We start from the raw sequence: 57,671 nt of genomic DNA, 5'->3' as shown, positions 1-57,671 counted from the left end.
CACATATATCTTTGGGTGGCGCTCCGCTTTACTTGTTCGGAACGGAGGAACAAAAGCAAAAATACTTAACCCCCATTTGTACCGGTGAATCATTCGGTGCCTTCGGGCTCACCGAACCGAATGCCGGTTCGGATGCAGGCGGCACCCGTACAACTGCCAAGGAAGAGAATGGCGAATTTGTCATCAATGGCAATAAATGCTTTATTACCAATGCCAGTTTTGCCAAGCACTTGGCCCTAACCGCCATTACCGGTGAAAAGCATGGGGAAAAGGAAATTAGTGCGATTATTGTCCCGACGAACAGCATAGGATTTTCTATCATTGATAACTATGAAAAAATGGGGTTGAATTCATCCAATACGACGGAACTGGTGTTAGAAGAAGTAAGAGTGCCAGTTGATAATTTGTTGGGCAAGCGCGGTGAGGGCTTTAAACAATTTTTAATTACCCTTGATGGCGGCCGGATCGGAATTGGGGCAATGGCTGTAGGAATTGCCCAAGGAGCTTTTGAAAAGGCGCTGGCCTATGCTAAGGAGCGGAAGCAGTTTGGCAAATCGCTTTCATCCTTCCAGGCAATCCAATTTAAGCTGGCCGATATGGCCCTTAAAATTGAACTCGCCCGGAATATGGTTTATAAAGCGGCTTGGTTGAAGGACCAAGGAAGACCGTTTTCCAAGGAGGCGGCAATGTGCAAGTTGTATGCATCGGAAATTTGCATGGAAGTAACCAGCCAAGCTGTACAAATTCATGGCGGATACGGGTACATGAAGGAATACCATGTAGAGCGGATGATGCGTGATGCCAAACTCCTTGAAATCGGCGAGGGCACCTCGGAGGTTCAAAGAATGGTCATTTCAAGATTGATTGGTTGTTAATCTAATAAAATAGGGAAAGTTAACAAGAGGCTGGACAAAAATCGTCAGCCTCTTTTGGTTTACTTTATTTTTATTAAAGATTATAGTGATAAAATAAGTTTAGGTCTTTCCCTTCCGGACATTTTAAAGTAAAATAGTAGTTGTTTGCAGTCGATTTATTTATTTAACCGTTATACGTACATAAGGGAGGTTATATCGTGAAACGAAATCCAGTTATTCCTTACATTCTTATCATGGTTTTTGGAATTGCACTGATGTTCATATTGTCGTTCAAAGGCCTTGGTGATGCGAAAGAACTTGCAAAGGAAAATGGGGAAGGCGGCGGAAACGAGAAAACAGAAGTTGCCGCGACAAAGCCGGAGGACATCTATAAGCAATCTTGTATTGCCTGTCACGGCGATCAATATCAAGGGGTTGTCGGTCCAAAATTAAAGGGTACCGGATTATCTAAAGAACAGGTTGCAGAAATCATTACCAAAGGTAAAGGCAGCATGCCGCCGCAATCTTTACAACCAGCCCAGATTGATGCCATGGCTGATTTTATTTCTAATTTAAAGTAATTTTTTCAAATGCACTTCACAGGTTCTTTGCATCTGCAAAGGACCTTTTATATTATTAAGACAGACATATTTTAAAGAGTGGTGTAAATATTTGAATACAGATAAGTTATCAAAGCGACTGGAAACGGTCGCCAAGTATGTTCCAAATCGTGCAAGGGTCGCCGATATTGGCTCGGATCATGCCTATTTGCCATGTTATTTGGTTAAAAATAGCGGAATTCCGTTTGCAATTGCCGGTGAAGTTGCAGCAGGCCCGTTCCATTCTGCGGAGAAAAATGTATTGTCAGAAGGATTAACCCACCAGATTTCAGTCAGGATGGGGGATGGGCTTGATGTTATTGGAGCAGGAGAAGTCGATTGCATTACGATTGCTGGGATGGGTGGTACTTTAATTGCCAGTATTTTAGAAGCGGGAAAGGAAAAGCTCGGATCGGTAAATAGGCTTGTCCTGCAGCCTAATATTGGCGCGGAAGCCATTCGCAAGTGGTTCCTTGAGAATGGCTGGGAACTTATCGCTGAAGAAATCCTGGAAGAGGATGGGAAAATTTACGAGATTCTGGCTGCCGAAAAAGGGGACCCACATAAGCCTTATACAGAAAATTTGCCAAGGGGTCTGTTAATGGGACCTTTCTTGCTCCAAACGAAGTCTGCTGCTTTTGAGAAAAAATGGCTCTCAGAAATCAAAAATTGGCAAAAAATCATCCAGCAGCTTGAAGGGGCAGCACAGACCCCTGGAACGAATGAAAAAAAACAGGAGCTGTTAATAAAAATAAGACTGGTTGAGGAGGCGTTAGCACATGAAAATTCCTAATGGTCATGAGATTATTGGGTTGTTTGAGAAATTTTCACCGAAAAACTTGGCCGTGGAAGGGGATAAGATTGGCCTGCAGATTGGCCGCTTAAATAAAAAGGTGGAAAGGGTGATGATTGCCCTCGATGTTCTTGAAAATGTCATTGACGAAGCAATTGAAAAAGATGTCCAGCTAATTATTGCCCATCATCCACCTATTTTTCGCCCGTTGAAAAATATCATGACGGATACCATTCCGGGACGGATGATTGAAAAGTTAATTAAAAATGATATTGCGGTATATGCGGCCCATACGAACCTTGATGTGGCTAAAGGCGGAGTCAATGATTGGCTGGCCGAGGCATTGGGGTTGGAAGGGACCGAGGTCTTGGTGCCGACTTTTGATACTAAGCTTAAAAAACTGGTCATCTTTGTGCCGGTAAGCCATGCTGATCAAGTCAGGGAGGCGCTTGGCAATGCCGGTGCCGGTTTCATCGGCAATTACAGCCATTGTTCCTTCACAGGGGCGGGGACCGGCCGCTTTAAGCCAGGTGCAGATACCAACCCGTATATTGGAAAAACCGGTGAGCTAGAAGCGGTTGAAGAAGTGCGCATTGAAACAATTGTTCCTGAGACTTTGGTTAAAAAGGCCGTAACGGCCATGATAAAGGCCCATCCTTATGAAGAGGTCGCCTATGATCTATATCCGCTTGATAACAAGGGAGAGGCTCTCGGACTTGGCCGGATTGGAAAAATTGCTCAAACGACATTAGGTGAGTTTGCGGAAAAAGTAAAATCTGCTCTTGATGTCGAACGAGTACGGGTTATAGGAGATTTACATGATAAGGTTTCCAAGGTTGCTGTGCTGGGCGGCGATGGCAATAAATACTTCTCCCATGCCAAATTTAAGGGCGCTGATGTATATGTAACTGGAGATATTTATTATCATACCGCACACGATGCGATGATGCAGGGCCTCAATATGATCGATCCGGGTCATAACGTCGAAAAAGTCATGAAAAAAGGACTAACAAAAACATTGCAGCAAATGTGCCAGGACGAAGGCTACCAAGTGGAGATATTTCCATCAGAAGTCGATACAAATCCATTTAAGTATGTATAAAAAAACCGGTCGGCAGACCGGTTTTTTAGCTCTCTTTTTTAACTTTCGGCAAAATTTTGTTTAACGGGACGTTTTTTCTGCGCTCCCAAGTGGCTTCGTTATTCGGATCAAATTGTTCAAGGAAGCTGATCACTTCTTTTGTAATTGGTGTAGGGGTCGAGGCACCAGCGGTAACAGCCACTGTTTTGGCATCCTTGATCCACTCTATGTCCAGTTCGGTGATATCGGCTATCCGATAAGCCTTTGTTCCAGCAATTTCCTGCGAAACCTGTGCCAGACGATTGGAGTTATTGCTTTTTGGGTCACCGACTACAATGGTTACATCTGCCTGCTGCGCCTGCTCGGCGACAGCTTCCTGACGAATTTGGGTCGCATGGCAAATCTCATTGTGGACCTCAACATGCGGATACTTCTCCTGAACCTTTTTCATTGTGTCGGAAACGTCCCATTGGCTCATCGTTGTTTGGTTGGTGACAATCAATTTATCATAATCCAGTTCTAAGGCTTCAACATCAGCGGGTGTTTCGACTAAATGCACCATACCTGGCGCAACGCCAAGCGCGCCTTCCGGTTCTGGGTGACCTTTTTTGCCAATATAGATAGTCTGATAGCCCAGCTGTGCTTTTTCTTGAATTAGGTCATGTGTTCTTGTTACATCCGGGCACGTAGCATCAATCGCGACGAGGCCCTTCTTTTTGGCAAGCTCCCTAACTTCCGGAGAAATGCCATGTGCCGTAAAGATGACGGTTCCTTTATCGACTTTTTCAAGGATATCCATGCGGTTTTTTCCGTCTAGGGTAATAATTCCTTCCTCTTCAAATGCATCGGTAACATGTTTGTTATGGACAATCATTCCGAGAATATAAATCGGACGGGGCAAAGTTTTATCCAAAGCGGCATTTCTGGCAATCACCATGGCATCGACAACACCATAACAATAGCCGCGCGGGGAAATCTTGATAATTTGCATTTATTTTATCCTCCTGATAAAGGCTTAAATTTAATAGTCTACGTGTTTATTATATAAAACTAATAGAAATAATACAAAGATACATTTTTCCTGGTGTCTTGTGGTTATGTAAAAATGAAAAGAATGCTGGAGTAGTGCCCGCAGCATTCCATCATTCAGATATATAATTTTGGGACCGATGTCCCTCGTTGCTGCCGAGGTTTTTCGGAAGTGGTCTTTTGTTTAGTCGTCGTGCCAGTGCTCTTTTGTTTAGTCGTCGTGCCAGTTCTCTTTTTGCCAGTCCTTTTCTTCGTAGCTCTGTTTTTTGTTGTAGCTTCAGTATCCGAGGATTCATCACGGTTCTTGGTCGTAGTCTTTGCCGTTGATTTTTCTGATGACTCCGTATCGTCTGAGTTTTTCAACCCGCGATAAAGCTTCCATAATCCCGGAAGACTCCTAACCAATGGGCCGTACTGCTGGACCATCGGGGCAATTGATTGAGCCGTTCTGATTAGCTGCTGGGTATTGTTGAGCATATTCATAAGTCCGCCTGGATTTGACAGCGATTGGAGCAGCCCGCCGCCGCCTCCTGCTGCTCTTCCGGCCGCGCTCATCATTCCGCCCGGCCCACCCATCATTCCGCTCATTGGATTTCCTCTTCCCAATAGTCTGGACAACAAACCGCCGCCACGGCCCATTTGCTGGCCGCCCATCATTCCGCCAAATGGGCCTCCCGTCTGTCCCATCATCGATCTTCCGCCGCCAAATAGGCCGGTTCCGCCTAAACCGCCCATCGGCCGTCCACCCCCAAACAAGCCGGCTCCTTGTCTCATCATTGAACCACCACCGCCAAGGAGACCAGCTCCGGGCGGTCCCATCCCCCCTTGAATCGGAAACATAGGTCTTGGCTGCATACCTGTCAGCCTCCTCTCTTCGTTTACACGTTAACAGGCGTTTGTACCCGCATTACACCTAAGGTGCATTCGCCTCGTAAAGTACGCAAGTTATACGTTACCCCCTTGGTTTACAATATGCTATCAACCCATTTTGGTTTAGGTAATCGGCACAGATAAACGTTGAATTTTTGGTTTTAAAAACATCAGAGTGGTAAAAGATGATAATAACTGGCGGTTTGGCCGGAACTTTACTATAATTACATGGGACATAGCGAATTGAATGGAGTTAATGAGCAGATCGCTTTTTATAAATTGTTAAGGAGTACATATGATGAAAGAAAATAAATTTGATCATTTTAAGTTTCAGCCGTTTATTATGGACGCGCTAAATCATAAAGGTTTCTTTGAACCGACGGAAATCCAGGAAAGGATGATTCCGGTAGTCTTAAAAGGGGAGAGTGCAATAGGCCAATCCCAAACCGGGACCGGTAAAACCTTGGCCTTTGCGCTTCCGATAATAGAAAAGATAGACCCTCAGCACCAGCAGGTTCAGGCTGTGATTACCGCACCGACAAGGGAATTGGCATCACAAATTTACCAGCAAATCCTGAAGGTCACCGAGCATTGCCCTTCGGAAAAGCAGATCAGTACGAAAATGTATATTGGCGGAACGGACAAACAGCGGACGATAGATAAATTAAAGGTACAGCCGCATATCGTTGTTGGCACGCCTAGCAGGATTCATGATTTAGTTAATGAACAGGCTCTATTCATTCATACGGCAAAAATGCTTGTTGTCGATGAAGCCGATATGATGTTGGACATGGGATTTATAGAGGATGTCGACCGCGTTGCCTCAAGAATGCCTGAAGACCTTCAGATGTTAGTATTTTCAGCAACCATACCGGAAAAGTTAAAGCCATTCTTAAAAAAATATATGGAAAATCCAAAGCTGATTCAAATTGAACCGAAAAGAAAAACGGCCGACAATCTTGTGCATTATCTATTGCCTTCACGGCACCGCGATAAAAAAGAACTCGTTCACGATGCGTTACTTGCCTACAACCCGTATTTGGCGATTGTATTTACCAATACAAAGAAAATGGCGGAAGAAGTGGCTGAGTTTCTCAATCAGAAAGGCCTGAAGGTTGGCCGTGTCCATGGGGATTTAAATCCAAGAGAACGAAAAAAAATGATGAAGCAAATTCAGGATTTGGAGTTCCAATATATTGTCGCAACTGATCTGGCCTCAAGAGGAATCGATATTGAAGGCGTTAGCCATGTGATTAACTACGAACTTCCCACTGATTTGGATTTTTATATTCATCGGGTTGGACGGACAGCACGCGCAGGCAATAAAGGAATTGCCTTGACCATCTACACTTTGTCGGATGAGGATGCCTTGAATCGCCTTGAAAAAATGGGCATCGAATTTATGAATGTCGATTTAAAAAATGGCGAGTTTATCGAATTGGAAAACCGCAATCGCCGCAAAACCCGGGTTAAACAAAAAGACGAGGCCGATAAATTGGCAAAGTCAGTCGTAAAAAAACCAAAACAGGTAAAACCGGGCTATAAAAAGAAAATGCAGGCGGAAATGGACAAAATCAAAAAGCGCCAGCGGAAATTAAATAAAAAGAAATAAGGATGGAGAGGGAAATATGATGAAAATTGGTTCTCACGTTTCGATGAGCGGAAAAGGAATGCTGCTTGCCGCCAGTGAGGAAGCCGTATCCTATGGCGGTAATACCTTTATGATTTATACTGGTGCGCCCCAGAATACAAGAAGGAAAAAAATAGAAGACCTTAATATTGAAGCGGGAAGAAAACATATGGAGGCTAACGGCATTACCGAAATTGTTGTTCATGCCCCCTATATCATCAATATTGGCAATACAACCAACCCCGACACATTTGATCTTGGGGTCAGGTTCTTGTCCTCGGAAATTGAGCGAACAGAAGCGATAGGGGCACAACAAATTGTCCTTCATCCGGGCGCTCACGTCGGTGCCGGGACCGAGGCTGGGATTATGAAAATTATCGAGGGTTTGAATGAAGTATTAACAGGCAAAGAAAACGTCCAGATCGCCCTGGAAACGATGGCTGGGAAGGGATCTGAATGCGGCAGATCGTTTGAAGAGCTGGCGATGATTATCGATGGCGTCCATCATAACGACAAACTCTCCGTCTGCTTTGACACCTGTCATACTCATGATGCCGGCTATAATATTGTCGAAGATTTTGATGGCGTATTAAATGAGTTTGACAAAATTGTCGGTGTGGACCGATTGAAGGTCCTCCATATTAATGACAGTAAGAATCCAAGCGGCGCGAGAAAAGACCGTCATGAAAATATCGGTTTTGGGCAAATTGGTTTTAAAGCATTAAACTATATTGTTCATCATCCACAGTTGACGGACATTCCGAAAATCTTGGAAACTCCGTTTGTAGGGGAAGACAAAAATAATAAAAAAGCCCCGTATAAGCATGAGATAGCCATGCTGCGCGGCCAAAACTTCGATGAAGATCTACTAATAAAAATTATGCAATCCTAATAGATGACAAAAAGCTGTGCCAAGGTGCACAGCTTTATTATTTTTTTGCCAGTTCCGTAAATAATTTATTTACTTCCCGTGCTGTTTGCGGCCCTGCTGCTTTGGCAATTTCCCTGATTAATTGGGTACGCTGGCCATCATCGAAGATATTGATATTTTTCCCTCTTAAGTATTCGGCAATCTTTTTTGCCTGTGCGCGAGTAACGGAAATATTAAATTGCCTGGCATATTTAACTAATTCTTCCGCAGTAATCGTGTTTATTTTATGATTAATGATGCTTTCAAAAATCCTCACCCTTGATCACTCCTCCGTGATAATTTATGTAACAGTTAAAAGGAGTGTGACACGGTTTAATATGGCTATTTTGCTTTACAATCAAAAATAGCTATTGTATACTACTTGGAGTTAAATCGTAATGATTCTTAAAATTAAAGGTGATGGCAAAAGCGATGGAATCTACTATCGAAATTAATCAATTATTTTATCAATATGAAAAAGAGCTCGTTCTTGAAAATGTAAGTTTATCGGTGCCTAAGGGTGCTTTTTTGGCGATTGTCGGTCCAAATGGTTCCGGAAAATCAACATTGCTCAAGCTAATTTTAGGGCTGCTGAGGATGCAAACCGGACAAATTTACCTATTCGGCCAAGAAATCCATAAATTCAAGGATTGGCAGAAAATCGGATACGTTTCCCAAAAGGCAAATTCCTTTAATACCGGCTTTCCTGCTACCGTTTTTGAAGTTGTTGCCAGTGGATTGACTAAAAAGCTTGGAATGTTTACTTTTTTTAAAAAAGAACATGCCGAAAAGGTGCTGACGGCACTTGATGCAGTAGGAATGAGGCCTTTCAAGGATAGAAATATCGGTGAATTGTCAGGGGGGCAGCAGCAACGGATTTTTATTGCCCGGGCGTTGATTAGTGAACCGGAGCTGCTTATTCTCGATGAACCCACTGTCGGGGTGGATGCCGGCAATGTGAACGCGTTTTACCAAATGCTGAGCAGCTTAAATAAAGAACATGGAATTACGCTCCTTTTGGTTACTCATGATATTGGCACAATTTCTGACCGGGTGACCCAAGTGGCCTGCTTAAATAAACAGCTGCATTTCCATGGCGATGTTGAGGAATTTCAACAGCTGCAAAGAGAAGATGTATCCAAAGTTTATGGGCATGAAATTCATCTGCTGCATCACAACCATGAACACGGGGGCGTTTTAAATTGATTTCAGGAATTTTTCAATATGAATTTTTACAAAACGCCTTTTTGACAGGAATCCTGATAGGCATCCTCGCACCGCTCTTGGGTGTATTTATCGTCGTCAGGCGACTCTCACTGATCGCGGATGCTCTAAGCCATGTTACTCTTGCTGGTATTGCTGCAAGCTTATTGCTTGAAAAAAGTTTCGCTTCGTTGGCGGGCTTAAACCCGTTATATTTGGGAATGGTGTTTTCAGTTAGCGGTTCATTGTTTATCGAAAAATTAAGAGGTGTCTACAAGCATTATCAGGAACTGGCGATTCCGATCATCCTCTCAACCGGGATCGGCTTGGGTGTCATTTTTATTTCCCTGGCCAATGGTTTTAATACGGACTTATTCAGTTATTTATTTGGAAGTGTGTCAGCGGTTAGCCGGACTGATTTATGGGTGATTTTGGCAATCAGTGTTTTGGTGATTCTAACGATCATTCTGTTGTATAAAGAATTATTTTTATTGTCCTTTGATGAAGAGTTTGCCAAAGCATCTGGCTTAGCGGCAAAAAGTCTACATTTCATATTTATCGTAATGGTTGCCCTAGTCATTGCGGCATCGATGAGAATTGTGGGGATTATGCTTGTCTCCTCATTGATGACCTTGCCTGTTGCGGCAAGCATTCGGGTTGCCAAAGGCTTTAAGCAGACAATCTTTTTATCCGTTCTGTTTGGGGAAATCTCCGTGCTTGGAGGACTGTTTGCGGCCTATTATTTAGATCTGGCTCCCGGTGGAACGATTGTAATGCTATCGGTGTTCATTTTGGTTCTTGCCATTTTTTATAGAAAAATAAGGGCAGGAAAAGGAATTCAGGAGGTGCAGAAGGGTGAACGTAAATGAGGCGTTGCAATATTTAAAGGAGAACGGTTTTAAGCAGACTGGGAAACGGGAGGACATACTCCAATTATTTGCCGAAAGGGATAAATATTTAACGGCAAAGGATGTGCTGGACCATTTAAAGGATGGTTACCCAGGGCTCAGCTTTGATACGATTTACCGGAATCTTTCGCTATTTGTTAATATGGGAATTTTGGAAATGACCGAATTATCCGGTGAAAAGCATTTTCGGTTCGCTTGTTCGCACCACGAGCATCACCATCATTTTATTTGTTTGGCCTGCGGCAAGTCCAAGGAGATTGAAACTTGTCCAATGAACGACCTAAGTGAAAATTTAAAGGGGTATGATATTTCCGGGCATAAATTTGAAATTTATGGACGCTGCCCTGATTGTATCCAATAGCATGAAAACTCGCGATTCGCGAGTTTTCATTTTTTTTTTATAACGGCCCTTTCCCTGATTTCGTCTCGAAGATTCATCCAGTTGTCTACCCATTTATCGGCTTCATACCAATTATCCACGCGGATGACTCCTGTCGGTACAGGCAGTTGGTTATAGGGTGTATTAAATAGTATGACTGGTATATTGCATTCCTCACAAATCATAACCGCATTATCGTGTTTATCCTCAAAAAAAATGTCAATGTTGTTTTTCTTGGCTGTTTCCACTTTATCATGTGAACCGATTAGTTCAATTTGATGGTAGGTAAGTCCGTGAGCCAAAAACCAATTCTTAGTCACATCGAGCAAATGTGAGCCACGAGCACTGATAAATACCAATTCATGTTGATTTTCCCATTTGGATAAGACAGATTTAACCCCTTTCGCGGGCGGTGACTGTTCGTAAATAACCGGTTCACTATCAGCAAACCATTTGGCAAACTCCCCCGCAGGCACATTTACAAACGGGGTTAAATCATATTCGGTAACGTCCTCATAGGCCAATTTCAAATTAAAAGCTTTATTTATAAACGGCAGCATGGAGGTTGGACAAGTAACCGTTCCATCGATGTCAATTCCAAATCTTTTTTTCATTTATTGTTCACCTTCAAATACAATCTTCTTTAGTTATTTTACCAAAGAAGTGAAGACAAAAAAGGCAAAAATTAAAAGAAAAATTTATATGAAAATGAAATGACAACCTAGTTTAGACAAACATTGACATAGTAAAAAGCCTTCCTTCGTTAACACTAATAAGGCTCCTATCATTGAAAGTGAGGGATTTTGATGGCAGATGAACGAGACACGAAAGTGCAGGAGGCTCTCAGAAGCCCAATTATCGGTGAGGAAATTCCCAATTCTCCTTCCGATTATCGGGAAGAGACAGCTTCCGAAATCGCTACACCTGTAACAACTCAATCCTCGAAATATAAGGAAGAAACTGCTTCGGAATTCGGATCCAACCTTCCAATGGTGGTTTCGCTCAAGAAGGACGATACGAATACAATGCGAGGGGCTTCGGTTCCAATCCGTTCTAATCATCGGGAAGAGACGGCTGCAGAGATTGCGGCGCCTGTACCACTAACAAGAAACAAGCCACAGCAAACTAATCAGCAGCAAAATGGACAGTCTCAGGCAATGGGCGGAGCTGGACTTGGCACTTTGGCACTGGCTCTTTCCATCTTATCCTTGTTTGTAATGCCAATTCTGTTTGGTGCTGCAGGCATTGTGCTGGGATTCGTCGCAAGGCGCAGAGGGGCACAAGGCATGGGCGCTTGGGCAATTGGAATTGGAGCGGTATCGATTATCATCGGTATCTTTATTCTTCCGTTCTTTTAAATAGGAGCAAAAAAGAAACCCGGACGATTGGCCGGGTTTCTTTAGTTATTCACTTTTTCTTCGGCTGCTTTTTTCTGAAAGTATTCCTCAGCAACCTTGTCAATTTCTTTCTTCAGTTCTTCGACCATTTCCGCTTCCGGAACCTTCCGGACGATTTGGCCCTTCCTAAACAGCAAGCCTTCGCCTCGGGCACCAGCAATGCCAATATCCGCCTCACGGGCCTCTCCAGGGCCGTTAACCGCACAGCCAAGTACGGAAACCTTGATTGGCGCTTTAATATTCTGAATATACTCTTCGACCTCATTGGCAATGCTGATCAGATCAATTTCAATTCGGCCACAGGTTGGACAGGAAATCAATGTAGCGGCATTGGATGAGAGTCCGAACACCTTCAACAGCTCTCTGGCCACTTTTACCTCCTGAACAGGGTCGGCGCTCAAGGAAATCCTTAATGTATTTCCAATTCCCTTACTGAGAATCGCTCCTAATCCAGCAGCGCTTTTTACCGTGCCTGAGAAAAGGGTTCCTGACTCGGTAATCCCTAGATGCAACGGATAATCAAACGCCTTTGCCGCTTTTTCGTAAGCTTCAATTGCCAAGTTTACATCAGATGCCTTCATTGATACGATAATGTCGTGGAAATCCAAGTCTTCAAGAATTTTGATATGATGAAGGGCGCTCTCGACCATGCCATCCGCGGTTGGATAACCGTATTTATCAAGGATTCTTTTTTCAAGCGACCCCGCATTAACCCCGATACGAATAGGGATCCCTTTCTCTTTAGCAGCCTTTACTACGGCTTCAACCTTTTCTTTTCTGCCGATATTCCCCGGGTTGATCCTAATTTTGTCCGCTCCGCCTTCAATTGCTTTGAGGGCAAGTTTATAGTCAAAGTGAATGTCTACCACAAGTGGGATATTAATGCGCTTCTTAATTTCCGGAATCGCGTTTGCCGCTCTTTCGTCCGGGCAGGCGACTCGGACAATCTGGCAGCCAGCATCTTCAAGGCGCTTTATTTCTGCAACCGTTGCCTCAACATCATGAGTCTTGGTTGTGGTCATGCTTTGGATAATGATTTCATTATTGCCGCCAATGGTTAAATTTCCTACCTTTATTGGCCGGGTTTTCGTGCGATGTATGATTTCACTCACGTATAATTCGCTCCTTCAGCTGGATTCGAATAGTAAATTAGAAAAACAATTCATTATAATTGTATCGCCAGCCGCTATTTTTGACAAGGATAAGGAATCCAATCCATCTCCCTTAGTGTGAGTAATCGGGAAAATGATATGTAGACCCGATTTGGATTTTTTCGGGACTTTTCCCAGGATTTAAGGCTTGGAAATCCTCAATCAGCTCGGAAATGGATACGGGGAGTGGTTTACCCAACCTATGTTCAACGATGGAAATGACGGTTTCCCCTGGTTTTACCTTTTCCGAAAACGAGGGTATAGCCGCATCAGGTTTCTGAATTTTGGTTTTGGTAGCATTGGCCTCAACCTGTCCATTAGCAGGGGCTGGGAGTGTGCCAACTGTTAAATCAAAATAAATGACATATATAATCAAAATAGATAGAAGTATCCCAAATAATGTTTTCATCCTAAATGGCCTCCAAATGGAAAGATACTAATTCGTATGCTTGTCCAATTGGGAATAGAACTGACAAATAAAAAAACACCCTAAAAACGGGTGTCCAGGCTGTCGAGAAAGTTTCGACAGCCTTTATTTTGTTTATTTTCTTTAACAATTCACCGCGTTAATTTGTTATAATATTATTAATAAATAGACTATTCGATATGTCTGTTGATTTGCGCTCCAGGCACTTCGCTTTCCGCGGGCGTGCCTGGGAGCCTCCTCGGCGCAAGCGCCTGTGGGGTCTCCCACTGCCCCGTACTCCCGCAGGAGTCTTCGTGCCTTCCGCGCAAATCAACAGGTGTTATTAATAAATCAAAAAGGTCAACCAATAATCTATTAAAATAAGTGGTGAATTCAATGTTTAAGCCAAAAGAGCCTAGCCAAAGTGAATTTGAATTTGTGTCTATTGATGAATTAGTTCCGGACGATCACCTTCTTCGTTTAATTGATAAATATGTAGACTTTTCATTTCTTCTTGAAAAAGTACGTCCATTTTATAGTGACGATAACGGTCGTCCATCCGATCCCCTTTTACTTTTTAAAATGATGTTTATTGGGTACCTCTTTGGCATTCGTTCAGAAAGGCAGTTAGAAAAAGAAATTAAAATGAACATTGCTTATCGATGGTTCTTGGGTTTAAAATTTCATGATTCGGTTCCCCATCATTCAACTATTAGTTGGAATCGTCAACACCGTTTTAAGGATACTGATATTTTTCAGGATATTTTTGATGAAATCGTCCTCCAAGCAATGAATCATAAAATGGTAGGCGGTCGAGTCTTATTTACTGATTCTACTCATTTAAAGGCAAATGCCAATAAACATAAGTTTACAAAGGAAGAGGTAGAAGTAGAGACTCGCGAATATTTTGAGGAACTTAATAAAGCTATAGAAGAGGATAGGATTAATCATGGAAAAAAGCCGCTAAAGGAAAAAGAGGAAGTGAAAGAGACAAAAGAAATTCGGGTGAGTACTACAGATCCTGAATGTGGATTTATGTCCCGAGAAAATAAGCAGGAAATGTTTTGTTATCTTGATCATCGGACTACTGACATGAAGTTCAATATTATTACTGATGTCTTTGTTACTCCGGGTAATGTTCATGATTCCGTTCCTTACCTGAATCGATTGGACCGTCAGGTCCAACGGTTTGGTTTTAATGTAGAAGCTGTTGCTCTAGATTCAGGCTATCTCACTAATCCTATTTGTAAAGGACTTTCTGATCGTAATATATTTGGAGTTATTGCCCATAGAAGATTCCATCCTACTACCGGCCTATTTCCTAAATGGAAATTTACATATGTCAAAGAACGGGATCTTTACATTTGCCCTAATAACCAAGAATTACCTTACAAGTCAACAACCCGAGAGGGTTATAGAGAATACAAATCTGATTCAAAAAAATGTGAAAACTGTCCACTTTTATCCCAGTGCACACGTTCAAAAAATAAGGTGAAAGTTGTAACACGACATGTATGGGAGAAGTTACAAAGAAAAGGTAAGAGGAAATCGCTTATCTAAATCAGGAAAAGAGCTATATAAATTTAGGAAGGAAAAAGTTGAGCGAAGCTTTGCAGACTCAAAAGAGCTGCACGGGCTTCGCTACTGCCGGTTACGGGGCATAAAAAAAGTAAGTGAGCAGGCTCTTCTAACCGCAGCTTGCCAGAACATGAAAAAGATTGCAACTCACTTGTTCAGACTCGAAAAAGTGTGTTGCAATTCTTTAGGTTGATTTAGACTCCTGTTGATTGGAGCGGAAGGTGCGAAGACTCCTGCGGGAGTACGGGACAGGGGAGACCCCGCAGGTGCGGAACGCACCGAGAGGCTTCCCGAACCGCCCGCGGAAAGCGAAGCACCTGGAGCGGAAATCAACAGGCCCATTAGCAGGGACAATTTTTTCAATAAAATCGGTATTTCAGATTCTAATAAACAAAAAATTGCCGAGAAATATACCCTTTCTCGACAATCTGAACACCCTAAAAACGGGTGTCTTTTAACTGCTTTTTTTCGGTTTGGGGATTTCGTTAATCGCCAGCATTAACACGATAAGGACAACAATCCAGTTGATTAGGGAACTATTAGGGACTGTTGTCTTAAGCGCGGTCATGATTGTAAAGAACAGTGTCGGAAGTGTTTCACTGTAGGCCGCCATTCTCCAAAGCTGGCCATAGTTTAGTTTTCTGCCAAGAATGTTCTTTAATGCAAGTCCAATTAAAGCGACAATCGATACCTCAATAAAACTAGCCGCACTTGAAAACAAATAAATAACGATTGAAATGACAGAGAGAATGATTCCTCGGGCACTGCTGATATTATGTAGGAAATCAAGCAGGTTGTCCTTGGTCAGGTCAAGCCCTTGCATCATCGAATAGGGATATGTCTCAGTCTGACCACCTGCAGATAGAACAAATTCATCCTTCAAAAGGGCAAATGCATCCCCTTCATCCGCAACTTCATCATCTGAAACAGCCCCGGTTGGATCAAGAATAAATGTAAAGCCTTCTTTATTGATGGTAACCGGCACCTTGGTGTCAGCAGTAAGCTCTCCATTTTTAATCGAAAACCCCGGTGTCTCTTCCTCGATAATGGTTTTGGCCGATTCTAATCCGGTTGACAAGGCCGTACTAAAAAAAATGATCGAAGGAAGGACAGAAATAAACGTCAGGAAGAAGACATAAAGAATGGTTTTGCCAATCCCCTGAAACCGAAACAAGGCAATGTCTTTTGGGGAATAAATGCTTTTTGCAAATTGCTTAAAAATATTCATAATGACCACCTTAACAACATAAATTCACTATCTATTGTAGCCTTTGCAGGGAAGATATACAAGAAAGACCGCCAAATATCGGCGGTCTAGGCTAGTTAACCCCACAAATTTCGTAAGCGCAGTTTTGGCAGTCGACTTCACGTTTAAGATAATGAATATCTTTGATGGTAAATTTCTGATTATCGTAGGCGATTATGTCCTTTTCTCGCAGTTCCTTGAGGGCCCGCTGAATCACTTCCCGGGTGCCATAGGTTAAGTTGGCCAATTCCTGATGTGTCAATGGCAAATCAATAAGGATGCCATCAGAGGTCACAATCCCGTAGGAATTGCATAGTCGGATAAGGATGGAATACAGGCCGCCTTTTTTTCCGTTCATGATTAAGTCCTGACATTTCATTTGTGCCTTTAAATAGCTGGTAGACAGCCAAGCTGCAAGTGCAGTCATCGCTTCCGGGTCGGTCATGACAAAGTTTTCAAATTCTTCCCGTTTAATATACAGCAGCTCACAGTCATCTAATGTTTTGGCATAAAATTGGTATCGCGGGTTTGCCTTAAACAGCGGATACTCGACGATTAATTCACGATTATTTAATACTTTTAAAATGAAATCCTTGCCTCGCACATGCACGCGGCCAAGGGCAATACTTCCGCTTAGAAGAATGTAAACATAATGGGCAGAGTCCTTTTCTAGAAACAGAACAGAACCTGCCTTTACCTTCTGTACGGGCTCAGTTTTATAGAAAAAATGATACAATAAGCTGTAAATTGAATTCCCTGTTTTCAGCATGCCTGCCACTCCCTTTTATCCCTTCTACTTTGATTAAAAAGAATTAAAAACAGTGTGTCAATATTGGTTTTACATAAAATGGAATCTAAACGGCGAGGCTATGACAAAAATCGTTGACAGAATGCGAGATGCGGGATTCATGACAATTTTTCGAAATATCTTAAATACGACCCTTGGAATATTTGTTGGAAATTTGGGTATTTTATATATGGTGGAATCGAGCATTTTATTTGAAACGATAACACTTATTTGGTAATCTTAATTAAAAGCTTTAGAATATTCCAAAAGTCCTTTTGGAATGGCTGAAGCAAATAATCTTTACATAGGAGGAATTTCTCATGGCATTTGAATTACCAAAACTGCCTTATGCAGAAGATGCACTAGAACCGCACATTGATAAAGAAACGATGAACATTCATCACACCAGACACCATAATACCTATGTTACTAATTTAAACAATGCTTTAGCAGGAAATGAAGAATTGCTATCGAAATCAGTTGAAGAAGTCATTTCCAATTTGGACGCTGTTCCTGAATCTGCTCGTACAGCTGTCCGCAACAATGGCGGCGGTCATGCTAATCACTCTTTGTTTTGGACAATCCTTTCTCCAAATGGCGGGGGCGCGCCAAGCGGTGAATTAGCAGATGCAATCAACTCTAAATTTGGCAGCTTTGAAGCGTTCAAAGAAGAGTTTGCAAAAGCGGCTACTACCCGCTTCGGTTCCGGATGGGCTTGGCTGTCTGTGAACAATGGCGAATTGGAAGTAAGCAGTACGCCTAACCAGGACTCTCCATTAATGGAAGGCAAGACGCCAATTCTTGGCCTTGATGTTTGGGAGCATGCTTACTATTTAAAATATCAAAACAAGCGTCCTGATTATATCGGCGCATTCTGGAACGTTGTGAACTGGGATGAAGTCGCGAAGCGTTACAGCGCAGCAAAATAATTTAAGATTAAAATCAAAGGCAGCTGACTAAGCTGTCTTTTTTTTTGCATAAGAACAGCCCGCTTGTTAAAGACTACCTGTTAAGAAAAAGGGGAGTTTTTTAATGCCAAAAAAGTTTAAATTTCTGGGTGATGTCGAGTTAACCAAGGATTTGTCACTGCTTTTGATCATTGGCGGGCTTTATTCCTTAAGTGTGGCTCTGTCCAATACGTTTGTAAACATTTACTTATGGAAGCAAACAGGGAAGTATTCTGACTTGGCGCTTTATAATCTGTCAATCGTCGTCCTGCAGCCATTAACCTTCATTTTGGCCGGGCGCTGGGCAAAAAAAATTGACCGTGTCATTGTGTTGAGAATTGGTGTCATTTTTTTAGCTTTGTTTTATATGGCCGTGTTAATCACCGGCTCAAAAGCGGCCACTTTTTTATTGGTCCTGGGGAGCCTGCTGGGGGTGGGCTACGGATTTTATTGGCTTGCCTATAATGTGCTGACCTTTGAAATAACCGAGCCGGAAACGAGGGACTTTTTTAACGGATTCTTGGGAATTTTGTCCTCTTTGGGAGGAATGATCGGTCCCATTGCGGCGGGCATCATTATTACTAGATTTGAAAAGTTTACCGGGTATACCATTGTATTTGGTTTGTCGCTTTCCTTGTTCGCCCTGGCGGTGATCCTGAGTTTCTCATTGAAACCAAGACCAGCAAACGGCAAGTACTGTTTTAAACGTATCATTGAAGAAAGAAAACAAAATGAAAATTGGCGTCTCGTTACCAACGCCCATTTCTTTCAGGGCCTGAGAGAAGGGACGTTTTTATTTGTTATCTCTGTATTTGTTTATATTTCTACCGGTAGTGAATTGGCTCTTGGCACATTCGGACTTCTTAATTCAGGGATTTCCTTTGTGGCTTATTATCTAGCATCAAGGCTAATTAAGAAACATTATCGAAAAAAGGCCATCCTTATTGGAGGACTGATCCTTTATGCATCCGTGTTGTTGATTGTCTGGGATGTTAATTATGCCAAATTGTTAATTTATGCGGCCATGATTGCCATCGCCTATCCGCTTCTGCTGGTACCTTATATTTCTACAACATATGATGTGATCGGTGTTGGCTGGAAGGCTGCTGAAATGAGGATTGAGTATATTGTAGTCCGCGAAATATTTCTGAATATCGGCCGCATTGTTTCCATCTTGGCATTTCTGGGTGCGGTGACCCTATTTAACGCAGAAAAGAGCATCCCGGTCCTATTATTATTTTTGGGTGCCGGCCATACGTTAATCTATTTATTTATAAAAAGAGTTCAACTGCCTGTCACTTAATGCGATGAGAATTTACTCATCGCTTTTTACTTGGAGTTGAATTTTGTCGAAAATGGTAAGTGTTCCTCATAGAAAAAAAACGGACAATCCTTTAAAATAGATAAAGGTTAAAGGAAGAGGAGGTGCACTTTACCCTTGAATAAGAAGAAAAAGAAAAAACTGGTTCCGTTTCGGTTAAATGTCTTGTTTTTCATTGTGTTTCTGCTTTTTTCGATACTGGTCTTGCGACTAGGTGAATTGCAAATTGTTTTTGGTGAGGACTTTAAGCGGGAAATAGAACGGACCGAGGATATAACCGTTAGTAATCCTGTGCCACGCGGAAAAATATTTGACACTAACGGGAATATTATTGTTGACAACACTCCGTTAAATGCGATTACTTATACTAAGTCTCAAAATACAAGCCAAGAAGAAATGCTAAAAACCGCGGAAAAATTGGCGAAAATCATTAATATGGATACAGAAAAGATTCCGGTTCGGGATAAGAAGGATTACTGGATTATCAAACATCCGAAGCAGGCAAAGGAAAAAATTACAAAAAAAGAATGGGCTCAATATGAAGAGAAGAAATTGGAAGACAAAGATATTTACAAATTGCAGCTCGAAAGGGTTACCGATGAGGAATTGAACAGTATACAAGGGGAAGACCTTGAAATACTGGCGATTTATCGTAAATTTAACAGCGGTTATGCGTTGACGCCGCAAATCGTCAAAAATAAAGATGTAACACCAGATGAATTTGCTGCAGTGAGTGAAAATCTCGAGAACCTTCCCGGAGTGGATACTACTACCGATTGGGACCGGTTATATGTGACAGGAAATACGTTAAGATCCATCCTTGGTGATGTGTCTTCTTCCGAATCAGGGCTTCCTAAAGATCAATTGGAAAAGTATCTTGCCAAGGATTACAGCCGTAATGATCGAGTTGGCAAGAGCTATCTTGAACTAAAATATGAAGATGTTCTCCATGGGGAAAAAGCCAAGGTAAAAAATATTACCGATAAATCCGGAAAAGTATTATCTACTGAGGTTATATCAGAAGGAAAACGGGGCAAGGACCTCGTATTAACAATTGATATGGACCTGCAAAAACAGGTTGAACAAATCATTGAAGAAGAAATGTGGGCTGCCAAGCAAAAATATCCAAATGCGGCACTTTTGGACCGCGCATTCGTGGTTGTAATGAATCCAAAAACTGGGGAAATCCTTTCGCTCGGCGGTAGACAAATAGTCAAAGATAAAGAGACTGGAAAACCTGAAATGCGGGATTATGCCCAAGGAACCTTCACATCTTCGTATGCGGTTGGATCATCGGTCAAAGGGGCCACAATATTGACGGGATATCAGACCGGGGCGATCAAACCGGGAACAGTCCTTTTAGATGAACCATTGCGTATCGCAAGTACAAAGCCGAAATCTTCATGGAAGACATTCGGCTCTATTAATGATCTAAGAGCACTCCAGGTATCATCCAACGTCTATATGTTTAAAACAGCGATTGCTATGGCGGGGGGACATTATGTTCCAAATAAACCGCTGCCGCTTGATTATACGGCATTTAATACGATGAGAAGATACTTCAGCCAATTTGGTCTGGGTGTTCGAACGGGAATTGATTTGCCAAATGAAATGACCGGATTCCCTGGTGCAGACAAAACACCTGGTTTGCTGCTTGACCTTGCGATCGGCCAGTATGACACGTATACCCCGCTCCAGCTTGCCCAGTACGTTTCAACGATTGCCAATGGCGGATATCGGGTTCAGCCCCATATCGTGAAAGAAATTCGTGAGCCGCTAATGGAAAATAATGAATTGGGTCCTATCATAAAAGAATTGGAGCCAAAAGTGTTAAATCGGATCGATATGAAGGACGAATGGGTCAAGAGGGTTCAGGAAGGATTCCGTATGGTCATGCAAGTTGGCGACGGAACCGGTGTCGGTCATTGGAAGAGTGCACCTTATAATCCGGCCGGAAAAACCGGGACGGCACAGGCCTTTTATGACGGATCAGATAAATCAAAACGCATGACGCCTGTTACGAGTCTAAGCCTCGTTACTTACGCGCCAGCAGATAACCCGGAGGTTGCCATGGCAGTTGTTGTTCCATGGGCCTATGAAGGGCACAGCGGTCCAAGCATTAACCATTTAATTGGCCGCAGGGTATTGGATGCCTATTTTGAACTGAAAAATTCTCGCCAAGAACCTGCCGATGAAGAAAATGCAGCCAATGCTGCGGAAGTGCTGGCAGCGGATAATAATCAGTAAACCTGTCTCGATTTGAGACAGGTTTTTTTATAGTTTAATAGTTTAATCGTTTAACGATTTACAAAACTCATACATTGATTTACATAAGCTTTACATTTCATTAAAACGCAGTTTACAGAGATTCTTTATTCTTGTAATTGTAAAGCAAAACGAACAGTCGTAGGAGGAATTTACACGATGAAAAATTTCAAAAAGTTTGGTCTAGCGATATTAACAGCTATTCTAATGATATTTGCAGCAGCGTGCGGCTCTGACTCTTCAGGTAAGGAAAATGAAACAGGAAATAATGGTGAACTATCGGGATCATTGGTTATTTCCGGTTCTTCGGCCATGCAGCCGTTAATTGCTGCCGCAGCTGAAGAATTCATGGCTGAAAATCCAAAGGTTGACATCCAAGTAAATGCGGGCGGTTCTGGGACAGGCTTATCGCAGGTTGCTGAAGGCTCTGTTGGAATCGGTAACTCTGACGTTTTTGCTGAAGAAAAAGAAGGTATTCCAGCCGACGAACTTGTTGACCACAAGGTTGCGGTAGTTGGCATGACTGCTGCAGTTAACCCTAAAGTGGGAATTGAAGATATTACGAAAGAAGATCTAATTAAAGTATTCACCGGAAAAATTACAAACTGGAAAGAACTCGGCGGTAAAGATCAAAAGATTGTTCTTGTAAACCGTCCCGACTCTTCCGGAACTCGAGCAATATTTAATAAATTCGCGCTGGATGGCGCGACACCTGCAGAAGGTATTACAGAGGATTCCTCAAATACAGTTAAAAAGATTATCAGTGAAACAGATGGCGCAATTGGTTATCTAGCATTCTCATACTTTACCGATGATAAAGTTACACCGCTTGCGATCGATGGTGTTGAACCGACTGAAGAAAATGTGCAATCCGGAGATTTCCCTGTTTGGGCTTACCAGCATTCCTATACTAAAGGCGAAGCGGAAGGGTTAGCCAAAGCGTTTCTTGAATATGTAATGTCAGATGAAATCCAAACTACTTTATTGAAAGAACAAGGATATCTGCCTGTTACAAAAATGAAGGTAGAACGAGATGTCGAAGGAAATCAAAAAGATATTAAATAGGGACACATATTTCTTTTAGTAAAGAGGGTAAATGCAGTTGCGTTTACCCTATTACGACATAATCAAGAGGAGTTTGGTTTATTATGGAAAAGGTTCTTCCTGCCAAAGATAGATTGCTAAAGTCAAACAAAAGCGGGCTGAATGGCGAACTTCGCGGAAAAATGCTAGTCATTTTATGTGCAATTATCATGATTTCTGCCACGATTTCGATCACTATTTTCCTTGGAACAAAAGGGATGCAATCCTTTACAAAAAACGGAATTAGTTTAATCGAGTTTTTAACAAGCACAAAATGGAATCCAACAGATAAGGCGAGCCCGATGTATGGTGTTCTGCCATTTATTTTTGGTTCCTTTGCAGTTACCTTTCTTTCCGCACTTGTTGCGGCGCCATTGGGAATTGGCGGGGCCATCTTTATGACGGAAATTGCTCCTTCCTGGGGAAAAAAAATCCTGCAGCCGGTTGTTGAACTCCTGGTAGGAATTCCATCGGTCGTATACGGTTTTATCGGACTATCTGTATTGGTTCCGTTTATTAGAGAGAATGTCGGCGGTTTAGGTTTTAGTTTGCTAGCCGGGACAATTGTCCTTTCCATCATGATTTTACCGACAATCACAACGATCGCGACAGATGCGATGAGTTCGCTCCCGAACCATCTGCGCGAAGGGTCTTATGCATTGGGAGCGACAAGATGGCAGACGATTAGAAAAGTATTGGTGCCAGCAGCGATGCCTTCTCTGCTGACGGCCATCATTCTCGGGATGGCGAGGGCTTTTGGTGAAGCTTTGGCCGTACAAATGGTTATCGGTAATGTCAGGGACTTACCATCAAGTATTTTGGATGCATCTGCGACACTAACGACCATTATTACCTTAAATATGGGCCATACCACATATGGCAGCGTAGAAAATAATACGCTATGGTCAATGGGTCTAATCTTATTAATCATGTCGTTTGCATTCATTCTCCTTATTCGTTATCTATCATCAAGGAGGAAATTACGATGAACAGTAAAGCTGCCGATCGAGTTGCGACAGGTGTATTTGTTGCGATTGCGATTGTTATCGTCACGATTCTTGTCGGATTATTTTTCTATATTTTTGTAAATGGATTTAAATATATATCATTTGATTTCTTAACTTCTCCTTCAAGCAATGTAAGGGCTGGTGGAGGAATTCGCGACCAATTATTTAATTCCTTTTACATTTTGTTTCTTACGATGCTGATTACGGTACCTATTGGAGTCGGCGGCGGGATTTATATGGCCGAATATGCCAAACCCGGTAAGGTAACCGACTTAATCCGGACCTGCATTGAAGTTTTGTCCTCTCTGCCATCAATTGTTATCGGTATGTTTGGATTATTGATTTTTGTAAACACAACGGGCTGGGGCTACACAATCATAGGAGGGGCCTTGGCACTAACGATATTTAATTTACCAACTATGGTTCGTACTACGGAAGACGCAATCCGTGCTGTTCCTCGTGATCTAAAAGAAGCAAGCCTGGCATTAGGCGTTACCCATTGGCATACAATCAAAACGATTATTTTACCAGCAGCATTTCCGTCAATTTTAACCGGAGCGATTCTTGCTGCGGGCCGGGTATTCGGTGAGGCAGCCGCACTATTATTTACTGCTGGCCTATCAACTCCAAGACTGGATTACATGAACTTGAATCCTTTTTCAGAACAATCACCATTGAATATTTTCCGTCCTGCAGAAACATTGGCGGTTCATATATGGTCTGTAAATACGCAGGGGTTAATTCCTGATGTAAATGAAGTTGCCAGCGGCTCATCTGCCGTTCTCGTCCTTTCAGTATTGGTTTTCAATTTATTGGCCCGCTGGATTGGGAGCTTGATTCATAAGCGGGTAACAGCGACTAAATAAAAGGTGGGGGTCATATGATGACAGCCGTTAAGGAGAGAACACAAGTGGATTTAACTGTTCAACCAACGCCAATTGAAGTTAAGTCTGAAAATATTATTGCGGTAAGGAATTTGGAAATTTTTTATGGGGATAAGCGGGCAGTAAATGGAATTTCTTTGGACATTAAGAAAAATTCCGTAACGGCCTTAATCGGTCCCTCTGGATGTGGAAAGTCAACGTTCTTACGCAGTATCAACCGTATGAATGATTTGATTCCCGGAGCACGCGCTGCCGGTGAAATCATCTATGAAGATCTAAATATATTATCACAAGATATCAATGTAGTTGCCTTAAGGAAGGAAATAGGCATGGTGTTTCAAAAGCCAAACCCGTTTCCAAAATCAATTTATGAAAATATTGCCCATGGCTTAAAATTTGCAGGGATTCGAAAAAAAACTGAGCTTGATGAAATCGTCGAAGAAAGTTTACAAAAAGCGGCTTTGTGGGATGAAGTGAAGGACAGGTTGCACAAATCTGCCTTATCGCTATCAGGGGGGCAGCAGCAGCGCCTTTGTATTGCCAGATCAATTGCCATGAAGCCGACTGTCATCCTTCTTGATGAACCATCTTCGGCATTGGACCCAATCTCAAATGCCAAGGTTGAGGAATTGATTATCGGGTTGAAAAAGGATTATTCCATCATTATTGTCACCCATAATATGCAGCAAGCAGCGCGGATTTCAGATAAAACAGCCTTCTTTTTAAACGGTGATTTAATAGAATATGACAATACTAAAAAACTCTTTACGAATCCATCAGTCAAAAAAACAGAGGAATACATTTCCGGACGCTTCGGATAAGGGGGAAGCATTGTGGCGATACAAACATTAACGAGAGACATCTTTGATGTGAAAGATCTAAACCTATGGTATGGTGATCACCATGCCTTAAAAAATATTGATTTCCCAATCCAGAAAAAAGAAGTAACGGCAATGATTGGGCCTTCAGGATGCGGAAAGTCCACGTTTTTAAAGACTTTAAATCTAATGAATAAAATGATACCGAATGTCAAAATAACTGGAGAAGTGAATTTTGACGGTGACAATATTTTAAACCCAAAAACAGACCTAGTAGAATTACGGAAACGTGTTGGCATGGTTTTCCAAAAGGGGAATCCGTTCCCTCAGTCTATCTACGATAATGTTGCCTATGGGCCGAGAATTCATGGTGTAAAGAAAAAGACGCATCTGGACGAAATTGTGACGAAGGCGTTAATCGATGTCGCATTATGGGATGAAGTGAAGGACCGTCTGCACGCACCAGCATTGGGACTTTCAGGCGGACAACAGCAGCGCCTGTGCATTGCGAGGGCGCTTGCTACCAAACCGGAGGTACTGCTAATGGATGAACCAACCTCCGCACTCGACCCGATTTCAACATTAAAAATCGAGGAATTAATCCTTGAATTAAAAGAAAAGTACACCATTGTCATTGTGACCCATAACATGCAGCAAGCGGCCCGAGTATCGGATAAAACGGCCTTCTTTCTTATGGGCGAGTTAATTGAAGTGGATCTAACGCCAAACATTTTTTCGATGCCTAAAGATACCCGCACCGAAGACTATATTACTGGGAGATTTGGATAAGGGGGGAATAATGATGAACACACGGTCAAATTTCGATCAAAATTTAAATCAATTAAAAAAGATGCAGCTGGAAATGGCCGCCAAAGCGGAGAAAAGAATTAAAGACGCCATGCTCGCCCTGCTTAATCAGGATATTGACCTGGCAAATCGAGTCATTTCAGGTGACAATGAGATTGATGAGCTTGAGCATGAGATACATGAAAAAGCTTTGATGCTGATCGCTACCGAATCGCCAGTTGCCAGGGATTTACGGAGAATTAATGTTGCCTTAAAGGTGTCATCCGAGGTTGAGCGGATGGGCGATATGGCTGTAAATATAGCCAAATCGGTTGTCCAAATCGGGAAAGATAAACATATTAAAGAATTGGCTGATATTCCTCACATGATGGAAATGGCCTTAGAAATGGTCGCGGATGCCCTTACTGCCTTTTATACAGAAGATATTTCTATCGCAAGGCAATGCGCCGAAAAGGATGACGCCGTTGACGATATGTTTGGAAAATTAATTCATGAACTCATGGGACATATTCCGAAAAATCCAGAGTCGACGAACCAAATCATCCAATTGTCTTTTGTTTGCCGGTTTATTGAACGGATTGCCGATCACTCCACCAATATTGCCGAAAATGTTGTTTTTCTTGAAACTGGAAAAAGGCTGAATCTAAATCATTAATTATATTCAAAAAGGGTGAGGCAGTTGGCTTCATCCTTTTTGGTGTACGATCCAATTAATGTCGAAAAATCTTTGTTTAGATTGAAACACTTAAAAAATACACCGCATTTTCCACTCTTTTAAAAATTTGCAGCCGCTCGAACAGCCCCCTATTAGGATAGGCAAAATACGACAAATTGCGTTTATTGTCTGCCTCACTGTCTGATGTTACGATTAAATAAGAGTCAAAAGAATAGTTTGTTTTCTTTTACCATATATTGATACGTTGCAGATTGGAGGAAGCTATGATTAAGCAAGATTTATTTACCCCTATAAAGGGTGAGCTTATCGCAAAACTTGTTGCCCCTCAAAAAATGTTTCTCTTCTGGGATCCATCCCAATTGCCAAAAATGATCATTCAATTATATTTTAATCAACCGATTGAGGAATTGGTTTCTGTCATCAGAGTATTCGATGTGACAGATATCCTTTTTAACGGGAAAAATGCCCATCATTATTACGAGATATCTATTCCTTATCCCAATAGCCATTGGGTGGTGAAAGGATTAACGGCAAGCCGAAGCTATCAAGCAGAACTGGGTGTATATTTGCCGGAAACAGGATTTTTCCCTTTATTCCGATCAAACTGCATCCAAACGCCTGCAATGGCGATACCGGATGGAACTAGTTTTTACCGAGACTACTTGCAATTGAAAGGGCATGAAGAAAGTCCGCCAAAATGGCGGAACTATGTAAGCACTTATAGTTATTATGAAGAACCTGAAAACATGGAGGAGAAAAATGCCTAAAACATTTGTCCCGGTGGAATGCTTAACCCCAAATTCGGAACAAGGGCTTGGTTTAAAAATTTTGATGCTTTGCTGGGAGTATCCCCCGAATGTCGTTGGCGGACTTTCAAGACATGTATTCAGCTTATCCGTACATATGGCAAAAATGGGCTATGAGGTTCATGTTATAACCGCCGAAAACGACAGGCTTCCTGCCTTTGAACTGATGGATGGGGTGAGGGTGCATCGGGTCAAACCGATCAATGAAATGGACCGGAATTTCCTGTCCTGGATTGGCGGTCTTAATCTGGCGATGTCTTTCAAGGCGGAAAGGCTGGCACAAGAAATCCGCTTCCATTTAATACACGCCCATGATTGGCTGGTGGGGGCTGCTGCTATTGCTCTAAAGGAGCTATGGTCCATCCCGTTGTTAACCACGATTCATGCGACTGAACATGGAAGAAATAATGGTATTCATACGGAAACTCAGCAGTTTATCCATGAAAAGGAACAGCAGCTAATTATTGCATCCAATCAAATAATTGTTTGCAGCGAATATATGAAAGAACATCTTGCTTCTGTTTTTAATGGGGTTTCCGACGCAATTGCGATTATTCCCAACGGCGTTGAGGCACCAGCGGCCACAGAGGATGGCGCAATGTTATTTCTGGAGCGTAACAAAAAGGAATACATTTTTTCCATAGGCAGGATTGTCAAAGAAAAAGGCTTTCAAACAATGATTGAGGCTGCTTCAATTGCCAAGGAAAATAATTTGGATTACTTTTTTGTTATTGCTGGAAAAGGCCCGATGCTGGACACATATCGAAGCCAAATAAACGAAAGACAATTAACAAATCACATCATGTTTATTGGCTACATTACAGATGAACAAAGAAATGCCCTAATCGCCGGAAGTCAATTGATCGTTATCCCAAGCCTGTACGAACCTTTTGGCATTGCTGCCCTTGAATCAATGATATTAGGGAAACCAACGATTGTTTCCAACACCGGAGGCATGAAAGGGATTATTAAGCATCTGCAAACCGGGCTCCTGATGAATCCGGGTGATCCGGAAAGTATGATTCAGCAAATTCAGTTTCTTAAAGAGAATCCAATAATAGCGAAAGAAATTGGCCTTAAAGGCAGGGAGATTGTAAAAAGCTTGTACGGGTGGAAACGAATTGCTTCAGAAACGGCCAGAATAATGGAAGATACAGTTATTCATTCACAGGTTAAGGATTAACTATAAATAAATTTTCCCAAAAAGGTGTAATGATCATGAATGTAATCGAAAGTTACAATGAGAGAATGAAGCAAAGCACTATTGATCAGCTTCAATTTATTCCAGGCATATGGGTTAATGGAAGATATCTCTGGCTTCAAAACGGCAGCGAAAAAGTGATTTACGATGAAGCTTTGACCTTAAATGTGAAGCGTGAACAAGTACACTCCAAAATCCGCTTTTCTACTATTTTTACAGGCAATCATAGTGATTGCCAGAAAGAAATTAAATTATTGGCCATGCACCATTTTTCCAGTCTTGACCAAGATGGCTTAACATTTATTTCGCCGTCAGATAACATGATTTTACATCATGCCGCCAAACAGACATTTCTGGTTAATGCTGCATATAAAGGTACAGGATTAAAGGAATATACAACAATTCCATTGTGGAACGCTTACACAGATCAGATTTGGAGTTCCCTCCAAAAAGGGATATTAAAATATCAACCCATGGCCAAAGGGCCTGCAGCCAGTATTTTTGCGGTTAACATAACAATTCCGCCGAAAGAAACGATAAAAATGAAAGTTTGGGCAATAGCAGGAACCGACAAAAAAGAATTAATTTCAATAGAAAATGCACTTTTAAAAAACCCACTAGCATTTCCAAACGAAAAATGATATTATAGAAAAGTCGTATGAACGAACAGCTTAATTGTTTGGAGGGAAATAAACATGCGTGTGAATATTACGTTAGCTTGCACTGAGTGTGGAGACCGTAACTATATTTCAAACAAAAATAAACGCAACAACCCAGATCGTCTTGAGCTTAAGAAATATTGCCCAAGAGAAAAGCGTACAACTGTACACCGCGAAACAAAATAAGCAGCAGGGCTTCCTGTTGCTTTTTTTGTTGCAGTAAAAAATGGGAGGGCTCCTGAGATGGAGGATAAAACTTCAATTCGCAAGAGAATGAAAGCTATACTTTCCAATCTTTCAGAACAGACATATGAAGATTATTCAAATAAAATTGCCCAAACTCTTTATCAACAAGACGAGTGGAAACAATCTGCCACCATCGGGATCACCATTTCCAGGGTGCCTGAAGTAGATACATACCCAATTATACGGAAGGCGTGGGAATCAGGTAAGCGCGTAGTCGTGCCAAAATGCGACCCAAAAGAGAAAGTGCTGTCTTTTAGGACGCTGACCGATTTTTCTCAGCTGGAATCTGTTTATTTTGGATTGCTGGAGCCAATTATAGAAAAGACAACGGAAATTGAACCTAAGGAGATTGACCTTCTTATTGTACCAGGCTTGGCCTTCACTCGGGAAGGGTATCGGTTGGGCTTTGGCGGCGGCTACTATGATCGCTTTTTGATGGATTTCACTGGCAAAACAATCTCACTTGCCTTTACGGAACAAATGATTCCAAGGTTCCCGATAGAAAAATTTGATATCCCGGTTTCCAAAATAATTACTGTCAACGAGGTCATTCACCCATATGATTGAGGCAGTTCTCATTGTTGCTGTAATCATCATGACAGGGATAACCGGATATCGGGTGAAATCGCTGACAACCTCGGGCGCCGCAGCGGCTTTTTTAGTCGGGCTTGCTGTCTATGCCGGCGTTGGTGCAAAAGGGCTATTTCTTTTAGGGATTTTCTTTGCGACTTCAAGTTTCTGGTCAAACTATAAAAGTGCGGCGAAAAGGACTCTGGAGGAGAAATTGGCCAAAGGAGCAACGCGGGACTGGCGTCAAGTGTTTGCTAATGGCGGAATGGCGGCAGTGTTCAGTATTCTTTATCTCTTCTATCAGGACAGCATCTTGCTGCTTGGATTTATGGTGTCACTTGCCAGTGCCAATTCTGACACATGGGCCTCTGAAATAGGCAGCTTGAGCAAAAGGGCCCCTATTTATATTCGAACTTTCAAGCGGGTAGATAAGGGAACCTCCGGTGCGGTCAGCATGCTTGGGAGTACTGCGGCACTTTTGGGGGCACTAACCATTGCTGTGGTTGGTTTCTTGTTATTTAAACCGACCCCTCTTGTTTTAGTCCTGGTATTTATTTTTGGTTATCTCGGGAATGTTATTGATACCTTATTTGGCGCCTTTTACCAACAGGTTTATGCTTGCCGCCAATGCGGCATCGAAACGGAGAAAAGGTTCCACTGTGGTCAACCGACAAGCCAAATAAAAGGCATTTTGTTAATGGACAATGACATGGTAAATTTCTTGTCAGGTTTCTTGGCGGCAATGCTCGCTATAGCACTTTATTTAATTTTATTATAACTTAAGGGTAGGGAGGAATTGACTTGTTAAATCGGGTAAATCGGGTTGCTGTTATTGGAACAGGCTTTGTTGGCTCAAGCTATGCTTTTGCCTTGTTAAATCAAGGAATTGCAGAAGAGCTTGTCTTAATCGATTTAAACGCACATAAGGCAGAAGGGGATGCAATGGATCTTAATCATGGGCTTCCATTTGCTCCTTCCTATACGAAAATTTGGTATGGTGACTATTCCGAATGTGGAAAAGCGGATATTGTCGTTATTACAGCCGGCGCGAATCAAAAGCCAGGTGAAACAAGGCTTGACCTAGTTGAAAAAAATACAAAAATCTTCAAGGGAATAGTGGAGCAGATATTGGCCAGCGGTTTTGATGGCATATTCTTGGTGGCAACCAATCCAGTTGACATCCTCACATATGCTGTTTGGAAGTTTTCCGGGTTTCCGAAAGAGAGAGTTATCGGTTCAGGGACTATTTTAGATACGGCGCGGTTTCGATTTTTACTTGGAGATTACTTCAATGTCGATACCCGAAATGTCCATGCCTACATTATTGGCGAGCATGGAGATACCGAACTTCCGGTATGGAGCAATGCCAATATAGCCGGTACGCCTATTACGGAATGGACAAAAAATCGGGAGGGATACAGCCGGGGTGACCTGAACCAAATTTTCTTGAACGTCCGTGATGCCGCCTATCATATCATTGAACGAAAAGGCGCCACTTATTATGGAATTGCAATGGGGCTCGTAAGGTTGACCAAGGCTTTGCTTGAAAATGAAAACTCTGTATTGACCGTGTCAGCCTATCTAAATGGTGAATATGGCCATGATGATATTTATATTGGGGTACCGGCCATTGTGAACCGCAATGGGATCAAGCAAATTGTCGAACTGGATTTAAATGACCAGGAGAAAGAAAAATTTGCCGGTTCTGTTCAAGTACTGAAAAACACAATGGAAACGGTTCTAAAGAAATATTAACCATTAAAAGAGTTGAATTCACTAGAATTCAACTCTTTTTGGCGTTTGTGGTGGGATAAAACCCGATCAACAATCACAAAATAGGGTTAGGAGGGATGAAGATGTCACGCATGTTAACATCTATTTTCATGATTGGCTCTATTGGCTATTTTGTTTTTCGCTATCGGTATCGATTGATGAATCTCTTGTTTTCATCCAGCTGGCTTCGACGAATTGCTGTCAGCTCAGTTATGAATATGCCAGGTGTAAAACAAAAATTAATGCAAACTGTATTTGGCGGACCATCTGCTAGGTGAAAACCACAGATGGTTTTTTTATATATGTCAAAATCGTTAATTCTTAGCCTCATCGCAGGTTTTCATTCATGTTCATTCGAACTTATCGTTTATAATAAAAACAAGACATCTTTTTGGAGAGCAGGGGAGAAATGAAAAATAGAGAAAATTTTATCTTCTGGCAGATAGCCTATTCACTAATATCTGAGCATGGTTACAGGCTAATACAGTTATTTGATAACCAAAAGGAATTATGGCTTGAGAAACTGGAAAATAAGCATGCTCCGATTGTCAGGCTAATGCTTGAAAATTTTGATTGGAGCAATGCGATGCAGCGAGATATAGAATTCTCGGCTGTAAATGGTGAAAGAATTCGCAAACAGTTGGGCAAAAGCGAGCTGCATCTGACAAACATTTATGTCAGCGAATTTCCACCAGTGGACGACTATGAATCCCGAATAACCCAACCATTCGTCCATCCTGAAGGGAATAAGACCGTTGTTAAAACACTTCTTCTGACAAATGGAAAAGCGGAGAGTGGTCTGCGAGCCATTTCCCAACAGCTGCTTGTTGATCTTCAATTTCCAATTAATGAGCAATATTCGGACCAGGAAGTCGAACTTGTTAAAAAATCGTCGATAGAACATTCGGTAAAAAAAGAGAAGGCAGAAAGAGAAATTCTTCGCGGCGGGAAACCCTTTTTTACCTATGTTTTTATCTTGATCCAATGTGCTGTTTTTTTCTGGATGGAGGTTAACGGCGGCAGTACGAACACATCCAACCTGATTAAATATGGAGCAAAGGTAAATCAATTAATATATCAAGGGGAATGGTGGCGTTTTATCACGCCGGTCTTTATTCATATCGGATTTTTGCACCTAGCCATGAATACCCTTTCTTTATATTATCTTGGTGGAGAGGTGGAGCGAATTTATGGCCGCTTCCGCTTCCTGATTATTTATTTATTTGCAGGGTTTGCTGGCGTGGTCGCGAGCTTCCTATTTAGCTCCACTTTATCTGCAGGAGCGAGCGGCGCTATTTTCGGCTGTTTTGGCGCATTGCTTTATTTTGGGGTTACCTATCCTAAATTGTTCATGAGAACAATGGGAATGAATCTTTTTGCGGTCTTGGCATTAAACCTGGTGTTTGGATTCTCGATGCCGGGTATTGATAATGCCGGCCATTTAGGCGGACTAGCTGGAGGGTTTCTCGCTGCAGGTCTTGTCCATTTTCCGAAGAAAGCCAAGCCGTTCATTCAAATCCTTTTCCTTGCAGCATCGGCAGTACTTGTCTGGGGGGCGATGACCTACGGGTTCAGCAATTCTAATAAGACGCTTGATGAGAGTTCAACTTTAGTACTGGCTCAGGATTATATCCAGCAAAATAATTATGATGACGCTTATGATACATTAAAGCATTATGAGCAGCAGGGCTCGGAAATATCCGAACGTACCTACTTCCTATTATCCTATGTGGAGATCAAAAAGGGTTTGCTCTCGGATGCCAAACCTCATCTGCTTAAAGCGATTGAGCTTAATCCTGATTTTCATGAAGCCTACTATAATCTGGCATTAATTTACTTGGAAGAAAATGATTTGCAAAAGGCGAAGGAGAATGCGGAACGGGCAGTAGAGTTAATGCCTGGAGAATCCCAGTATTCCAATTTGGTTAAGGAAATTAATCAATATCTGGGGTCTCAGGTTGAGGAATGACCATAGATAAAAATGTCTAATAATATTCTCTTGAGGACAAATATGGCATGGGGTATACTTTTAGGGAAAAGGGGCTCCAGAAATGAAAACAATTTACGACATTCAACAATTTTTAAAAAGGTTTGGAACGATTATTTATATCGGTGACCGTGTAGCCGATTTGGAATTAATGGAGGCGGAGGTAAAGGAACTGTTTCAAGCTCAGCTGATTGAACCAAGGGAATACCAAACAGCACTATTATTGCTAAGACATGAAATTCAACTTGAAAAAGAAAAAACAGACCATATGAGATAGGTGAGAAGAATGGCGAATCAATGGATTGCTGCAGTCGATTTAGGCGGGACTACAACGAAAATTGCGTTTATTTCAATGGATGGGGAAATTCTGCATAAATGGGAGATACCAACGGACAACTCTAATGCAGGGGAAAATATTACGGTTAATATCGGCAAATCAATTGATGAAAAACTAAATGAGCTTGGTCAATCGAAAGAAGTCCTTGTCGGGGTGGGGATGGGTGCTCCCGGTCCTGTAGACTATGAAACGGGCGTCATCCTAAATGCGGTTAACCTCGGCTGGAAGGATAACTTTCCTTTGCAGTCAAGTCTTGAGGATGCAACAAAGCTTCCGGCAGCTGTCGAAAATGATGCAAACTGTGCGGCATTGGGAGAAATGTGGAAAGGGGCCGGAAACGGTGCCAATGACCTGGTTTTTGTCACTTTGGGAACAGGGGTCGGCGGCGGGGTCGTCGCTAACGGAAACATTGTTCAAGGAGTAAATGGCGCTGCCGGGGAGATTGGCCATGCTACCGCGATTCCTATTGGCGGAGCACCTTGTAATTGCGGGAAAACGGGCTGCCTTGAAACAGTAGCGTCTGCTACGGGGATTGTCCGTTTAGCACTTGAAGAGCTTGCCAAGGGCGATGCAGAAGGTCAATTGGCCGATTTGTATGCCCGAAATCATAAAATAACGGCAAAGGACGTCTTTGATACTGCTAGAAACGGTGATACCCTCGCAAACAAGGTATTGCAGGAAGTGGCCTTCCATCTTGGCCTTGTATTAGCCAATGCCGGCAATACGCTTAACCCGGAAAAAATCGTTCTCGGCGGTGGTGTATCAAGGGCGGGAAGCATACTGCTGGATGCGGTCCAAGAAAACTTTGATAAATTTGCCTTCTCTGCCGTAAAAAATTCTACTAAACTGGCTCTGGCTACGCTGGGTAATGATGCAGGGGTGCTGGGGGCCGCTTGGCTGATTAAAAATAAAATAAGTTAAATTTTTCTGGAAGGAAGCCGTTTTTATACGGCTTTTTTTCAATTTTTGTTATAATATTGTAAATATTGAAACATTCTTATCATTTGTACGTACTAAATGATAGGGAACAAAAGCGGGAGGGGGGAGAAGGTACGATTGAATGTAAAATCTGCAAATAATCTTTTTTGGCTGATGATTATCATTGTTTTACCCCTTCTTTTAAGCGCTTGTACTGAGCCGGTACAGGAAAAGCCGAAAGCTCCAGTAAAAACAGAGAAAAACCGGCCGCCGAAATCCACTGTTTCAGAAAAAGAATGGAAGCTGCCCATCGCTGTTGCGGAAGGCGAATTTTATAAATCTGCAGGATGGCTGGCAGACAACGATATTCTTTATATCACTAATCTGGAGCAAACCTCGAGTTTATATCGATATCAACTATTCACCGGAAAAAGTGAATTGATCTATAAAAGTAATGCTCCAATCGTAAATGCACAAATAAGTTCATCAAAAGAATACATCTTGATTCATTCCTCCCCGTCTTCCTATGAGGGTATCGTTACAATCATTGATACAACGGGATCGGTACTGGCAAGCCAATCGATTGCTTCCTATGAGTTATTGTTTGATTGGAATCCCTATAATGATTCGGAGGTTCTCATTTCGAAGTTTAATGAGGATTGGAGTTTTGAAGTTCTGCTGCTTGACACCCAAAAAGCCACCATCAGTAAATTGTCTCTTCCACAGCCATTTGTCAAATGGACAGGGAACCATAAATATGGGTTCTTGAATTGGGATGACAACAATCCGAGCTTGTATGCACCTCTTATTGAAATGGAAATTGGGCAAGATGAAGGAAGTACGTTATTTCCGGCGATAATTCAATTTTCACCCTATCAAGACATACTATTGACCATTTCAGCAAATGCAACAGAAAATCCCCAGGCAACCTATGCTTTTTTTGATGGGGAAATGAAGGAAGTTTTCTCGTTTACCAGTCCGCTGCTATCGAGGTTCTCCGACTGGCTGATCCCGTTTTATGATTATTATGCCTCAGGAAGCCAATTTGCGGCATTAAAGCCAAAGATAAGCGGAGAGGCTGATGCCTATATGGACGGCTTTGACCTTGAATTTTATAATCTTAAAAAACATAGCAGCAAGGTGATCATGTCCGGTTTGGAAAATGAACCCATTCAATTTTCGCCATCAGGAGATGCTTTGCTTTATGGCAATCGCTTTGAAAAAATCATTGATGTGTCTAAAAGGAAAATACTTGATTTAATTAAAGAATGACTCTAAATGGGTCATTTTTTTTTGACAATAAAAAAAGACTGCCTAGGACAGTCTTTTTAGTGAGTTCCAGTTGGGTAACCTGAATTGACAACAGTTGCGATTGCGAATAATCCAAATACGACCAATGAGGCTAATCCCCAAAATGCGCCTAAAAGGTTTTTATTCTTGAACGCCGAAAAAGCGCCATATGCTGCCAGAAGGGCAACTAAAGCAAAAATGATAACCAATCCCATGAAAAGCTCCCCCTTTTTTCCGTGATAAGCAGGCACTAACCTGCACCAGATAGTTATGTAACAATATTATATACATTCGTTTCCTATTTTATATTTTTTTCAAGCGTTTGTCGAGGGCAAAAAAAAGACTATTGCATTTGCCTTTGGCAAGCTCGAGAAATCTTTCTAATAACATATATTTTAGTGTAAAATAGTGATATTGCATACGAGAATGTTGGAGGTATTAATATAATGAAATGGCAGCAGATCCCTTTGGGAAGCATCCAAACAAACTGTTATATTGTAGAAGACAAAGAAAAAAACTGCTTAATAGTGGACCCTGGCGGCGAGGCTAAAAAGCTAATTAACCTTCTAAACTCAAGAGGCATAAAGCCGTTGGCCGTGTTATTGACACATGCTCATTTTGACCATATCGGTGCTGTTGATGAGGTGCGCGATGCATATAAAGTTCCTGTTTATCTTCACAAGCAGGAAGAAAAATGGCTCGGCGACCCAATGCTAAACGGCTCACAGTTCTTTCCGGTCATCGAACCGATGAGAATTAATCCTGCCGATCACCTTCTTACTGCAGAAGGTCTGCTTAACATCGGCAATTTTGCATTTACTGTTTTTCATACTCCAGGTCATTCACCTGGAAGTGTTTCGTTTTATTTTGAGAGTGAAGGGTTTGTCATCTCGGGTGATGCCTTATTTCAAGGCAGTATCGGCAGGACAGACCTTCCCGGAGGCAATCAGTCGCAGCTATTAAAAAGCATCCATGATAAGCTTTTGACGCTGCCGGAAGATACATACGTATTATCTGGACACGGCATGGTAACGACGATCGGGGATGAAATGGACAGCAATCCGTTTTTGAATGGGTTTTAATACAGAGAAGTGTAACTCTAAAATTGAAAGGCCCTTCTCGATTTACGAGAAGGGCCTTTCTGGGGGATGTTTTATTCATTAATGGGAGGGATAAAAGTTTAAGCTACTAACTTAACAATATAGTAAAGTTTACACTGTGTCAATAATGTTAACCTGAAAAGGAGTTCATATGATTAATTATTTAAAAAGTCTTATTTCGAATTCGCCGGATCACCTAATCTCTTATGCGGATTTCATCAGCACTGCCCTTTATCATCCCGATTTTGGCTACTATATGAAGGAATCGCCAAAAATTGGCCGTCAGGGTGATTTTATTACGACCAGCAATATTTCAGATGTTTATGGGAGACTAATGGCAAAGTGGTTTTCTTCTATCTGTCAAAAATTGAAAATGCCCGCTAAATTTTATGAAATCGGAGCCGGAAATGGTCGGTTTGCGCATGCGTTTTTACAAGAATGGAGTAATTCTATCAATAACCCTTTAGATTATATTATTGTTGAAACAAGTCCCTACCATCGGAAGCTGCAAAGAGAATTGTTACTGTCCTATCCATCAGTCGTTCAGGTGGACAGCCTTGAAGAGCTTGGAAGCATAGCGGGTATGGTTTTCTCGAATGAACTGTTTGATGCCTTGCCGGTTCATGTCATAGAAAAGGAGCGTGGCCAGCTGTTTGAGGTGATGATTGGGATAAAAAATGACCAATTGATTGAGCAGAAGGTACCGCTCGCTAACGGGGAAATACTCCATTTTTTACAGGAGAGCAATCTGGAGCTGCAGGATAAGCAGCGAATTGAGGTACCAATCGCCATGAAGAAAATGATTGAAGAAATAGCTGGCCATGTTACCAGCGGGCTGATCGTGACCGCCGATTATGGCTATACGAATGAAGAATGGATGGACCCTAGAAGGAGAAACGGCAGCCTAAGGGGTTATTATCAACATAAGATGTTTGACAATGTGTTAGTCAATCCGGGCGAGATGGATATAACCACGCATATTCATTTGGACTATCTCATTCAAAAAGGCAGGGATGCCGGTCTGAAGTTGGTCACAAAGGTAAGGCAGGATGAGTTTCTGATAAAGGCGGGGATCCTGCAGGAATTGGAGAATCATTATGATCCTAATCCATTTTCTGAGGTAAGCAAACGAAACAGGGCGATTCGCAGTCTGATTATGCCTGGCGGATTGAGTTCGTATTTTCATATTGTCATCCAACAAAAAGGGCTAACCCTATTAACAACTGATTTATTCAAAGAGGAAAAATTTTAGTGCAAAAATAAAAACGCCGAATCATTTCGGCGTTTTTATTTCGTCAGTGTCCTCCGCCAAGCGGCATCATGAACGTAGTCCAATATGTAAAGCCTGCGAAGAATATAGTTAAATATGCCCCGAATACCCATAAATACATACGTTCAGATAATTTTAGATAGCTAAGCAGGACGAAGAATCCAGTTTGGGCCAAGAAAAGCATCGCTGTTTTATCCATATCGCCAAGATAGAACATAACAGTAAAAATACCCGTCCAGAATCCACATACTCTAAACATGCGATCCATATGTATCCCTCCTTTACCCCTCGATACCATCATTACAATATTATAAAGGAAAAGGAGGTTGAATGTAAATAATGGTTTCGATTTAGTTTGTGACAAGTGCCTGGTAAGAGCAAGTTTCACAACCAGAAATGATGTTATCTTTTTCAATTAATTCAACAGAATCGAATAGTGCTTCAAACATCCCTTTAAGAAATTCATGGTGCATGTTGCATACTGTCTCCATATGATCCTCCGCCACTTCCTTAAAAGGACAGTTGAAGATTTGGAAAAAGATTTTGGTTTGGTCGCCATTTGCTTCAAATACTGGATAAAAACCTGCAAGCGTGGCAGCATTTTTTAATATACTTACCTTTTCATTGAAATTCAATTCTTCCCCTATTGATCTCTTAGCAATTTCTTGCTCAATCACTTCGGAGCCAAACCGCTTGCCTGTTAAATACAGTGCTTCCCTGCCTACTTCACCCAAGGAAATCATCGTTTGCATTGCCACTTTTGATAAAAGCATATAATCGCGGAATGGGAAATGAAGTTGAATGACATCGTCAGATAGACGATATAATCTGCTTGGCCGTCCGCCTTTACCTGTTTTTTTTGTTTCAGAAATGAGCATGTTGACATCTTCAAGCTTGGATAAATGCAATCTGGCAACGTTTGGATGAATATCGAAATTCTCCGCCACCTCTTGTACTGTTACTTCTTTGTGACGTTTTGTGATGTATTGATAAATGTAGTATCTGGTTGGATCTGACAAAACATTTGTTATCTTTAATGTATGTTCCATCTCGGTTCACCTCGGACCCCCATAATTTATTCCCATTATAATACAGCAATAATAAAGTTGGAATGAGGTTTCTAACGTTTCCACTATATGTTTAGAAAATGTTCACAAAGCGGACGTTAGTTTGTAACAATATTAGAAAAAAGAGCCATTTTTCTGCAAATTTCGATTGAAAGATGATTTTTTTTACAAAAAATAATTTTTTATAAAAATAAAGAAGGAAAAAGAAGAATGATGTCGAATGATAGCAAGGACAAATAAAAAAGGTGGTGGTTCCGATTGTTAGTTCAATTGAACTTTTAGCTAACAGGATCATTTCGGATGCGGCCAGAAACCAGGCGACTGATATCCACATTATCCCGCGGAAAAATGACACACTTGTTCAAATCCGGTTAACGAACAAACTGATTCCACGATTATCCCTTCCAAAAGATGAATGCGACAGGCTTATTTCACACTTTAAATTTACAGCCAATATGGATATCGGGGAACGACGACGCCCGCAAAGCGGTGCCATTTTTTCTGAGGTCAATGGACAATTGATGGGCCTAAGGCTCTCGACCCTCCCATCGAACAATCACGAAAGCCTCGTCATCCGGCTTTTGCCTCAGCAGGAACAAATACCGTTTCACCAGCTCTCACTATTTCCTTCCATGACACGCAAACTATTAGCGCTTCTCAAGCATGCACACGGTTTAATAATATTTACCGGGCCGACTGGATCAGGCAAAACGACTACTTTGTATTCTCTCATCAATGAAACCGCGCATTTATTCCACCGCAATGTCATTACCTTAGAAGACCCAATTGAAAAAAATTACGATTCCGTGCTTCAGGTTCAAGTGAATGAGAAAGCCGGTGTAACCTATGCTGCCGGTTTAAAGGCGATTTTGCGGCATGACCCGGACATTATTATGGTAGGAGAAATCAGGGATGCAGAGACAGCGAGAATCGCGGTACGTGCTGCATTAACCGGCCATTTGGTTTTAAGCACTATGCACACACGTGATGCAAAAGGGGCGGTGTTCCGGCTTCATGAGTTTGGTGTAAATTGGTTGGAAGTTGAACAGACACTGATTGCCGTCACGGCGCAAAGATTGGTGGAACTGACCTGTCCGTTTTGCAAGGAAGAATGCCCGCCGCTGTGTTATTCCTACGGCCACTGGAAACGGGCGAGTGTGTTTGAGCTATTATCAGGGAGAAATCTAAACATGGCGATGAAGGCGGCAAAAGGTGAGAAGGTCAATACGAATTATCGGACGCTGGGACAGGTAATCAATATGGGAATTGCGCTCGGCTATATTCAGGAATCTGAGTATGACCGGCTGGTGTATGCCGATGAAACAACGTAAATGGACTGTCAGTGAACAAGCCAATTTCTTGCGAAGAATTGGCGAACTTTTGGCCAGGGGATACCCAATTGCGGCTGCAATTGAATCCATAGCATTACATTTGCCTGCAAATCGAAAGGAGGAGTTGTATGGATGTTTAACTGAATTAAAGAAAGGGTCGCCGTTTCATGACGCACTAGAAGGTTTGGGATTTAACAAAGATTTAATCGGTTATGTCTATTTTGCCGAACAGCACGGCAGCTTTGCAGAGGCATTGCTCGAGGGCAGCAGCCTTGCATTATTAAAGGATAAGGATTTACGAAAGCTGATCAAACTTCTTCAGTATCCGATGCTGCTTATTTTCATTACCGGCTTGTTGTTTGTATTTGTCGAGAATACGTTGTTGCCGAGGTTTACCGATTTATTTTCAACACTTGGTCTGGAGGCGAATTTTTTTACAAAGGTGGTTTATGCCTTTGATTATTATTTTCCTGTTTGTCTTGAGGCCGTGCTTGCTTTGCTTGTCATAACAGCAATTTACTATCTTTTCTTCTTTAAAAACTACTCCGCACTCAAACAGCGGACATTGCTCATTCGACTCCCTATTATCGGCAGAATCCTCAAATTGCTGTTTACCCACTATTTTTCCATTCAATTAAGTTTCCTATTATCCGGGGGAATATCCGTTTCCGAAGCATTAAAGCTATTTGAAAAAAATGAACGTCAGCCATTTTTCAGCCAACTTGGGCAGGAGATTAAATTAAAGCTTGTTTCCGGTGAAAAATTGGAAACAATCCTGTCCAGCTATGCTTTTTTCGAAAAGGAGTTTCCGATGATTATTAAACACGGCCAAGAAAATGGAAAATTGGAACAGGAATTACTTTTTTTCAGCAGGCACTGCGTGTCAACCATGGAAGAATTGGTTGAAAAGAGATTAAAGGCCATCCAGCCCATTCTGTATTTGGTTATCGGCATGTTGGTTGTTTCCATGTATTTGGCAATTTTATTGCCAATGTTCCATCTGTTAAATGGCATTTAAAAAATGGAGGTTATGAAGATGAATAAGAAAATTAATAAAGAAGCTGGTTTTACTCTCATAGAAATGATGATTGTTATGTTAGTTATATCGGTTTTATTAATCATAACGATACCAAATGTCGCCAAGTATAATTCCAATATCAATAAAAAGGGCTGCGATGCATATGTGAAAATGGTTCAAGCCCAGGTGCAAGCTTATCAGATGGAGAACAATAAAATACCAACTATGGAAGATTTAAAAACGAAAGATTATTTGGGCGAGAATGCGAAGGGATGTCCAAACGGCGATACGGTTGTAATTGATGGTAAGGGTAATGTTGCTTCCGTTCCAACAACTTCCCCATAATGAGTAACTTTCAAAAAGGATTTACCATGATTGAGTCCTTGGTGGTGCTGTCTATCTTCATGGTTCTTACCACTGCCACGGTCATTTCTTTAAAACCGCAGCACTCAGTGCTTAATGATGAGGCGTTTCTGACGCAATTAAAGGCAGATTTATTTTTTGCCCAAGCCTATGCCATCTCGCATCAGCAGGAGGTTTCTGTCGTGTTTTCTCCTTCAAATCATTCCTACTCCCTGTTGCTGCGATCTGGGCAGGATCATTTGCTTGACAGGTCATACTCGACTGATATTGAACTGATTGAAGGGACCATCACCTTATATTTTAAATATTTGCATGACGGAACGGTCAACAAATTCGGAACCTTTCTGATTATTTCCCGGGATAAGACCTACATGATGACAATCCTGATTGGAAAAGGGCGTTTTTATGTTACGGAACAATAAGGGATACTTTATGCTAGATCTCCTCCTGTCGCTATCGGCTTTGTTTCTCATTTTTCTGTATTTGACTCCGTTATTGATTAACCTCAGGGAGCAGTCGGTCCGTCTTGAAATTGAAAAAACAGCACGGCAGATCATGTTTGAAGAATTGCAGGCAAAATTGCTTAATATTACTAATCCAATCAATTATGGAATCACGAAAAATGGCGTTGAGTACCAAATTTATTGGCGGGAATATACCAGTATGATGGAGGTGTGCGTGAAGGTTGAGGAGACTTCGCTGCATTCTAAAACAGAAGTGTGCGGTCAAATCGAATGAAACGGGATTTACATTGATTGAAGTGCTGCTGGCCCTTTCGATGTTGTCAATAATCGTTTTCTTTATGGGACCCATTTTTCAGATCATCCTTCAAAACCAAGCTTCCCAAAAAGCGTTGCAGGCGATGGAGTGGGAAGTATTTTGCATGCAAATAAAAAAAGAAATCCGCTTGTCCTCCAAAGCGGAGGTCGTTTCTGGCCGTTTGATTTTAACTAAAGATGGTGAGACGGTCTATTATGAAAAATACGGTTCGTATTTAAGAAGGCGGGTAAACTCATTGGGGCATGAAATACTCATTCAGAACGTCTCCAATTACTCGTTTACGAAAATGCCCAACAGAATCCTGGTTACGGTAACCGACCTAAAGGGCAAGAATTATTCTGTGACTGCATACTCACTGGTTGATTGGGGGGATGGGCTGTGAGTGAACATGGTTTCACCTATCCCTTAACATTGTGTTTGCTTTTATTATTTCTGTTATTCTTTTCAATCCAAACGGAAAGATTGCTATCCGAAAGGAAGCTTGCACATGAAACCGCAATAGTCATGCAGGAAGAGTATTACTTTTTGGCGTCTGTAAAAAAACTTGAAGAAACGTTCCAAACAAATGGGAGCCTCCCCGTCAAGGGGACCTACACCTATAAAAAGGGATGGATGGATTTTCAAACCGAAGCACCATCCGGCTACACCCAAAGGGTGACGTTTACGTTAAGCCTGAACACTGGTGAAAAGGTAACCGGCAGGGGTCTTTTTGATACAAGAACGAAGAAGTTGATGAAATGGACTGTTTTTTAGTCGTTTGTTATTTGTAAAAATGGGCATACTTGTAATGTAATTTGGGAGGCGGTGTGCTGCATGAAAACAAATGACTATGTTAAATACATGACTCAGACCATTGTTAAATATGCCGATCAGCCAAGAGATGAGCGTAAACGGCTGCGCCAGGAGAGAAAAGAGGCAAAAGCTTCTTTCTGGTATCGCTGGTTTGGCATTCTGCCCTATATTGTTTATTCAGAATTAAAAAGAATCCGTAGAAAAAATGGTGCATAATATTAAACCCCCAAAATCAGAAAGCGATGATTTTGGGGGTTTTTATCTGATTAAACTGCTCTAGCGGTTAGATAAAATAAGCCGCCATTAATAAAGGAAATATTGATTTTTGGCTCATATTGCTCCTTTAACGCTTGCTGCTCAATTTCGTAGCTTTCCTTTGTTTCTTCGTTAACATCCTCATAAAAATGATTTAACAGCTCTAAATCCTTTTCCCAGCGCTCCCTGGCTTCATCTGCCCATGAATGGTCGTCCATTTCGATTGCCGATTTTAAATAACTTTCAATCCTGAGCATCCCGCTTTTTGGTTTTATTAAAGGTGACAAAGTAAAGGAATAGTCGGGAATTTTAGGTGTCAACGGCACTCTCATTAGCCGATCATGAAAATCCTCGACCATTTGTCCATTAATTAACTGGAGGCCGATTGACTTAAAAATATCGCGCTTGCGGTCACATTGGTATGATATTTTTACGTTCATGCACAGCCAAGGCAGGAGCGGCGTCTGCCGGTTCGCGTTGGGATGGTTTTCATACAGCCTGATGTAGCGTGACAGATTCTTGGTTGATTCAAAAATTTGATGGAGTCTTGGCGACCCAAAATGGATCGTTTCCCCCCTTAACTTTTCAGGTGCGCCTTCCTTATCGGTAATCAGGGTCAACTGCATAGGGTTGGGAATGCCGCCGGTTTTTTCTAGGTAGTGCCAGTAAAACGGCCGATTCATCAATTCCTTATCCATTTCGATCGTTAACTGAACCGTTAGGTAGGCCGGATGATTTTCAACAATGGGGCAATCATTTGCCTGAAAATAGTTTAACAGAAAGTTACGAATTTCCTGCTGCTGCATGGGCTTCTCCTTTCTTCATGGATTCGGCAAACTCGATCATCGATGATAAATTCTCCATCTTGATCCGCATTTCCCCCTCCGAGCTGGAACCGCTGAAAATATCGATTAAGTGATCCTCGATATTTCCGAATTCCAGTTTGGTCAAGATATCGTCTAGTTCGCCGATTACCTTCTCGAACAAATCAATTTTTTCATATAAAAGCTTTAAGATATGTTCCTCCACGGTATTTTTTATGGCGAAATTGTAGATCATCACATCTTTTTCCTGGCCGAGACGGTGAATCCGGCCGATTCGCTGCTCCAACCGCATTGGGTTCCACGGCAAATCAAAGTTAATAATATGGTTGCAGAATTGGAGGTTGATCCCTTCACCGCCAGCTTCTGTCGCAATCAATACCTGGGCATGCTTTTGGAACAATTCGCGCATCCAGTCCTTTTTCCCGCGCTTAAACCCGCCACGGAACGGAACAGATGAAATGCCGTGTTGTTTCAAGTACCATTGCAGGTACAATTGGGTTGCCCGATATTCAGTAAAAATAATCACCTTATCATTTATCGTTTGGATTAATTCAAGCGCCTTTTCCGCTTTTGAATTTTTCTGGACCGCTTCTACTTTTTTAATTAAAGATTCGATTTGCTGTTGATAGGCCTGAGTTGGATTTTCCTTTTTCAGGAGCATGTTTTTTAACGTATAGAAAACGGCCTCGCGACTTGAACAGGCTTCCCGCTGCAGTGTCATCACCGAGAAACTGCTGGTCTGAAGCCAGTCGCCTTCATTTTTTAATTCTGTAACTGAGTCGTATAACTCCCGCTCAGATGGGCTAAATTCAATCGGGATCGTTTCGACGTGACGTTTCGTCCATTCAATTCCCGTATCGGCCCTGCGGTTGCGAATCATCACTTTGTTTACAATCTCCTTTAGGTGCTCATCGTCATTTAACGAGCGCGAATCGCGTTTATATTTTTCATAAAACGCTGTTTCACTCCCTAAATGTCCTGGCTTTAACAGGGACACAAGATTGAAAATCTCTTCAATTCGATTTTGGATGGGTGTCGCTGTCAGCAATAAACAAAATTTCTTTTTTAGGTTTTGGACAAATTCATAGTTTTTCGTTTTATTATTTTTCAATTTATGGGCCTCATCGATAATGATCAGGTCGTAATTCTGCTGGTAGATAATGTCACGGTGCGGGTTTCGCTTCGCTGTATCGATGGATGAAACGACAACGTCACACTGATCCCATACATAGCTTTTCCGCTGGGTAATCGCCGGAATATAAAATTTATTATTTAGCTCTTGTGCCCATTGGGTTACCAATGAAGCAGGAACGAGAATTAATACCTTCTTGACTAATCCGCGAATCATATATTCTTTTAAAATTAACCCTGCCTCAATTGTTTTTCCCAGTCCAACTTCATCGGCCAATATCGCTTTCCCATTCATATTTTCAATTACCTGTTTGGCGGTTTCTAGCTGATGTGGAAGCGGTGTTAGGTTTGGCAGATGTTTCGGTGCCTGGAGTCCCTCAAATTCAGGAATGATCAGATGCCTTTCGATATCGATCGCCAGCTTGAAGAGCTCCCAATTTCCCCATGGGCCGTCGTGGTCAATTTTTTGCAAAAAATCATCCTGCCAGGAAGAATCGAATTCTATTTCAACATTCATATGTTTCAACTCCTTATTCTGCAATAGCTTATGCGAATGCGCTTTCATTTTGTATTTTGTTATTGCCCAGAATGTTAGTTTAATGGTAGGATGATAATAGCTTTGAAAGTTTAAAATATTTTAAATAAGAGTATCTATTTTTTAAGTATAATTAGTATGACCATAATGGAAAATTTTATTATGATGCGAATGATAACAAGGGGAGAGACTACTATGTAGCGCCGAAGGAGCAAGCAGAGAATGTGAATCTCTCAGGCAAAAGAACTCTTGTTGGACGCAGCTCTGGAGAGTGCCGTTGTATCCGGCCACCAAAGGGGACAGCCATTTTAGGTAAACTTTCAGGTGCAAGGACAGAGACCTTCTTTTATGATAAAGGGGGTTTTCTGTCCTTTTTTATTGTACCAATTGATTTTATGAGTTTTATCTTTTTAAGAACGAATGAACATGTAGCTGAAGAAGGGGGATTGAAAATGACGGAATTAAAACGCACTCCACTGTTTAACGTCTATAAGGAATATGGGGGAAAAACAATTGATTTTGGCGGCTGGGAGCTTCCTGTGCAATTTTCCGGCATCAAGGATGAGCATGAAGCAGTCCGCACGAAGGCAGGTTTGTTTGATGTCTCTCACATGGGGGAAATTGAGGTAAAAGGTGCCGACAGCCTGAACTATCTGCAAAAAATGATGACCAATGACATTTCAAAGGTCAAAAACGGCGCTGCCCAGTATACGGCGATGTGCTATGAAAACGGCGGTACGATTGATGACCTGCTTGTCTACAAAATCGAAGACAATCATTACCTGCTAGTGGTCAATGCCTCCAATATTGAAAAAGATTATAACTGGCTTGAAACGCATCTTGAAGGGGATGTCACCATCGAAAATCTGTCGGAAAAAACGGCCCAAATCGCCATTCAAGGGCCACTTGCCGAGAAGGTTTTACAAACGCTGACAGAAACGGACTTAAGTCAAATCGGCTTCTTCAAATTCCAGCAGGAAGTCAATATAGATGGAAAAAAGGCATTGGTATCAAGAACAGGCTATACCGGAGAGGACGGCTTCGAGGTTTACTGCGCTGCCGATGATGTCGCAGACCTGTGGAAAGTTATTCTTGATGCAGGAAAAGAAGACGGCGTTATTCCATGCGGCCTAGGTGCCAGGGACACACTTCGGTTCGAAGCGACATTAGCCCTTTACGGACAAGAACTGTCACCAGAAATTTCTCCGCTCGAAGCCGGAATTGGCTTTGCGGTGAAATTAAATAAAGAGGCAGATTTTATCGGAAAAGAAGCATTAGTCAAGCAAAAGGAAACCGGTCTTGCCCGTAAAATTGTCGGAATTGAAATGCTAGACCGCGGCATTCCACGTCATGGATATCCGGTATTCAAAGGTGAGCAGAAAATTGGCGAGGTGACCACAGGTACACAATCGCCTACCCTAAAGAAAAATATTGGTCTTGCCCTGATTTCTTCAGAATACACAGCCGTAGATTCCGAAGTCGAAGTTGAAGTTCGCGGCAAACGTTTAAAAGCGAAAGTGGTTCCAACGCCTTTTTATAAAAGAGAAAAGAAATAGCTGAAGGGAGTAAGGTACATGAAACATCGCTATTTACCAATGACTGAACAAGACAAGAACGCAATGCTTGAGGCAATTGGTGTTTCCTCCGTTGATGAGCTTTTCAACGACATCCCTGAAAAGGTTCGTTTTAAGGGTGATTACAACATAAAACCGGCAAAGTCAGAAACAGCCCTCATGAAAGAACTTTTTCAAATGGCCGGAAAAAACGCTGATTTAAGAACGAATGTGTCATTTTTGGGTGCCGGAGTTTATGACCACTATATGCCCGTAATTGTCGATCACGTGATTTCAAGGTCCGAGTTCTATACAGCGTATACGCCTTATCAGCCTGAAATTTCCCAAGGCGAGCTGCAGGCCATTTTTGAATTCCAAACAATGATTTGTGAATTGACAGGAATGGATGTTGCCAATTCTTCGATGTATGATGGCGGAACAGCCCTAGCCGAGGCAGCGATGCTAAGTGCCGGGCATACAAAACGCAAAACGATCCTGGTTTCGGGTGCGGTTCACCCTGAATCACGCGAAGTGCTAAAGACCTATGCAAAGGGTCAATACCTTGAAGTGATTGAGGTTCCTGTAAAAGACGGTATTACAGATGTGGCGGCGTTAAAAGGATTAATTAATGATGATATCGCTGCTGTCGTTGTACAATATCCAAACTTCTTCGGAAGAATTGAGCCTTTAAAGGAACTGGAAGAAATTATTCATGAACATAAATCGTTGTTTGTCGTATCGAGCAATCCGCTTTCACTCGGCATTTTAACCCCGCCTGGTAAATTTGGTGCTGACATCGTTGTGGGTGATGCACAGCCATTCGGAATCCCTACCGCGTTTGGCGGTCCGCACTGCGGCTATTTTGCAGTAACAACGAAGCTAATGCGCAAAGTTCCGGGACGTCTTGTCGGCCAAACAACGGATGACCAAGGACGTCGTGGTTTCGTGTTAACCCTGCAGGCTCGTGAACAACATATTCGCCGTGATAAGGCTACTTCCAATATTTGCTCGAATCAGGCGTTGAATGCACTTGCTGCTTCTGTTGCGATGACAGCCCTTGGCAAAAAAGGTGTTCGGGAAATCGCAGCTGCCAACCTGCAAAAAGCACATTATGCCAAATCAGCCTTAAAAGCTGCAGGCTTTGAGGTGGCGTATGACGGCTATACCTTTAATGAATTTGTGGTGAAATTAAATAAACCGGTTAAAGAGATTAATCAACAGCTGTTGCAAAAAGGAATTATCGGCGGCTATGATTTGGGCCGTGACTACCCTGAACTTGCGAACCATATGCTATTGGCTGTTACCGAGCAAAGAACGAAGGAAGAGATTGATACTTTAGTGAAAGAATTGGGGGATCTGCATGCATAATCAAGACCAGAAGCTGATTTTCGAAGTTAGTACACCAGGTCGCGTCGGATACAGCCTTCCGGAAATGGATGTTCCGGAGCTGGATGTAAACGGGCTTCTTCCTGAGGGGTATTTACGTGAAGAAGAGCCATTGCTCCCAGAGGTTTCCGAGTTGGATATCATGCGCCACTATACGGCTCTCTCAAGAAGAAATCACGGAGTAGATTCAGGATTTTATCCTTTAGGCTCTTGTACGATGAAATACAATCCAAAAATCAATGAAAATGTTGCCCGGTATAACGGATTTGCCCATATCCACCCGCTCCAGGACGAAAGCTCCGTACAAGGTGCGCTCGGGCTGTTATACGATTTGCAGCAGCATCTGATTGAGATAACCGGTATGGATGAGGTTACCCTTCAGCCGGCTGCAGGCGCCCATGGGGAATGGACTGGATTAATGATGATCCGTGCCTACCATGAAGCAAACGGCGACTTGAAACGAACAAAGGTCATCGTTCCTGACTCTGCACACGGGACAAACCCTGCCTCGGCAACAGTCGCAGGTCTTGAAACCATTACTGTAAAATCAAATGAAAGTGGACTTGTTGATCTAGACGATTTAAGAAGAGTCGTTGGCGACGACACGGCAGCTTTGATGCTGACCAATCCAAATACGCTCGGTTTGTTTGAAGAGCATATAGTCGAGATTGCTGAAATTGTCCACGAGGCTGGCGGAAAGGTTTATTATGACGGTGCAAACCTAAACGCAGTTCTTTCCAAGGCAAGACCTGGAGATATGGGCTTTGACGTCGTGCACTTGAATCTTCATAAAACATTTACCGGCCCGCATGGCGGCGGCGGTCCTGGCTCTGGCCCTGTCGGCGTGAAGGAGGATCTGATTCCGTACCTGCCAAAACCGGTGATTACGAAACGCGGTGACGAATATGTGCTTGATTATGACCGTCCGCAGTCGATTGGCCGCGTGAAGCCTTATTACGGAAACTTCGGCATCAATGTCCGTGCGTATACGTATATTCGCTCCATGGGCCCTGACGGCTTGAAGGCTGTAACCGAATATGCAGTATTAAATGCCAACTACATGATGAGAAGGCTGGCTGAGCATTATGATCTGCCATTTGACCGTCACTGTAAGCATGAGTTTGTTTTAAGCGGAAGACGCCAAAAGAAGTTAGGCGTGCGCACGCTCGATATCGCCAAGCGCCTGCTTGATTTCGGCTACCATCCGCCAACCATTTACTTCCCGTTAAACGTAGAAGAGTGCATCATGATTGAACCGACTGAAACGGAATCGAAAGAAACACTTGATGGTTTCATCGATATCATGATCCAAATTGCTAAAGAAGCGGAAGAAAATCCGGAAATCGTTCAAGAGGCTCCATACACAACTATTGTCGGCCGTCTGGATGAAACAACGGCTGCCCGCAAACCGATTTTGCGCTATCAAAAAGCATAATATATTTAAGGGTGATTCATTTGAATCATCCTTTTTTTAATGTTTATTTATGATAGGTCTACGTGCCCGGAAAGGAAAGAAATCGTGAAAAAAGGTCACGTATGAGGGGGTTACGTGCCCGAAAAGGAGAATGACGGAATAAGTGGTCACGTAGAAGGATCACCGTTCCTGCCGGGAATGTGGTTATGTAGACAATTTCCAAAGGATCTGAACAATTAACAAGTCTGAGATAATTAAAACAGGTTCCGGGGGCTCCAGAACCTGTTATCTTCTTTTATTTTTTTGTTTTAACTTTGCCTGTCCACTTTTTAAACCCCCCTTGAAGCTGGGTTAAATTTTTATAGCCTTTGCGATATAAGAACTGTGCGGCACGTGCTGAGCGCATCCCGCTTTGGCAATACAAATAAACTGGCAGATCAGGGCGAATTTCCTTCATTCGCATTCTGATTTGGGACATCGGGATGTTGCGGGCGCCTAAAATATGCCCAGCCTCAAACTCGTTTGGTTCACGAACATCTATAAGCTGTGCCTTGCGGTATCCGGCACGGAACTCCTCTTCTGTTACTGTTTTTACAATTTTCTTTTGATAGAAGTAGGTACCAAGGGAGTAGATTAGTACCGCTCCAATAATGATTAACAATACATAAAGTGAATCCAACTTCTTTTTCTCCTTTCAAACTTCGTTGCACTAGTATTTATTATATAAGTCATTTACCTAAAGATAAAGCTGAACTCGCAAAAAACTTGTTAAAAAATTATGCCAGAATCATCTTATTTTGAAATCGCCTTTTGTTTTGTTAGACTTAACAAGGTATAAATTTTATTTAAAGAGGTTTTTGGGATGGAAAAGGAAACATGGCGTTTTATTGATTCGGGCAACAGTTCACCATCATTTAACATGGCGCTTGATGAAGCATTGCTTGATTGGCATAGCGAAGGGAAAATCCCGCCCGTAATCCGATTCTATGGCTGGAATCCGCCAACGTTATCGGTCGGGTATTTTCAAAAGGTAGAAAAAGAAATTGATATGGACGCAGTTAAGGCCCACGGACTGGGGTTTGTCAGGAGGCCGACTGGCGGCAGAGGTGTCCTCCATGAACATGAGCTTACGTACAGTGTAATCGTTTCGGAAGAACATCCCGAAATGCCGAAATCTGTGACTGAGGCGTATCGGGTGATTTCGGAAGGAATATTAAAAGGATTTCACCATTTGGGGCTTGATGCTTACTTTGCAGTACCCAAGACAAACGAAGAACGTGATGCCTTGAAAAACCCTCGCTCAGCGGTCTGTTTTGATGCCCCAAGCTGGTATGAGTTGGTCGTTGAAGGCAGGAAAGTGGCAGGCAGTGCGCAAACGCGGCAGAAGGGGGTCATTCTGCAGCATGGCTCGATTCTTTTGGACTTGGAAGAAGATAAGCTATTCAGCTTATTCAAGTATCCAAACGAGCGGGTCAAGGAACGGATGAAGAAGGCATTCAAGGATAAGGCGGTGGCGATTAATGCCATCAGTCCGAGGAAAATTACCCTTGAGGAAGCGAAAGAGGCTTTCTATAAAGGCTTTGCCGAGGGGCTAAATATTGACCTAGAGCCATACCAATTATCTGAGGAAGAGTTGGCTTATGTCGAGAACCTTGCAAAACAGCGTTATGAAAATGATGAATGGAATTTTAAACGTTAAATTGGGAAGCGGCTGGGCCGCTTTTTAATTTGGAAATTTTTACGAATGCAAACCGCAAAATTTGTTAAAATTTCTCGTTTTTTATAGAAAATTAGCGTATAGCTTTTATTTTCTTTAAAATCTAGTTTTTTTTATGTTTGACAAAATGAATGTTATTTGCGTGACATACAATATATAGTAGTGTGAAAAAAATATCGAACACTATATATTGATTTCTTATCCTCCTCTATGATACCTTTAGTATATCAAGTCACCTAGGACTAGCTTCCAACTAGATTCTGGCATAGAGATAAAGATTTTTTTGAAGGAGTTGTTTCCATGTCTGTTGTTTTTAGACAAAAATTAAATATTGATTTTGAAAGATTGAACGAGGATATCCGCCTATTTCCACAGGTACACCCGGTTACTCCAGATATGAAGATAACTCATAAGGGTGTTTCGCGATTGGTTATGCTGGATCGCTACACCTTTAAAGACACCGAAAAGATTACCCTCACAAACGGAGACTTTGTTGTTCTGACGATTAAGGAAGACCCAAAATTCCCGGCACGAGGCTTAGGGTACATCCAAGAAATAGATTGGGAGAAAAAGAAAGCCAAGGTTTTGGTAGAAGAGGAATTTAGAGGCGTCCTCGATGGTGATGCAGCACAAACAGGCATTATTTGGAGCTCGCTGGATGTCATTGAAAAGCCGCTTGAACTGTTTTACGAGCAAATTGCCAAGCGGGTGGCTACCGGAATAGCAACTGTTGAGGAAACGGAAGAGAAGCAGATTGAGTGGACCGAGAAGTTTTATCAAGAATTGGTTAATCTCAACTTCGTTCCTGCGGGTCGCGTTCTTTACGGAGCAGGATCTGGCACCGAAGTGACTTACTTTAATTGTTACGTGATGCCATTCGTTCCGGACTCACGTGAAGGAATCTCTGACCATCGCAAACAGGTCATGGAAATCATGAGCCGCGGCGGCGGTGTCGGCACCAACGGATCAACCTTAAGACCGCGAAACACCCTGGCGAGAGGTGTAAACGGCAAATCATCCGGTTCGGTATCGTGGTTGGATGATATTGCGAAGTTGACTCATCTTGTGGAGCAAGGTGGATCCCGTTAACCCAGCTCCAAACGGCGGGATTAAAATCTCGTGAATTGCTGGAACACCCTTAGAGTCTTATCAACCACAACGTGACTGGCAACGGTGGGCGTGAAGGTTTAAAAATGATAAGAATTGGGCAATCAGCAGCGAAGCGTCTCTGGAAACGGAGATGAACGTTCAACGACTATTGAAACTCCCTAATTCTTACCACAAAAACACATTAAAAAGGTGTGACATTTATGGGAGAAATGGGAGGAGTAAACCATACTGTACGGAGACGTCCTTATGGGGCACGAGACAAGGAAGAACTAATTGAAAAAATTATATATCTTCATGATATTGGCTTGAGCCAAGTAGAAATTGCTAACATGCTGAAAATTAGTCGTGGCACACTTAAACGGTGGAATGATGAGCTTCACTTTATAAAACCAAGAAAACCTGGTGAAGCAGGCAAACTAAAAACCAAAATTTATAAATATGATGAAAACTTCTTTTCCGATATTGATACTCCCAATAAGGCCTATATATTAGGTTATATTACAGGAGACGGAACAATCGTTGATCGCAGCAAATCGAAAAGGTTAGTTTTATCATTAGCTGAGGAAGACAAACAACTTATTTATGATATAGCCGAAGAATTTAACATGAAAAATGTGGTTAAATTTAGAAGGAAGAGTAAGGAAAATGAGCAGAATAAATATTCCTTAGCAATAAAATCCACTAAGATGTGTGACGATTTAATTAAGCTTGGTATTGGCCCTCGAAAAACTGGAAAGGAAAGATTAATTTCATTTAATGATGAAATCTAACCTGGGCCTTCCTAAGAGGATTTTTCGATGCTGATGGCCATATTAGGGTTTACGAGAGATATGGCTATTTGAAAGCAAGGATGGGTTTTACCGGCAATTTCGAAATGCTAAGTTCAATACTAACTTTCTTTAAATCAAAAGGGTTTGCACAAAACGTTAATGCAATTACTTTAAAACAGGGTTGTGCAGATTTATATTTGAGTAGCATTAAAGAACTCCGTTTGATTTTTATAGAAATTTATAAGCATGGGGATATAAAATTAACCCGAAAATATGAAATCTTTTCTTCCTTGATGATATAGTTCTGATCTCATGTGAAAGCATGAGAGCTAGGCAGAAATGACCTAGCCACTCAAATTTTTTGAGTGTAACAAAAAAGCGTGGAGCACAAATGATAATGCAGGCGGATTAAACAGATGCACTAGTCCGCGTCGTTCAGAAAATGAACGACTAGAAAATCGGGTGAATTGCAGGAAAATCCTTAGAGACTTGCAAGCTACAACGTGACTGGAAACGGTGAGCGTGAATGCTTTAAAAATTGCAAGTATTGGACAATCTGCAGCCAAGCGTCATAGGGCAAAGGTTATGGCGAAGGTTCAACGACTAGAAAGTGAGTCCCAACAATAAACTTTCACAAGCGCCCGGCCCCTAACAGATTATGCTGAGGGTGATGATATAGTCTAGTCCGCTGCCTCTGGCAGGAAATATCCTGAAAAGGACGGTAAATACGTGGCATCCTGACATTATTGAATTTATTATCTCCAAGATGCAAAATCCGAGAATTTTAAGATTCTTAATTGAACATACAACCGATGAAACAATTAAAAAGCTTGCTAAAGAAAAGCTGAAATTTACACCTCTTACTGTAACAGAGGAGGCAATGTATCAGGGAATCGTTAATTATAAAAATATGCCTGGTTACGGCGGCTTCAGTGAGGCGATTATCGCGGATGCTGAGGAAAAACTGGCGACAGGCGGTACGTATACGGTTCATAATCCAGAATTCTTAACAGGTGCAAATATCTCAGTTTGCTTGACGAAAGAATTTATGGAAGCAGTCGAAAACGACAGTGAATATGAACTGCGTTTCCCTTATGTTGAAAGCTACGACGAAGAGGAAATGAGAATTTACAATGAGCAGTGGCATCAAGTAGGAGATGTTCGTGAGTGGGAAAGAATGGGCCACAAAGTCCGCGTCTATAAAAAGATTAAGGCAAAGGAACTTTGGAACTTAGTCAACATTTGTGCGACCTATTCTGCAGAACCGGGCATATTCTTTATCGACAATGCCAATGACATGACAAATGCGAAAGCATATGGTCAACAGGTAGTAGCAACGAATCCGTGTGGTAAACTGCTTGCCTCACGTTAAAAACTCGACCTAATTGACTTGGAACCCTACCAGGTAGAGCTGAGGGCAACAGGGCCGAACCACTCTAAATGAGGTGGAGATAACTCCTTTAGGACGGTGAGAGACTAAAGCGGTTGAGCCAGTATTTCGGTACTGTAAGCGATAGTCCAATCCTCTTAGAAATAAGAGCGCGAGTAAATGGAGCAACCACTCGCACCATATTCTGTATGTAACCTTGCTGCGGTTAACCTCGCAGAAATGGCCAATAAGGAAACTAAAACAGTAGACTTTGAAAAGTTGAAAAATACAGTAGCAGTAGGCGTCCGCATGCAGGATAACGTCATTAACGCTACACCATACTTCTTGGAAGAAAACAAAAAGCAAGCTCTTGGTGAACGCCGTGTCGGTCTTGGCGTAATGGGCTTGCATGATCTCCTCATCTACTGTGAGACAGAGTACGGTTCACCGGAAGGAAATAAACTTGTAGACAAAGTATTCGAAACGATTGCAACTACTGCCTACAGAGAATCCATTGAATTGGCAAAGGAAAAGGGAAGCTTCCCATTTTTAACTGCTGATACAAAAGAGGAAACTGACCGAGTACGCGAAGCGTTCATTAATACCGGATTTATGAAAAAAATGCCGGAGGATATCCGCGAATCGATTTTAGAAAGTGGAATTAGAAATTCTCATTTGCTGACTGTTGCTCCCACGGGGTCCACTGGTACCATGGTTGGAGTTAGTACCGGATTAGAACCTTATTTCTCATTCTCATATTTCCGTAGCGGACGTCTTGGTAAATTTATCGAGGTAAAAGCTGACATCGTTCAAGAGTATTTAGATCATAATCCTGAAGCGGATCCAAATAACCTGCCAAATTGGTTCGTAACAGCAATGGAGTTGGCTCCTGAGGCACACGCTGATGTCCAATGTGTCATCCAACGCTGGATTGACAGTTCCATCAGTAAAACTGTAAACGCGCCAAAAGGCTACAGCGTAGAGCAGGTTGAAAAAGTATACGAGCGTCTGTACCGTGGCGGTGCAAAAGGCGGCACTGTCTACGTGGACGGTTCACGTGATTCTCAGGTTTTAACATTAAAAGCTGAAGAAAACACAAGCGAACAGTTATCAATTTTTGATGATAAGGAAGAAAAGCAACATGTAGTATTAGTTGAGACCATTACCGATCTTCGATCTACCGATGTAACAATCGGATCGGAAGTTGGCAACACTTGCCCGGTATGCCGCAAAGGTAAAGTAGAAGAAATGGGCGGCTGCAACACATGTACAAACTGTGGAGCCCAATTAAAGTGTGGATTATAAGAATTAGATGAGAGTGGAGATTCTCCACCCTCTTTTTTAAAGACATTTTGGCCGATGTGGACGTGCTAGTTGTCTAATAGAGCGGTTGTAAAAGACTTTTGTTGATTGGAGCGGTGGATTTTGTCTAATAGAGGCGTTCTAAAAGACACTTTCAACGTTGTTCCA

61 protein-coding genes, 4 pseudogenes and 2 riboswitches (1 of these 67 only partly in view) are annotated in these 57,671 nt (G+C 42.0%); of the genes and pseudogenes, 51 read left to right on the top strand and 14 right to left on the bottom strand.

Features of this window, described 5'->3' with window-relative positions:
* The 4 genes from M3234_RS10155 to M3234_RS10140 all read left to right on the top strand — a co-directional run.
* A protein-coding gene (locus M3234_RS10155) for an acyl-CoA dehydrogenase family protein (protein ID WP_262304611.1) crosses the window boundary here: on the top strand, positions 1-875 show its 3' portion. Its footprint begins 265 nt before the window's first position; 875 of the gene's 1,140 nt are visible here — the last part of the coding sequence; its start codon lies off the left edge, out of view; its stop codon occupies positions 873-875.
* A gap of 197 nt (positions 876-1,072) precedes the next feature.
* Positions 1,073-1,435 carry a cytochrome c550 gene (gene cccA, locus M3234_RS10150; RefSeq protein WP_262304610.1) on the top strand — a complete coding sequence of 121 codons (363 nt, stop codon included), beginning with the start codon at positions 1,073-1,075 and terminating at the stop codon, positions 1,433-1,435.
* Between the two features lie 91 nt (positions 1,436-1,526).
* Positions 1,527-2,246 carry a tRNA (adenine(22)-N(1))-methyltransferase gene (locus M3234_RS10145; protein WP_262304609.1) on the top strand — a complete coding sequence of 240 codons (720 nt, stop codon included), beginning with the start codon at positions 1,527-1,529 and terminating at the stop codon, positions 2,244-2,246.
* Positions 2,233-3,348: a Nif3-like dinuclear metal center hexameric protein gene (locus M3234_RS10140; protein WP_262304608.1), complete on the top strand. Its 1,116-nt coding sequence runs from the start codon at positions 2,233-2,235 to the stop codon at positions 3,346-3,348. Before M3234_RS10145 ends, M3234_RS10140 begins: the two co-directional genes overlap by 14 nt.
* Positions 3,349-3,373: 25 nt before the next feature.
* On the opposite strand, the gene M3234_RS10135 is transcribed toward M3234_RS10140, so the two are convergent.
* Positions 3,374-4,318 carry a 4-hydroxy-3-methylbut-2-enyl diphosphate reductase gene (locus M3234_RS10135; RefSeq protein WP_262304607.1) on the bottom strand — a complete coding sequence of 315 codons (945 nt, stop codon included), beginning with the start codon at positions 4,316-4,318 and terminating at the stop codon, positions 3,374-3,376.
* A 155-nt stretch (positions 4,319-4,473) separates the two neighbouring features.
* Positions 4,474-5,211 (bottom strand): VrrA/YqfQ family protein, encoded by a 738-nt coding sequence (vrrA, locus tag M3234_RS29250; RefSeq protein WP_285858371.1) that lies wholly within the window; start codon positions 5,209-5,211, stop codon positions 4,474-4,476.
* A gap of 313 nt (positions 5,212-5,524) precedes the next feature.
* Here vrrA and M3234_RS10125 point away from each other — a divergent pair, with 313 nt between their 5' ends.
* Together M3234_RS10125 and M3234_RS10120 are read left to right on the top strand one after the other, a co-directional pair.
* Positions 5,525-6,838, top strand: a complete 1,314-nt coding sequence (locus tag M3234_RS10125) for a DEAD/DEAH box helicase (protein WP_262304772.1) — start codon at positions 5,525-5,527, stop codon at positions 6,836-6,838.
* 16 nt (positions 6,839-6,854) lie between these two features.
* Complete coding sequence (locus M3234_RS10120; protein ID WP_262304606.1) at positions 6,855-7,748, top strand: deoxyribonuclease IV; 894 nt, start codon at positions 6,855-6,857, stop codon at positions 7,746-7,748.
* Positions 7,749-7,785: 37 nt separating this feature from the next.
* Here the strand turns inward: M3234_RS10120 and M3234_RS10115 are convergent, their stop codons facing one another.
* Positions 7,786-8,043, bottom strand: a complete 258-nt coding sequence (locus tag M3234_RS10115) for a DUF2624 domain-containing protein (RefSeq protein ID WP_262304605.1) — start codon at positions 8,041-8,043, stop codon at positions 7,786-7,788.
* A gap of 155 nt (positions 8,044-8,198) precedes the next feature.
* On the opposite strand from M3234_RS10115, the gene M3234_RS10110 reads away from it, so the two are divergent.
* Genes M3234_RS10110 through M3234_RS10100 form a run of 3 tightly spaced genes read left to right on the top strand, consistent with a single transcriptional unit; the run spans position 8,199 to position 10,238 of the window.
* Positions 8,199-8,972 carry a metal ABC transporter ATP-binding protein gene (locus M3234_RS10110; RefSeq protein WP_262304604.1) on the top strand — a complete coding sequence of 258 codons (774 nt, stop codon included), beginning with the start codon at positions 8,199-8,201 and terminating at the stop codon, positions 8,970-8,972.
* Entirely contained in the window at positions 8,969-9,838 is an 870-nt protein-coding gene (locus M3234_RS10105; RefSeq protein ID WP_262304603.1) for a metal ABC transporter permease, read from the top strand. The genes M3234_RS10110 and M3234_RS10105 overlap by 4 nt, the downstream gene beginning before the upstream one ends.
* A complete protein-coding gene (locus M3234_RS10100; RefSeq protein ID WP_262304602.1) occupies positions 9,825-10,238 on the top strand; it encodes a Fur family transcriptional regulator in 414 nt (137 codons plus the stop codon). The genes M3234_RS10105 and M3234_RS10100 overlap by 14 nt, the downstream gene beginning before the upstream one ends.
* Before the next feature lie 26 nt (positions 10,239-10,264).
* On the opposite strand, the gene M3234_RS10095 is transcribed toward M3234_RS10100, so the two are convergent.
* On the bottom strand, positions 10,265-10,870 hold the full coding sequence (locus tag M3234_RS10095; RefSeq protein WP_262304601.1) for a 5' nucleotidase, NT5C type: 606 nt from the start codon (positions 10,868-10,870) through the stop codon (positions 10,265-10,267).
* Between the two features lie 411 nt (positions 10,871-11,281).
* Here M3234_RS10095 and M3234_RS10090 point away from each other — a divergent pair, with 411 nt between their 5' ends.
* Positions 11,282-11,614 (top strand): DUF4190 domain-containing protein, encoded by a 333-nt coding sequence (locus tag M3234_RS10090; protein WP_262304771.1) that lies wholly within the window; start codon positions 11,282-11,284, stop codon positions 11,612-11,614.
* A 41-nt stretch (positions 11,615-11,655) separates the two neighbouring features.
* On the opposite strand, the gene ispG is transcribed toward M3234_RS10090, so the two are convergent.
* Positions 11,656-12,756 carry a flavodoxin-dependent (E)-4-hydroxy-3-methylbut-2-enyl-diphosphate synthase gene (gene ispG / locus M3234_RS10085; RefSeq protein ID WP_262304770.1) on the bottom strand — a complete coding sequence of 367 codons (1,101 nt, stop codon included), beginning with the start codon at positions 12,754-12,756 and terminating at the stop codon, positions 11,656-11,658.
* Between the two features lie 121 nt (positions 12,757-12,877).
* Positions 12,878-13,213, bottom strand: coding sequence for a LysM peptidoglycan-binding domain-containing protein (locus M3234_RS10080; protein WP_262304600.1), 336 nt, complete (start codon positions 13,211-13,213; stop codon positions 12,878-12,880).
* Positions 13,214-13,606: 393 nt separating this feature from the next.
* Here M3234_RS10080 and M3234_RS10075 point away from each other — a divergent pair.
* A protein-coding gene (locus tag M3234_RS10075) for an IS1182 family transposase (protein ID WP_396953943.1) occupies positions 13,607-14,981 on the top strand; the annotation gives its coding sequence in 2 pieces (ribosomal slippage) (positions 13,607-14,731 and positions 14,733-14,981; 1,374 coding nt in all).
* Between the two features lie 261 nt (positions 14,982-15,242).
* Here M3234_RS10075 and M3234_RS10070 read toward each other — a convergent pair.
* Positions 15,243-16,016, bottom strand: coding sequence for a DUF1189 domain-containing protein (locus M3234_RS10070; RefSeq protein ID WP_262304598.1), 774 nt, complete (start codon positions 16,014-16,016; stop codon positions 15,243-15,245).
* 91 nt (positions 16,017-16,107) lie between these two features.
* On the bottom strand, positions 16,108-16,803 hold the full coding sequence (locus M3234_RS10065; protein WP_262304597.1) for a Crp/Fnr family transcriptional regulator: 696 nt from the start codon (positions 16,801-16,803) through the stop codon (positions 16,108-16,110).
* A gap of 338 nt (positions 16,804-17,141) precedes the next feature.
* On the opposite strand from M3234_RS10065, the gene M3234_RS10060 reads away from it, so the two are divergent.
* The 21 genes from M3234_RS10060 to M3234_RS09960 all read left to right on the top strand — a co-directional run bounded on the left by M3234_RS10060 (position 17,142) and on the right by M3234_RS09960 (position 36,398).
* Positions 17,142-17,750, top strand: a complete 609-nt coding sequence (locus M3234_RS10060; RefSeq protein WP_262304596.1) for a superoxide dismutase — start codon at positions 17,142-17,144, stop codon at positions 17,748-17,750.
* A gap of 103 nt (positions 17,751-17,853) precedes the next feature.
* On the top strand, positions 17,854-19,071 hold the full coding sequence (locus tag M3234_RS10055; protein WP_262304595.1) for an MFS transporter: 1,218 nt from the start codon (positions 17,854-17,856) through the stop codon (positions 19,069-19,071).
* A gap of 135 nt (positions 19,072-19,206) precedes the next feature.
* Positions 19,207-21,336, top strand: coding sequence for a peptidoglycan D,D-transpeptidase FtsI family protein (locus M3234_RS10050; protein ID WP_262304594.1), 2,130 nt, complete (start codon positions 19,207-19,209; stop codon positions 21,334-21,336).
* Between the two features lie 177 nt (positions 21,337-21,513).
* Positions 21,514-22,419 (top strand): phosphate ABC transporter substrate-binding protein, encoded by a 906-nt coding sequence (locus M3234_RS10045; protein ID WP_262304593.1) that lies wholly within the window; start codon positions 21,514-21,516, stop codon positions 22,417-22,419.
* Between the two features lie 83 nt (positions 22,420-22,502).
* Positions 22,503-23,426 carry a phosphate ABC transporter permease subunit PstC gene (pstC, locus tag M3234_RS10040; RefSeq protein ID WP_262304592.1) on the top strand — a complete coding sequence of 308 codons (924 nt, stop codon included), beginning with the start codon at positions 22,503-22,505 and terminating at the stop codon, positions 23,424-23,426.
* Positions 23,423-24,310 carry a phosphate ABC transporter permease PstA gene (gene pstA / locus M3234_RS10035; RefSeq protein ID WP_262304591.1) on the top strand — a complete coding sequence of 296 codons (888 nt, stop codon included), beginning with the start codon at positions 23,423-23,425 and terminating at the stop codon, positions 24,308-24,310. Before pstC ends, pstA begins: the two co-directional genes overlap by 4 nt.
* A 14-nt stretch (positions 24,311-24,324) precedes the next feature.
* Entirely contained in the window at positions 24,325-25,149 is an 825-nt protein-coding gene (gene pstB / locus M3234_RS10030) for a phosphate ABC transporter ATP-binding protein PstB (RefSeq protein ID WP_396953942.1), read from the top strand.
* Positions 25,150-25,161: 12 nt separating this feature from the next.
* Entirely contained in the window at positions 25,162-25,935 is a 774-nt protein-coding gene (pstB, locus tag M3234_RS10025; RefSeq protein WP_082692946.1) for a phosphate ABC transporter ATP-binding protein PstB, read from the top strand.
* Positions 25,936-25,945: 10 nt separating this feature from the next.
* Positions 25,946-26,608: a phosphate signaling complex protein PhoU gene (gene phoU / locus M3234_RS10020; protein ID WP_262304590.1), complete on the top strand. Its 663-nt coding sequence runs from the start codon at positions 25,946-25,948 to the stop codon at positions 26,606-26,608.
* 284 nt (positions 26,609-26,892) lie between these two features.
* Positions 26,893-27,396, top strand: coding sequence for a DUF4912 domain-containing protein (locus M3234_RS10015; protein ID WP_262304589.1), 504 nt, complete (start codon positions 26,893-26,895; stop codon positions 27,394-27,396).
* On the top strand, positions 27,389-28,618 hold the full coding sequence (locus M3234_RS10010; protein WP_262304588.1) for a glycosyltransferase family 4 protein: 1,230 nt from the start codon (positions 27,389-27,391) through the stop codon (positions 28,616-28,618). The genes M3234_RS10015 and M3234_RS10010 overlap by 8 nt, the downstream gene beginning before the upstream one ends.
* 35 nt (positions 28,619-28,653) lie before the next feature.
* Positions 28,654-29,277 (top strand): hypothetical protein, encoded by a 624-nt coding sequence (locus M3234_RS10005; protein WP_262304587.1) that lies wholly within the window; start codon positions 28,654-28,656, stop codon positions 29,275-29,277.
* A gap of 54 nt (positions 29,278-29,331) precedes the next feature.
* Entirely contained in the window at positions 29,332-29,481 is a 150-nt protein-coding gene (rpmG, locus tag M3234_RS10000) for a 50S ribosomal protein L33 (RefSeq protein ID WP_082692947.1), read from the top strand.
* Positions 29,482-29,538: 57 nt separating this feature from the next.
* Positions 29,539-30,108: a 5-formyltetrahydrofolate cyclo-ligase gene (locus M3234_RS09995; RefSeq protein WP_262304586.1), complete on the top strand. Its 570-nt coding sequence runs from the start codon at positions 29,539-29,541 to the stop codon at positions 30,106-30,108.
* Positions 30,101-30,889 (top strand): DUF92 domain-containing protein, encoded by a 789-nt coding sequence (locus M3234_RS09990; RefSeq protein WP_262304585.1) that lies wholly within the window; start codon positions 30,101-30,103, stop codon positions 30,887-30,889. Before M3234_RS09995 ends, M3234_RS09990 begins: the two co-directional genes overlap by 8 nt.
* Before the next feature lie 23 nt (positions 30,890-30,912).
* On the top strand, positions 30,913-31,866 hold the full coding sequence (locus M3234_RS09985; RefSeq protein WP_262304584.1) for an L-lactate dehydrogenase: 954 nt from the start codon (positions 30,913-30,915) through the stop codon (positions 31,864-31,866).
* A gap of 101 nt (positions 31,867-31,967) precedes the next feature.
* Entirely contained in the window at positions 31,968-32,162 is a 195-nt protein-coding gene (locus M3234_RS09980; protein ID WP_262304583.1) for a hypothetical protein, read from the top strand.
* Between the two features lie 131 nt (positions 32,163-32,293).
* The gene (locus M3234_RS09975; protein ID WP_262304582.1) at positions 32,294-33,853 is read left to right on the top strand and encodes a rhomboid family intramembrane serine protease; all 1,560 of its coding nucleotides are present in this window, start codon (positions 32,294-32,296) and stop codon (positions 33,851-33,853) included.
* 82 nt (positions 33,854-33,935) lie between these two features.
* Entirely contained in the window at positions 33,936-34,148 is a 213-nt protein-coding gene (locus M3234_RS09970; RefSeq protein ID WP_066312220.1) for a YqgQ family protein, read from the top strand.
* 9 nt (positions 34,149-34,157) lie between these two features.
* Positions 34,158-35,129: an ROK family glucokinase gene (locus M3234_RS09965; RefSeq protein ID WP_262304581.1), complete on the top strand. Its 972-nt coding sequence runs from the start codon at positions 34,158-34,160 to the stop codon at positions 35,127-35,129.
* A 135-nt stretch (positions 35,130-35,264) separates the two neighbouring features.
* A complete protein-coding gene (locus tag M3234_RS09960; RefSeq protein WP_262304580.1) occupies positions 35,265-36,398 on the top strand; it encodes a YqgU-like beta propeller domain-containing protein in 1,134 nt (377 codons plus the stop codon).
* 56 nt (positions 36,399-36,454) lie between these two features.
* Here the strand turns inward: M3234_RS09960 and M3234_RS09955 are convergent, their stop codons facing one another.
* Complete coding sequence (locus M3234_RS09955) at positions 36,455-36,631, bottom strand: DUF2759 domain-containing protein (protein ID WP_262304579.1); 177 nt, start codon at positions 36,629-36,631, stop codon at positions 36,455-36,457.
* Between the two features lie 231 nt (positions 36,632-36,862).
* Here M3234_RS09955 and M3234_RS09950 point away from each other — a divergent pair, with 231 nt between their 5' ends.
* A complete protein-coding gene (locus tag M3234_RS09950; RefSeq protein ID WP_262304578.1) occupies positions 36,863-37,498 on the top strand; it encodes an MBL fold metallo-hydrolase in 636 nt (211 codons plus the stop codon).
* Between the two features lie 169 nt (positions 37,499-37,667).
* Positions 37,668-38,768, top strand: a complete 1,101-nt coding sequence (locus M3234_RS09945) for a class I SAM-dependent methyltransferase (protein ID WP_262304577.1) — start codon at positions 37,668-37,670, stop codon at positions 38,766-38,768.
* Between the two features lie 43 nt (positions 38,769-38,811).
* Here M3234_RS09945 and M3234_RS09940 read toward each other — a convergent pair whose 3' ends face one another.
* Complete coding sequence (locus M3234_RS09940; protein ID WP_066312245.1) at positions 38,812-39,054, bottom strand: DUF2626 domain-containing protein; 243 nt, start codon at positions 39,052-39,054, stop codon at positions 38,812-38,814.
* Positions 39,055-39,136: 82 nt separating this feature from the next.
* Positions 39,137-39,835, bottom strand: coding sequence for a helix-turn-helix transcriptional regulator (locus M3234_RS09935; protein WP_262304576.1), 699 nt, complete (start codon positions 39,833-39,835; stop codon positions 39,137-39,139).
* A gap of 263 nt (positions 39,836-40,098) precedes the next feature.
* Here M3234_RS09935 and comGA point away from each other — a divergent pair, with 263 nt between their 5' ends.
* The 8 genes from comGA to M3234_RS09895 are packed head-to-tail and all read left to right on the top strand — an operon-like array spanning position 40,099 to position 44,353.
* Positions 40,099-41,184: a competence type IV pilus ATPase ComGA gene (gene comGA / locus M3234_RS09930; protein WP_262304575.1), complete on the top strand. Its 1,086-nt coding sequence runs from the start codon at positions 40,099-40,101 to the stop codon at positions 41,182-41,184.
* Positions 41,171-42,202: a competence type IV pilus assembly protein ComGB gene (gene comGB, locus M3234_RS09925; protein ID WP_262304574.1), complete on the top strand. Its 1,032-nt coding sequence runs from the start codon at positions 41,171-41,173 to the stop codon at positions 42,200-42,202. The genes comGA and comGB overlap by 14 nt, the downstream gene beginning before the upstream one ends.
* An 18-nt stretch (positions 42,203-42,220) precedes the next feature.
* Positions 42,221-42,547, top strand: a complete 327-nt coding sequence (gene comGC / locus M3234_RS09920) for a competence type IV pilus major pilin ComGC (protein WP_396953941.1) — start codon at positions 42,221-42,223, stop codon at positions 42,545-42,547.
* Positions 42,547-42,987 carry a competence type IV pilus minor pilin ComGD gene (comGD, locus tag M3234_RS09915; RefSeq protein ID WP_285858369.1) on the top strand — a complete coding sequence of 147 codons (441 nt, stop codon included), beginning with the start codon at positions 42,547-42,549 and terminating at the stop codon, positions 42,985-42,987. The genes comGC and comGD overlap by 1 nt, the downstream gene beginning before the upstream one ends.
* Positions 42,971-43,303 (top strand): hypothetical protein, encoded by a 333-nt coding sequence (locus M3234_RS09910; RefSeq protein WP_262304781.1) that lies wholly within the window; start codon positions 42,971-42,973, stop codon positions 43,301-43,303. Before comGD ends, M3234_RS09910 begins: the two co-directional genes overlap by 17 nt.
* Positions 43,251-43,727 carry a competence type IV pilus minor pilin ComGF gene (gene comGF, locus M3234_RS09905; protein ID WP_262304572.1) on the top strand — a complete coding sequence of 159 codons (477 nt, stop codon included), beginning with the start codon at positions 43,251-43,253 and terminating at the stop codon, positions 43,725-43,727. Before M3234_RS09910 ends, comGF begins: the two co-directional genes overlap by 53 nt.
* Positions 43,724-44,098, top strand: coding sequence for a competence type IV pilus minor pilin ComGG (gene comGG / locus M3234_RS09900; protein ID WP_262304571.1), 375 nt, complete (start codon positions 43,724-43,726; stop codon positions 44,096-44,098). The genes comGF and comGG overlap by 4 nt, the downstream gene beginning before the upstream one ends.
* Before the next feature lie 60 nt (positions 44,099-44,158).
* Positions 44,159-44,353, top strand: a complete 195-nt coding sequence (locus tag M3234_RS09895) for a YqzE family protein (RefSeq protein WP_066312276.1) — start codon at positions 44,159-44,161, stop codon at positions 44,351-44,353.
* 50 nt (positions 44,354-44,403) lie between these two features.
* Here the strand turns inward: M3234_RS09895 and M3234_RS09890 are convergent, their stop codons facing one another.
* The gene (locus M3234_RS09890) at positions 44,404-45,198 is read right to left on the bottom strand and encodes a YqhG family protein (RefSeq protein WP_262304570.1); all 795 of its coding nucleotides are present in this window, start codon (positions 45,196-45,198) and stop codon (positions 44,404-44,406) included.
* The gene (locus M3234_RS09885) at positions 45,176-46,864 is read right to left on the bottom strand and encodes a DEAD/DEAH box helicase (protein ID WP_262304569.1); all 1,689 of its coding nucleotides are present in this window, start codon (positions 46,862-46,864) and stop codon (positions 45,176-45,178) included. Before M3234_RS09885 ends, M3234_RS09890 begins: the two co-directional genes overlap by 23 nt.
* Before the next feature lie 189 nt (positions 46,865-47,053).
* Positions 47,054-47,141, top strand: a riboswitch (glycine riboswitch).
* Positions 47,142-47,144: 3 nt separating this feature from the next.
* Positions 47,145-47,220, top strand: a riboswitch (glycine riboswitch).
* Positions 47,221-47,334: 114 nt separating this feature from the next.
* Between M3234_RS09885 and gcvT the strand changes: the two genes are divergently transcribed.
* Genes gcvT through gcvPB form a run of 3 tightly spaced genes read left to right on the top strand, consistent with a single transcriptional unit; the run spans position 47,335 to position 51,256 of the window.
* The gene (gene gcvT / locus M3234_RS09880) at positions 47,335-48,438 is read left to right on the top strand and encodes a glycine cleavage system aminomethyltransferase GcvT (protein WP_262304568.1); all 1,104 of its coding nucleotides are present in this window, start codon (positions 47,335-47,337) and stop codon (positions 48,436-48,438) included.
* A gap of 18 nt (positions 48,439-48,456) precedes the next feature.
* The gene (gene gcvPA, locus M3234_RS09875; RefSeq protein WP_262304567.1) at positions 48,457-49,803 is read left to right on the top strand and encodes an aminomethyl-transferring glycine dehydrogenase subunit GcvPA; all 1,347 of its coding nucleotides are present in this window, start codon (positions 48,457-48,459) and stop codon (positions 49,801-49,803) included.
* The gene (gene gcvPB / locus M3234_RS09870; protein WP_262304566.1) at positions 49,796-51,256 is read left to right on the top strand and encodes an aminomethyl-transferring glycine dehydrogenase subunit GcvPB; all 1,461 of its coding nucleotides are present in this window, start codon (positions 49,796-49,798) and stop codon (positions 51,254-51,256) included. Before gcvPA ends, gcvPB begins: the two co-directional genes overlap by 8 nt.
* 274 nt (positions 51,257-51,530) lie before the next feature.
* On the opposite strand, the gene M3234_RS09865 is transcribed toward gcvPB, so the two are convergent.
* A complete protein-coding gene (locus M3234_RS09865) occupies positions 51,531-51,914 on the bottom strand; it encodes a rhodanese-like domain-containing protein (RefSeq protein ID WP_066312309.1) in 384 nt (127 codons plus the stop codon).
* A gap of 183 nt (positions 51,915-52,097) precedes the next feature.
* Between M3234_RS09865 and M3234_RS09860 the strand changes: the two genes are divergently transcribed.
* The 6 genes and pseudogenes from M3234_RS09860 to M3234_RS09840 form a co-directional block, all read left to right on the top strand.
* Positions 52,098-52,934 carry a lipoate--protein ligase family protein gene (locus M3234_RS09860; protein WP_262304565.1) on the top strand — a complete coding sequence of 279 codons (837 nt, stop codon included), beginning with the start codon at positions 52,098-52,100 and terminating at the stop codon, positions 52,932-52,934.
* 318 nt (positions 52,935-53,252) lie between these two features.
* Positions 53,253-54,038: pseudogene (locus M3234_RS09855) on the top strand (ribonucleotide reductase N-terminal alpha domain-containing protein); the annotation flags it as partial.
* 224 nt (positions 54,039-54,262) lie between these two features.
* A complete protein-coding gene (locus M3234_RS09850) occupies positions 54,263-54,832 on the top strand; it encodes an LAGLIDADG family homing endonuclease (protein ID WP_262304564.1) in 570 nt (189 codons plus the stop codon).
* Between the two features lie 8 nt (positions 54,833-54,840).
* Positions 54,841-55,134: pseudogene (locus M3234_RS29665) on the top strand (hypothetical protein); the annotation flags it as partial.
* Positions 55,135-55,562: 428 nt separating this feature from the next.
* Positions 55,563-56,183 (top strand): annotated as a pseudogene (locus M3234_RS09845) (vitamin B12-dependent ribonucleotide reductase); the annotation flags it as partial.
* 201 nt (positions 56,184-56,384) lie between these two features.
* Positions 56,385-57,506: pseudogene (locus tag M3234_RS09840) on the top strand (vitamin B12-dependent ribonucleotide reductase); the annotation flags it as partial.
* Positions 57,507-57,671: the final 165 nt, after the last annotated feature.

It is taken from the genome of Neobacillus niacini (assembly GCF_023715785.1).
In the GTDB taxonomy this organism is placed as follows: Bacteria; Bacillota; Bacilli; order Bacillales; family Cytobacillaceae; genus Neobacillus; species Neobacillus niacini_E.
The sequence above is the reverse complement of the archived record's forward strand: the minus strand, read 5'-3'. Positions and strand labels throughout refer to the sequence as shown.

Coding starts and splice junctions, on each gene's coding strand:
- M3234_RS10140 (WP_262304608.1), top strand. CDS start 2,233: ATGAAAATTCCTAATGGTCATGAGATTATTGGGTTGTTTGAGAAATTT.
- M3234_RS10135 (WP_262304607.1), bottom strand. CDS start 4,318: ATGCAAATTATCAAGATTTCCCCGCGCGGCTATTGTTATGGTGTTGTC.
- vrrA (WP_285858371.1), bottom strand. CDS start 5,211: ATGCAGCCAAGACCTATGTTTCCGATTCAAGGGGGGATGGGACCGCCC.
- M3234_RS10125 (WP_262304772.1), top strand. CDS start 5,525: ATGAAAGAAAATAAATTTGATCATTTTAAGTTTCAGCCGTTTATTATG.
- M3234_RS10120 (WP_262304606.1), top strand. CDS start 6,855: ATGATGAAAATTGGTTCTCACGTTTCGATGAGCGGAAAAGGAATGCTG.
- M3234_RS10110 (WP_262304604.1), top strand. CDS start 8,199: ATGGAATCTACTATCGAAATTAATCAATTATTTTATCAATATGAAAAA.
- M3234_RS10095 (WP_262304601.1), bottom strand. CDS start 10,870: ATGAAAAAAAGATTTGGAATTGACATCGATGGAACGGTTACTTGTCCA.
- M3234_RS10090 (WP_262304771.1), top strand. CDS start 11,282: ATGCGAGGGGCTTCGGTTCCAATCCGTTCTAATCATCGGGAAGAGACG.
- M3234_RS10080 (WP_262304600.1), bottom strand. CDS start 13,213: ATGAAAACATTATTTGGGATACTTCTATCTATTTTGATTATATATGTC.
- M3234_RS10070 (WP_262304598.1), bottom strand. CDS start 16,016: ATGAATATTTTTAAGCAATTTGCAAAAAGCATTTATTCCCCAAAAGAC.
- M3234_RS10065 (WP_262304597.1), bottom strand. CDS start 16,803: ATGCTGAAAACAGGGAATTCAATTTACAGCTTATTGTATCATTTTTTC.
- M3234_RS10060 (WP_262304596.1), top strand. CDS start 17,142: ATGGCATTTGAATTACCAAAACTGCCTTATGCAGAAGATGCACTAGAA.
- M3234_RS10055 (WP_262304595.1), top strand. CDS start 17,854: ATGCCAAAAAAGTTTAAATTTCTGGGTGATGTCGAGTTAACCAAGGAT.
- M3234_RS10045 (WP_262304593.1), top strand. CDS start 21,514: ATGAAAAATTTCAAAAAGTTTGGTCTAGCGATATTAACAGCTATTCTA.
- pstC (WP_262304592.1), top strand. CDS start 22,503: ATGGAAAAGGTTCTTCCTGCCAAAGATAGATTGCTAAAGTCAAACAAA.
- pstA (WP_262304591.1), top strand. CDS start 23,423: ATGAACAGTAAAGCTGCCGATCGAGTTGCGACAGGTGTATTTGTTGCG.
- pstB (WP_396953942.1), top strand. CDS start 24,325: ATGATGACAGCCGTTAAGGAGAGAACACAAGTGGATTTAACTGTTCAA.
- phoU (WP_262304590.1), top strand. CDS start 25,946: ATGATGAACACACGGTCAAATTTCGATCAAAATTTAAATCAATTAAAA.
- M3234_RS10015 (WP_262304589.1), top strand. CDS start 26,893: ATGATTAAGCAAGATTTATTTACCCCTATAAAGGGTGAGCTTATCGCA.
- M3234_RS10010 (WP_262304588.1), top strand. CDS start 27,389: ATGCCTAAAACATTTGTCCCGGTGGAATGCTTAACCCCAAATTCGGAA.
- M3234_RS10005 (WP_262304587.1), top strand. CDS start 28,654: ATGAATGTAATCGAAAGTTACAATGAGAGAATGAAGCAAAGCACTATT.
- rpmG (WP_082692947.1), top strand. CDS start 29,332: ATGCGTGTGAATATTACGTTAGCTTGCACTGAGTGTGGAGACCGTAAC.
- M3234_RS09995 (WP_262304586.1), top strand. CDS start 29,539: ATGGAGGATAAAACTTCAATTCGCAAGAGAATGAAAGCTATACTTTCC.
- M3234_RS09990 (WP_262304585.1), top strand. CDS start 30,101: ATGATTGAGGCAGTTCTCATTGTTGCTGTAATCATCATGACAGGGATA.
- M3234_RS09980 (WP_262304583.1), top strand. CDS start 31,968: ATGTCACGCATGTTAACATCTATTTTCATGATTGGCTCTATTGGCTAT.
- M3234_RS09975 (WP_262304582.1), top strand. CDS start 32,294: ATGAAAAATAGAGAAAATTTTATCTTCTGGCAGATAGCCTATTCACTA.
- M3234_RS09970 (WP_066312220.1), top strand. CDS start 33,936: ATGAAAACAATTTACGACATTCAACAATTTTTAAAAAGGTTTGGAACG.
- M3234_RS09965 (WP_262304581.1), top strand. CDS start 34,158: ATGGCGAATCAATGGATTGCTGCAGTCGATTTAGGCGGGACTACAACG.
- M3234_RS09955 (WP_262304579.1), bottom strand. CDS start 36,631: ATGGGATTGGTTATCATTTTTGCTTTAGTTGCCCTTCTGGCAGCATAT.
- M3234_RS09950 (WP_262304578.1), top strand. CDS start 36,863: ATGAAATGGCAGCAGATCCCTTTGGGAAGCATCCAAACAAACTGTTAT.
- M3234_RS09945 (WP_262304577.1), top strand. CDS start 37,668: ATGATTAATTATTTAAAAAGTCTTATTTCGAATTCGCCGGATCACCTA.
- M3234_RS09940 (WP_066312245.1), bottom strand. CDS start 39,054: ATGGATCGCATGTTTAGAGTATGTGGATTCTGGACGGGTATTTTTACT.
- M3234_RS09935 (WP_262304576.1), bottom strand. CDS start 39,835: ATGGAACATACATTAAAGATAACAAATGTTTTGTCAGATCCAACCAGA.
- comGB (WP_262304574.1), top strand. CDS start 41,171: ATGAAACAACGTAAATGGACTGTCAGTGAACAAGCCAATTTCTTGCGA.
- comGC (WP_396953941.1), top strand. CDS start 42,221: ATGAATAAGAAAATTAATAAAGAAGCTGGTTTTACTCTCATAGAAATG.
- comGD (WP_285858369.1), top strand. CDS start 42,547: ATGAGTAACTTTCAAAAAGGATTTACCATGATTGAGTCCTTGGTGGTG.
- M3234_RS09910 (WP_262304781.1), top strand. CDS start 42,971: ATGTTACGGAACAATAAGGGATACTTTATGCTAGATCTCCTCCTGTCG.
- M3234_RS09895 (WP_066312276.1), top strand. CDS start 44,159: ATGAAAACAAATGACTATGTTAAATACATGACTCAGACCATTGTTAAA.
- M3234_RS09890 (WP_262304570.1), bottom strand. CDS start 45,198: ATGCAGCAGCAGGAAATTCGTAACTTTCTGTTAAACTATTTTCAGGCA.
- M3234_RS09885 (WP_262304569.1), bottom strand. CDS start 46,864: ATGAATGTTGAAATAGAATTCGATTCTTCCTGGCAGGATGATTTTTTG.
- gcvT (WP_262304568.1), top strand. CDS start 47,335: ATGACGGAATTAAAACGCACTCCACTGTTTAACGTCTATAAGGAATAT.
- gcvPA (WP_262304567.1), top strand. CDS start 48,457: ATGAAACATCGCTATTTACCAATGACTGAACAAGACAAGAACGCAATG.
- gcvPB (WP_262304566.1), top strand. CDS start 49,796: ATGCATAATCAAGACCAGAAGCTGATTTTCGAAGTTAGTACACCAGGT.
- M3234_RS09860 (WP_262304565.1), top strand. CDS start 52,098: ATGGAAAAGGAAACATGGCGTTTTATTGATTCGGGCAACAGTTCACCA.
- M3234_RS09850 (WP_262304564.1), top strand. CDS start 54,263: ATGGGAGAAATGGGAGGAGTAAACCATACTGTACGGAGACGTCCTTAT.